48 protein-coding genes and 3 riboswitches (1 of these 51 running past the window's edge) are annotated in these 57,671 nt (G+C 38.7%); of the genes, 3 read left to right on the top strand and 45 right to left on the bottom strand.

The window, feature by feature from the left end:
- From EO114_RS00235 to EO114_RS00175, 13 genes are all read right to left on the bottom strand, one after another.
- A protein-coding gene (locus EO114_RS00235; protein ID WP_126940277.1) for a glutamine synthetase crosses the window boundary here: on the bottom strand, positions 1-316 show its 5' end (the start). Its footprint begins 1,580 nt before the window's first position; only the first 316 of its 1,896 coding nucleotides appear in the window; its start codon is at positions 314-316; its stop codon lies beyond the left edge, outside the window.
- 119 nt (positions 317-435) lie between these two features.
- Entirely contained in the window at positions 436-888 is a 453-nt protein-coding gene (locus tag EO114_RS00230) for a GatB/YqeY domain-containing protein (RefSeq protein ID WP_126940276.1), read from the bottom strand.
- Between the two features lie 20 nt (positions 889-908).
- Positions 909-1,088 (bottom strand): 30S ribosomal protein S21, encoded by a 180-nt coding sequence (gene rpsU / locus EO114_RS00225; protein ID WP_009353131.1) that lies wholly within the window; start codon positions 1,086-1,088, stop codon positions 909-911.
- A 124-nt stretch (positions 1,089-1,212) separates the two neighbouring features.
- Positions 1,213-3,360: a TonB-dependent siderophore receptor gene (locus EO114_RS00220; RefSeq protein WP_127060763.1), complete on the bottom strand. Its 2,148-nt coding sequence runs from the start codon at positions 3,358-3,360 to the stop codon at positions 1,213-1,215.
- 20 nt (positions 3,361-3,380) lie between these two features.
- Positions 3,381-4,331, bottom strand: coding sequence for an ABC transporter substrate-binding protein (locus EO114_RS00215; protein WP_126940274.1), 951 nt, complete (start codon positions 4,329-4,331; stop codon positions 3,381-3,383).
- A gap of 291 nt (positions 4,332-4,622) precedes the next feature.
- Positions 4,623-5,900 (bottom strand): amidohydrolase, encoded by a 1,278-nt coding sequence (locus EO114_RS00210; protein WP_127060762.1) that lies wholly within the window; start codon positions 5,898-5,900, stop codon positions 4,623-4,625.
- Positions 5,901-5,909: 9 nt separating this feature from the next.
- Positions 5,910-6,962, bottom strand: a complete 1,053-nt coding sequence (gene mtnA / locus EO114_RS00205) for an S-methyl-5-thioribose-1-phosphate isomerase (RefSeq protein ID WP_062402860.1) — start codon at positions 6,960-6,962, stop codon at positions 5,910-5,912.
- 28 nt (positions 6,963-6,990) lie between these two features.
- The gene (hslO, locus tag EO114_RS00200; RefSeq protein ID WP_127060759.1) at positions 6,991-7,863 is read right to left on the bottom strand and encodes an Hsp33 family molecular chaperone HslO; all 873 of its coding nucleotides are present in this window, start codon (positions 7,861-7,863) and stop codon (positions 6,991-6,993) included.
- A gap of 14 nt (positions 7,864-7,877) precedes the next feature.
- The gene (gene ribE, locus EO114_RS00195; RefSeq protein ID WP_127010404.1) at positions 7,878-8,342 is read right to left on the bottom strand and encodes a 6,7-dimethyl-8-ribityllumazine synthase; all 465 of its coding nucleotides are present in this window, start codon (positions 8,340-8,342) and stop codon (positions 7,878-7,880) included.
- Positions 8,343-8,412: 70 nt separating this feature from the next.
- The gene (locus EO114_RS00190) at positions 8,413-9,609 is read right to left on the bottom strand and encodes a bifunctional 3,4-dihydroxy-2-butanone-4-phosphate synthase/GTP cyclohydrolase II (protein ID WP_127060756.1); all 1,197 of its coding nucleotides are present in this window, start codon (positions 9,607-9,609) and stop codon (positions 8,413-8,415) included.
- Between the two features lie 14 nt (positions 9,610-9,623).
- The gene (locus EO114_RS00185) at positions 9,624-10,277 is read right to left on the bottom strand and encodes a riboflavin synthase (RefSeq protein ID WP_127060754.1); all 654 of its coding nucleotides are present in this window, start codon (positions 10,275-10,277) and stop codon (positions 9,624-9,626) included.
- The gene (gene ribD, locus EO114_RS00180) at positions 10,258-11,388 is read right to left on the bottom strand and encodes a bifunctional diaminohydroxyphosphoribosylaminopyrimidine deaminase/5-amino-6-(5-phosphoribosylamino)uracil reductase RibD (protein WP_164723736.1); all 1,131 of its coding nucleotides are present in this window, start codon (positions 11,386-11,388) and stop codon (positions 10,258-10,260) included. Before ribD ends, EO114_RS00185 begins: the two co-directional genes overlap by 20 nt.
- A 95-nt stretch (positions 11,389-11,483) precedes the next feature.
- A riboswitch (FMN riboswitch) is annotated at positions 11,484-11,614 on the bottom strand.
- A gap of 132 nt (positions 11,615-11,746) precedes the next feature.
- Complete coding sequence (locus tag EO114_RS00175) at positions 11,747-14,563, bottom strand: FAD-binding and (Fe-S)-binding domain-containing protein (protein WP_127060749.1); 2,817 nt, start codon at positions 14,561-14,563, stop codon at positions 11,747-11,749.
- 225 nt (positions 14,564-14,788) lie between these two features.
- Between EO114_RS00175 and EO114_RS00170 the strand changes: the two genes are divergently transcribed.
- Entirely contained in the window at positions 14,789-15,283 is a 495-nt protein-coding gene (locus EO114_RS00170; protein WP_062402869.1) for an S-adenosylmethionine decarboxylase family protein, read from the top strand.
- Between the two features lie 141 nt (positions 15,284-15,424).
- On the opposite strand, the gene EO114_RS00165 is transcribed toward EO114_RS00170, so the two are convergent.
- Genes EO114_RS00165 through EO114_RS00155 form a run of 3 tightly spaced genes read right to left on the bottom strand, consistent with a single transcriptional unit; the run spans position 15,425 to position 19,864 of the window.
- Positions 15,425-15,904: a dCMP deaminase family protein gene (locus tag EO114_RS00165; RefSeq protein ID WP_009354146.1), complete on the bottom strand. Its 480-nt coding sequence runs from the start codon at positions 15,902-15,904 to the stop codon at positions 15,425-15,427.
- 12 nt (positions 15,905-15,916) lie between these two features.
- The gene (gene leuS, locus EO114_RS00160; protein ID WP_127060747.1) at positions 15,917-18,385 is read right to left on the bottom strand and encodes a leucine--tRNA ligase; all 2,469 of its coding nucleotides are present in this window, start codon (positions 18,383-18,385) and stop codon (positions 15,917-15,919) included.
- Positions 18,386-18,436: 51 nt separating this feature from the next.
- The gene (locus EO114_RS00155; RefSeq protein WP_127060745.1) at positions 18,437-19,864 is read right to left on the bottom strand and encodes a glycosyl hydrolase family 18 protein; all 1,428 of its coding nucleotides are present in this window, start codon (positions 19,862-19,864) and stop codon (positions 18,437-18,439) included.
- A gap of 139 nt (positions 19,865-20,003) precedes the next feature.
- Between EO114_RS00155 and lgt the strand changes: the two genes are divergently transcribed.
- On the top strand, positions 20,004-20,816 hold the full coding sequence (gene lgt, locus EO114_RS00150) for a prolipoprotein diacylglyceryl transferase (RefSeq protein ID WP_127060742.1): 813 nt from the start codon (positions 20,004-20,006) through the stop codon (positions 20,814-20,816).
- 184 nt (positions 20,817-21,000) lie between these two features.
- Here the strand turns inward: lgt and trmFO are convergent, their stop codons facing one another.
- The 13 genes from trmFO to thiD form a co-directional block, all read right to left on the bottom strand.
- Positions 21,001-22,320: a methylenetetrahydrofolate--tRNA-(uracil(54)-C(5))-methyltransferase (FADH(2)-oxidizing) TrmFO gene (gene trmFO / locus EO114_RS00145; RefSeq protein ID WP_127060739.1), complete on the bottom strand. Its 1,320-nt coding sequence runs from the start codon at positions 22,318-22,320 to the stop codon at positions 21,001-21,003.
- Positions 22,317-24,566: a type I DNA topoisomerase gene (gene topA / locus EO114_RS00140; RefSeq protein WP_370447295.1), complete on the bottom strand. Its 2,250-nt coding sequence runs from the start codon at positions 24,564-24,566 to the stop codon at positions 22,317-22,319. The genes trmFO and topA overlap by 4 nt, the downstream gene beginning before the upstream one ends.
- A gap of 13 nt (positions 24,567-24,579) precedes the next feature.
- Positions 24,580-25,683: a DNA-processing protein DprA gene (gene dprA / locus EO114_RS00135; protein ID WP_009354026.1), complete on the bottom strand. Its 1,104-nt coding sequence runs from the start codon at positions 25,681-25,683 to the stop codon at positions 24,580-24,582.
- Complete coding sequence (locus tag EO114_RS00130) at positions 25,684-27,255, bottom strand: YifB family Mg chelatase-like AAA ATPase (protein WP_127060736.1); 1,572 nt, start codon at positions 27,253-27,255, stop codon at positions 25,684-25,686.
- A 15-nt stretch (positions 27,256-27,270) separates the two neighbouring features.
- A complete protein-coding gene (locus tag EO114_RS00125; protein WP_009354041.1) occupies positions 27,271-27,627 on the bottom strand; it encodes a YraN family protein in 357 nt (118 codons plus the stop codon).
- 264 nt (positions 27,628-27,891) lie between these two features.
- Positions 27,892-28,695, bottom strand: coding sequence for a ribonuclease HII (locus EO114_RS00120; RefSeq protein WP_127061087.1), 804 nt, complete (start codon positions 28,693-28,695; stop codon positions 27,892-27,894).
- The gene (gene ylqF / locus EO114_RS00115; protein WP_127060734.1) at positions 28,682-29,575 is read right to left on the bottom strand and encodes a ribosome biogenesis GTPase YlqF; all 894 of its coding nucleotides are present in this window, start codon (positions 29,573-29,575) and stop codon (positions 28,682-28,684) included. The genes EO114_RS00120 and ylqF overlap by 14 nt, the downstream gene beginning before the upstream one ends.
- 249 nt (positions 29,576-29,824) lie before the next feature.
- Positions 29,825-30,166 (bottom strand): 50S ribosomal protein L19, encoded by a 342-nt coding sequence (gene rplS, locus EO114_RS00110; RefSeq protein ID WP_009354025.1) that lies wholly within the window; start codon positions 30,164-30,166, stop codon positions 29,825-29,827.
- A gap of 122 nt (positions 30,167-30,288) precedes the next feature.
- Positions 30,289-31,188 (bottom strand): zinc metalloprotease HtpX, encoded by a 900-nt coding sequence (locus EO114_RS00105; RefSeq protein WP_127060731.1) that lies wholly within the window; start codon positions 31,186-31,188, stop codon positions 30,289-30,291.
- A 6-nt stretch (positions 31,189-31,194) separates the two neighbouring features.
- A complete protein-coding gene (gene glyS, locus EO114_RS00100) occupies positions 31,195-33,228 on the bottom strand; it encodes a glycine--tRNA ligase subunit beta (protein ID WP_127060729.1) in 2,034 nt (677 codons plus the stop codon).
- Position 33,229: 1 nt separating this feature from the next.
- Positions 33,230-34,105: a glycine--tRNA ligase subunit alpha gene (gene glyQ / locus EO114_RS00095; protein ID WP_009354040.1), complete on the bottom strand. Its 876-nt coding sequence runs from the start codon at positions 34,103-34,105 to the stop codon at positions 33,230-33,232.
- Between the two features lie 377 nt (positions 34,106-34,482).
- Positions 34,483-35,154, bottom strand: a complete 672-nt coding sequence (gene thiE, locus EO114_RS00090) for a thiamine phosphate synthase (RefSeq protein ID WP_206168654.1) — start codon at positions 35,152-35,154, stop codon at positions 34,483-34,485.
- A 94-nt stretch (positions 35,155-35,248) separates the two neighbouring features.
- Positions 35,249-36,055: a bifunctional hydroxymethylpyrimidine kinase/phosphomethylpyrimidine kinase gene (thiD, locus tag EO114_RS00085; protein WP_127060726.1), complete on the bottom strand. Its 807-nt coding sequence runs from the start codon at positions 36,053-36,055 to the stop codon at positions 35,249-35,251.
- A gap of 66 nt (positions 36,056-36,121) precedes the next feature.
- Positions 36,122-36,218, bottom strand: a riboswitch (TPP riboswitch).
- A 180-nt stretch (positions 36,219-36,398) separates the two neighbouring features.
- Positions 36,399-36,506: riboswitch (TPP riboswitch) on the top strand.
- A gap of 143 nt (positions 36,507-36,649) precedes the next feature.
- Here thiD and cytX point away from each other — a divergent pair.
- Positions 36,650-37,843 carry a putative hydroxymethylpyrimidine transporter CytX gene (cytX, locus tag EO114_RS00080; protein WP_127060723.1) on the top strand — a complete coding sequence of 398 codons (1,194 nt, stop codon included), beginning with the start codon at positions 36,650-36,652 and terminating at the stop codon, positions 37,841-37,843.
- 132 nt (positions 37,844-37,975) lie between these two features.
- Here cytX and EO114_RS00075 read toward each other — a convergent pair whose 3' ends face one another.
- The 16 genes from EO114_RS00075 to EO114_RS00005 form a co-directional block, all read right to left on the bottom strand.
- Positions 37,976-38,668 carry a DNA repair protein RecO gene (locus tag EO114_RS00075; RefSeq protein ID WP_009354037.1) on the bottom strand — a complete coding sequence of 231 codons (693 nt, stop codon included), beginning with the start codon at positions 38,666-38,668 and terminating at the stop codon, positions 37,976-37,978.
- A 150-nt stretch (positions 38,669-38,818) separates the two neighbouring features.
- A complete protein-coding gene (locus EO114_RS00070) occupies positions 38,819-40,120 on the bottom strand; it encodes a hemolysin family protein (protein ID WP_127060720.1) in 1,302 nt (433 codons plus the stop codon).
- 160 nt (positions 40,121-40,280) lie between these two features.
- On the bottom strand, positions 40,281-41,180 hold the full coding sequence (era, locus tag EO114_RS00065; RefSeq protein ID WP_062402913.1) for a GTPase Era: 900 nt from the start codon (positions 41,178-41,180) through the stop codon (positions 40,281-40,283).
- Positions 41,173-41,649, bottom strand: coding sequence for an rRNA maturation RNase YbeY (gene ybeY / locus EO114_RS00060; RefSeq protein ID WP_126940254.1), 477 nt, complete (start codon positions 41,647-41,649; stop codon positions 41,173-41,175). Before ybeY ends, era begins: the two co-directional genes overlap by 8 nt.
- Entirely contained in the window at positions 41,646-42,617 is a 972-nt protein-coding gene (locus EO114_RS00055; RefSeq protein ID WP_127061083.1) for a PhoH family protein, read from the bottom strand. Before EO114_RS00055 ends, ybeY begins: the two co-directional genes overlap by 4 nt.
- 10 nt (positions 42,618-42,627) lie before the next feature.
- On the bottom strand, positions 42,628-43,590 hold the full coding sequence (locus EO114_RS00050; RefSeq protein WP_127060718.1) for a TIGR01212 family radical SAM protein: 963 nt from the start codon (positions 43,588-43,590) through the stop codon (positions 42,628-42,630).
- 1 nt (position 43,591) lies between these two features.
- Entirely contained in the window at positions 43,592-45,418 is a 1,827-nt protein-coding gene (locus tag EO114_RS00045; protein ID WP_127060716.1) for a B12-binding domain-containing radical SAM protein, read from the bottom strand.
- 267 nt (positions 45,419-45,685) lie between these two features.
- The gene (locus EO114_RS08030; protein ID WP_370447297.1) at positions 45,686-45,766 is read right to left on the bottom strand and encodes a putative holin-like toxin; all 81 of its coding nucleotides are present in this window, start codon (positions 45,764-45,766) and stop codon (positions 45,686-45,688) included.
- 476 nt (positions 45,767-46,242) lie between these two features.
- Positions 46,243-49,407: an efflux RND transporter permease subunit gene (locus EO114_RS00040; RefSeq protein ID WP_126940251.1), complete on the bottom strand. Its 3,165-nt coding sequence runs from the start codon at positions 49,405-49,407 to the stop codon at positions 46,243-46,245.
- A 9-nt stretch (positions 49,408-49,416) separates the two neighbouring features.
- A complete protein-coding gene (locus EO114_RS00035) occupies positions 49,417-50,583 on the bottom strand; it encodes an efflux RND transporter periplasmic adaptor subunit (RefSeq protein ID WP_062402929.1) in 1,167 nt (388 codons plus the stop codon).
- Complete coding sequence (locus tag EO114_RS00030) at positions 50,564-51,151, bottom strand: TetR/AcrR family transcriptional regulator (protein WP_127060714.1); 588 nt, start codon at positions 51,149-51,151, stop codon at positions 50,564-50,566. The genes EO114_RS00035 and EO114_RS00030 overlap by 20 nt, the downstream gene beginning before the upstream one ends.
- A 232-nt stretch (positions 51,152-51,383) precedes the next feature.
- A complete protein-coding gene (locus EO114_RS00025) occupies positions 51,384-52,370 on the bottom strand; it encodes a deoxyguanosinetriphosphate triphosphohydrolase (RefSeq protein WP_009354033.1) in 987 nt (328 codons plus the stop codon).
- A 15-nt stretch (positions 52,371-52,385) separates the two neighbouring features.
- Positions 52,386-53,204: a pyruvate, water dikinase regulatory protein gene (locus tag EO114_RS00020; RefSeq protein ID WP_062402939.1), complete on the bottom strand. Its 819-nt coding sequence runs from the start codon at positions 53,202-53,204 to the stop codon at positions 52,386-52,388.
- A gap of 8 nt (positions 53,205-53,212) precedes the next feature.
- Positions 53,213-53,842: a CBS domain-containing protein gene (locus tag EO114_RS00015; protein WP_009354020.1), complete on the bottom strand. Its 630-nt coding sequence runs from the start codon at positions 53,840-53,842 to the stop codon at positions 53,213-53,215.
- 51 nt (positions 53,843-53,893) lie between these two features.
- Positions 53,894-56,266 (bottom strand): phosphoenolpyruvate synthase, encoded by a 2,373-nt coding sequence (gene ppsA, locus EO114_RS00010; RefSeq protein WP_127060711.1) that lies wholly within the window; start codon positions 56,264-56,266, stop codon positions 53,894-53,896.
- A gap of 324 nt (positions 56,267-56,590) precedes the next feature.
- Positions 56,591-57,671, bottom strand: a 1,081-nt coding sequence (locus tag EO114_RS00005) for a YadA-like family protein (protein WP_206168653.1), incomplete at its 5' end; no start/stop codon positions are given.

Here is a 57,671-nt window from a genome sequence, read left to right as displayed (position 1 = left end):
CAATATGTTCATAGTTATAGTCTACAAACCAATTCACACTTGGATCGCCCCACATATCTACACGGGCATTGTTCAATGTTGCAATATTAGTTAATACAACAGAAGAACCATCTGTTTGTACCGCACGACCTTCAAAAAAAGATTCATAATCATCAAAGAATTGCTCCATTGGAATTTTTTCATCTGTATCATTACCTGCAAGATCAACCCCTACTAAAGATACAAAACGAATTTCTGGATGTTGTTCTAGTAAGGCAAGAACACCTTCTTTACCATATTGGCCCGCTGGAATGTAGTATAATAATTCTTTGCTCATGATAAACCTCCTCATAATAAACAAAAAGACTCTAAGAAACTATGTTTCTTAGAGTCCTCATTGACTTAGTATTATATTATGCGATTATAGTAACATAATCAAATAAGTCTGTCAACTCATTAGTTGACTTTTGCAAGTTCTTCTTTGACAATTGCATTGACTAACTTGCCATCTGCACAGCCCTTAGTCTTTGGCATTACCAATGGCATAAGGTCACCCATCTTAATCGGTGCAGTTAGGGTGGAAATCGCTTCTACCACAATGTGACGAACTTCTTCCTCACTTAATTGGGCAGGCAAATATTTTGCTAATACTTCCATCTCAGCTTTTACTTGAGCAATCAAGTCATCACGATGACCCTTCTCAAACTCAGCTAAAGAATCTTGACGAATTTTCATTTCCTTCGCTAATATAGCGATAATATCTGAATCTTCTAATTCAATTTTCTTATCGATTTCTGTATTTTTTATGGCGCTATTTACCATGCGAATGACTGAAAGAGCAACCTTACCCGCTTCGCGAGCTTTCATAGCTTCTTTCATATCTGTTTTAAGCTGATCTTTTAAGGACATGTTGTACCTCCAAGATTGACTTACGCTTTGAATTTGCGTTTTCTTGCTGCTTCAGATTTTTTCTTTCTTTTTACGCTTGGTTTTTCGTAATGTTCGCGTTTGCGTACTTCAGATAAAACACCTGCTTTTTGGCAGGAGCGTTTAAAACGACGAAGTGCACTTTCAAGCGATTCATTTTTACCGACTTTAATTTCTGACATCTATATCCCCCCCTCCAAAACGTATAATGGAAGTGCAGGTAATTTATATACGCACATACAGATATTATAAGCAGTTGACATATATTTGTCAAGCCTAGTCCCCTATACTCTCTAGGATTTTATCTTACCATGTCATTTCCATGCCCATACGATACATACGACCATCAATATACAAATCATGAACTTCACGATTTAATAGATTATCAATTCCTATGTAGGCAGATAATCCATTATTCCATTTTTTATTGACACTGAAATTTAATGTATTAAAAGAGTATTCATTATAACTATTAGTACCGCGATTTCGCGCTTCTTCAAAACCATATTTATGTGTAAAGCTATTCCATAATACAGCACTATATCCATTGGATTTATGGTCATCATAAATCAGCTGTAACGTGCTAATAGAACGCGGACGATTACTTAAACGTTCATGAGTACTCATATCTTTGGCATCTACCAAATTATAAGTACCTTTTACTATAAATTTATCAGTTAATTTATGACCTAAAGTGACTTCAAAACCTTGTATTTTTGCTTTACCAACATTGTAGTATTGATGGCGTTGTGATACTCCTACCACATCTGATTGGATCCGATGACTATCAATTAGATTCCTTACTCTTGTATGATAATAGGAGGCTTTACCAAATGTTTTACCACGTTCAGCTTCTAAGGCAACATCCAAAGATGTAGAAGTTTCAGGTTTTAAATTTGGATTTCCTACAATATTCAACACTCCCATTGGTGTTGTGTGGAACATATTTAAGTATAATTCTGAAATACTTGGTGCTTTGTATCCTTTACCAAAGTTAAATTTCACCCGCGTATGTGTATCGATTCCATAGACTACACCCACTTTTGGTGTTACATTATGCCCAAATTGACTATTATGTTCATACCGAATAGCTGGTGTGAAAGATAGTTTTGGATTTACTTGCCATAAATCTTCTACATAGGTTGCCCAAGAATCATAATGAAACTTTTTAGTTTGTTTCATTTTATGTACATCTAATCCACCTAGGCGTGTACCTTCATAGATAACACGTCGATACTCACCACCAAATGTTACATTATGATGATCCCCTACATACATAGTGTCCTTTCCTTCGAGGACAATATTTTTGTATTTAGCCGTATCGTAATCATTAGCTGGATATAAGGACTGATAATCAAACTTCAATGATGTTGGTGGTGTTGGTGGTTTACTTGGCATCATCACATTGATAATACCTTCAGGTAAAGTACGATCATCTGTCATTCGATAATTTTTATCTAATTGACTATAATAAGCTCCTATTTCATAATTGTTTCTATTGGTTTTACCACTGTAAGTAATCCCCGTTTGTACACTCTTATTATCAAAATATTCTGTCTTATTCAAATTGACAGGTACCATTTTGGGGGCCGCTGCGAATACCATTCCACTTTTATGGAATACATTAGCATATTTATCAGCATTATCAGTTTGTAGGTTTTCTTTGAAATAACTGAAATCTACTTTAATTGTATTTTGGTTAGCATTTTTTAAATCATAAATAACACTACTATTATAGGATTGTTTATGTCCATACATGATACGACGATATCCTTCTGTATAGCCTGTTAATTGTTTTGTTCTCGCATTGAAAGTCTGATCTGCCATATGTCGATTAATAGGTCTTTCTTTCGTCACATTCACATTGATACTTGCATTCCAACGACCTTGAGTCCCACTATTAAACGTATAATGTGCTTGCTCATGTTTAGTACCGCTAGATACACCAAAAGATTGTGACATATCGGTAGGCTGCTTCGTAATAATATTAATGATACCGCCCATAGCATCTGAGCCATATAAAGCAGAGGATGATCCACGGACAATTTCAATGCGATCCACTTGGTCTAAATTAATGCGGCGCAAAGTGTACACATTCGTCGTATTGGATGCATCTTCACCGGCTAAGCGGCGGCCGTTTACGAGCACAAGGGAATGGCGTGATTCCATACCACGAATCATTACCTGATTACCAGTCATGCCTGCTTCTGATAAATTAATATTATCAGCTAATTGTAAAGCACTTTCTACTGTATCTGCCCCTAATCGTTTCATATCTGATTGAGTAATAACTTGTACCGCAGCAGGACTATTTTTAATAGTTTCTTCTCGTTTTGATGCCGTAATAACTACTATATTATTATCACTTGTATCCATTGCATGTGTTACATATACAGGTGCTAATAAAGTACTGAAAATAGCTCCACATAAGGATGCTTTTAAAAGTTTATTCATGATAAAACCTCCTAATATATTTATTCATATAATGCTTTGTACATTAATTCCAGTGTTTGCGTAATCCGTGTGCCAGGATTTAAGGCGAATAAACCACCTGGAACATAGTGAATCTGACCATTTTCTACTGCTTGTACGTGTTGCCAAGCTGGATTTGATTGCATTTCTTTTATAAAAGACTCTTTAATCGAAGGATCAGGATACATAACTACAAAAATAATTCGCTCAGGATTTTGTTCCTGTATAAATTCTAAACTCAGTGGTACATAAGGCGCTTCGCTCTTCATATATTTACCAATGTTATCGGCACCTAATGTATCTAACAATTTACCGCTGAAAGAATGATCTGTGCTGACGTTTAGATTACCTGGTGTACCCAGTAACAACAATGTTTTAGGATGTGGCTTATCCTTTATTTTCGCTTGATAGTCTGAAAATACAGTATTAATTTTCTCTATTTGCACCTTGCTTATATCTGGATGGTTCGTTAGCTCGCCGAATAGTTGCAAGGATCGATTGACATCTTCAAAGGAATCTAAATCATTAATATACAACGGAATGTTCGCTGATGTTAAAGCCTCCCGAAGTTTTATGTGATTTGCTATATTCATTCCAATCACTAAATCAGGATTTAGGCTAATAATCTTTTCTACATCAGGATTGTATGTGTTCCCTACAGAGGGAATGTCTTTTACCTTTTCTTGTAACTCTCCTGTCAAAGAGGCAGCATCCATACGCCCCACAATAGTTCCTTCAACGGCCAAATACATATCAATATTGGCTGTATTTAAGATGACAACCCGTTTGGGATGACTTGGCATAGTCACAGAAGTTCCCGTCTTGTCAATTTCCGTTCTTGTTGATGTCTCTTGAGTCACTGCTGTTGGCGTATCAGCAGTCCAAGAGCACCCTGATAGCACCATCAAACCACATAGAACAGAGGCACAAGCTACTGCATTCCACAATCGCATTAGTTTCCTCCTAATAAAAAAATCCACTTTCCCTAAGGAAAATGGAACTTATCCGAATACTATATATTGAGCACTTGCTCACTTGTTACTTAAATTTACGAATTGTTAAATCAATTACTGTTATAATATAATAGTTGATATTTTTTGTCAATTAAAAGCGAGGTCATAAAGACCTCGCTTATATAGGTTATACCTATTAAACTTTCATAATGTTAGTACGCTACTATGACCCATGATCACAGCATAGGAATTATATATAACTACTATGTCGGAATACACTGATGGGTAGCATTACCCTTGAAAGATCGCCTGCGCTTGTTGTATTTCATAACGCAACTTTTCTTCATCAATAGTCAATAATTCTTTATCTTTCATCACTACTTTACCACCCACAAGAACGGTAGTAGCATCTGATGAATTGGCCGCATACACTAAGGATGCTACATCATTATACCGTGGTTGCCAATGCAATCCTGACGTATCATACAATACAATATCTGCCCGATATCCTACATCTAATATGCCCAAATCATTATAATCTAATGCTTTAGCTCCCATGACTGTACCAAGCTCCCAAGCCGTTTGAGCAGGTATTGCCAATGGATCGTATAAACGAGCTTTATGTAGCATAGCTGCTAAACGCACTTCTTCTAGCATATCTGCATTATTGTTACTAGCAGAACCATCTGTACCTAAGCCTACCACAATTCCTTTAGCAAGCATTTCTGGCACTGGTGCAATACCACTGGCTAATTTTAAATTCGATTGTGGATTATGAGCTACACGAACAGATTTTTCTTTCATAATATCCATATCTTCATCTGTTACATGCACACAATGGGCTGCTAAACAACCTAAATCAAACAAGCCTAAGTCATTCATATGTGCAATAGGAGTTTTACCAGTAGCTTTTATAACATTTTCCACTTCTCCTTTTGTTTCACTTAAATGCATATGAACTTGTGCCCCTAAATCATGACCTAATTGAACCACTCGTTCTAAATAAGTATCGGGACAAGTATATGGTGCATGAGGACCTAGCATAACTTTAATTTGCTGCTGATTATATCCATGATAGTTAAGGAATAATTCTCTACTTTCTACTAAAGCTTGTTCTGCCGTAGGTGCCACACCAGCCATACCACGAGATAAAACGGCACGAATACCTGTTTCTTTCACAGCCTCTGCGGTTTGATCCATAAAGAAATACATATCACTAAAACAAGTAGTACCAGAACGGAACATTTCTGCAATACCTAACTGTGTACCCCAATAGACTAAGTGATTATTCAATTTAGCTTCCGCTGGCCAGATGGCAGTTTGTAACCAATCCATTAACTCCAAATCATCTGCGTAATTACGCAATAAGCCCATAGCAATATGAGTATGCGTATTTACCATTCCTGGGGCTGCTAGCATACCTTTACCATCAATCACTTCTTTAGCTTGAGGTACAGCATCATTAGAAACAAATTCTTTAATATATCCATTTTCAATGACAATGGCTATATCTCTTACAATTGAATTTTCTTGTAACACATCTACATGTGTGATAACAACATCAACCATGTTCAACTCCTATTTCCTTTTCTTTTCTTGTAAATTGCGAATACTTTCGTTAAACGGAGGTCGTAATACGCCTTCTTCTGTGATAATAGCGGTCACTAAATCATGAGGTGTTACATCAAAAGCCGGATTCAATACTTCAATGCCTTGCGGTGCCGAAGGAACGCCTTGGAATTGCAGTACCTCTTGAGGATTACGCATTTCAATAGGAATATCATTACCACTTGCCATAGAGAAATCAAATGTACTATACGGAGCAGCTACATAAAATGGAATATTATGATGTTTGGCTAATACGGCAACACTATATGTGCCAATCTTATTGGCCACATCACCTTCTAAAGTAATGCGGTCAGCCCCCACAATCACTGCATCAATAAGACCCTGTTGCATAGCATAACCAGCCATATTATCTGTTTGTAATGTCACAGGAATACCATCTTCATGAAGTTCAAAAGCAGTTAGTCGAGACCCCTGCAATAACGGTCTTGTTTCATCTGCATACACACGATCCAATTTACCTTGTGCATGGACTTCTCGAATCACTCCTAATGCGGTGCCTATCCCTGCTGTAGCCAAAGCTCCTGCATTACAATGTGTCAAAATACGATATGTTTCTTTATCTTGGAATAATGTAGCTCCATGTTTTGCCATACTTTCATTTAAGGCAACATCTTCAGTATCAATAGCGATAGCTTCTTTTACAAGAACCGCATCTAACTCGCCAATATCGCCTGTGAAAGTATCTACAATACGCAATACTCGATCAATAGCCCACATTAAATTAACCGCTGTCGGTCTAGTTTGGCGTAAGGTTTCCGCAAAAGCTCTAAATTCAGACAAAATCTCTGCACTAGCCCCACCACGATGATAGCTCTCACGGAAGGCAAGAATTAATCCATAGGCAGCTGATACACCAATAGCAGGGGCCCCGCGCACACGAAGCATTTTAATGGCTTCAGCCACTTGACGCCAGTCAGTACAACGTACATATTCCACAGATGCAGGTAATTTCGTTTGATCTAAGATAATAACTTCTGATCCATTCCATTCAATACTTTTCATACTGGTCCCTCCATAGAAACAAGTAGCATTAATGTGTTTCTTCGATTAATAAGGTTTGCATGTCTTCCTTAGAAAAGCGATATTTTTCATTACAGTAGTGACAAGTTAATTCTGTCACTTCATCTTGGGCTAATTCTTGTTTATCATGTATTGGCAAACTTGCTAATCGGTCAAAAAATCGTTCCCGACTACAAGGACATGCGAAATGAATACGCTCACTATAGACTTCTTGTACAGTAAATCCATCCAAAATGCGTTCCATCAAGTGTTCCGCATTAGGATTTGCTTTCAAATAATTAGTCACAGGTCCAATAGTTTTCAAATTTGCTTCAATTGTATCAAATGCATCATTTGTTACATCTGGTAAAGCTTGTACTAAAAAGCCACCTGCCACAATAGTATGATAATCTGGATCTACTAATACACCAAGACTTAATACAGATCCCACTTGTTCAGACATAGCTAGATAATAAGCTAAATCTTCCGCCACTTCACCTGTTTGAATAGGGCTTTGGGAAGTATAGTTTTGACTAAGTTTAGTAAAGCGAGTCACTTGAACCTCTCCATTACGCCCTACAGCAGCCCCAACATCAAGCTTTCCTTCTCGCAATAGTGGTACATCTACATGCGGATGGCCCACATATCCTCGTACAGTGTTATTACTGAATGCATCCACATGAACAATGCCCAAAGGTCCATCACCACGCAATCGGATACTTACATTTTCATCATTTTTAAAATCACTAGCCATTAACATAGCCCCAGTCATAGTACGACCTAACGCAGCTGTTGCTACCGGCCACAAATCATGGCGAACTCTCGCCTCTTCTACGGTATCAGTAGTTACGGCAATGGATAGTCGCAACCCTTCTCCTGTTGTATAACGTTTAATAAAATCCACGGATATCCTTCTTTCTACATAGATTCCAATAGATTGATCATTTCGATAGCACCCATAGCGCAATCAAATCCTTTATTACCGGCTTTTGTACCAGCACGTTCGATAGCTTGTTCAATGTTTTCCGTTGTGACTACACCGAACATAACAGGGACACCGGATTCTAAGGATACATGAGCAATCCCTTTTGCCACTTCGTTACATACATAATCGTAATGCGTTGTAGCACCACGGATGACAGCGCCTAAGCAGATAACAGCATCATACTTACCAGATTTTGCCGCTTTTTGTGCAATCAATGGAATTTCAAAAGCACCTGGTACCCAAATAGTAGTAATGTCACTATCTTGCACGTCATGACGCAACAAGGCATCTTTCGCCCCGCTGATCAATTTAGATGTGATGAACTCATTAAAACGAGAGCCGATAATAGCAAATTTCTTACCTGTACCTATTAATTTACCTTCTTGAATCATTGTCATTCTCCTCTATTTTTATCAGACATATTCAGACCTGAGCGAGCTAATTGCTAGTTGCTAGTTTCATACTTTTTTACAACATATGGCGCATTTTTTCTTTTTTTGTATTCAAATATTTTGCATTAATGCTATTGGCTTTAATCACAATAGGAACACGTTTAGATACTGTAATGCCCCAACGTTCTAAATCTTCTTTCTTTTCTGGATTATTCGTCAACAGCTTAACACTCTTCACGTCTAATTCGCGCAACATTTGTGCCGCTAAGGAATATTCACGCATATCTGGTGGGAATCCTAGTTTCACATTGGCTTCCACTGTATCGTACCCTTGATCTTGTAGTGTATAGGCTTTAATTTTATTCGTTAATCCAATGCCACGCCCTTCTTGGCGCATGTAGATAACGATGCCTTCGCCTTGCTCTTCAATAGAGCGCAATGCATTTTCCAATTGTTCCCCACAGTCACAGCGATGAGAACCAAATACATCTCCTGTTAAGCACTCAGAATGAATACGCATCAACACATCAGATTTTCCACGTACATCACCTTTTACAATCATAAGATGTTCTTTATGATCTACTTCATTTTTAAACACAATGATGCGGAAATCACCGAACTTTGTAGGTAGTTTTGTTTCTGCTGCAATGCTTACTAATCTATCGTGTCGCTTTCTGTATTCCACTAAAGCTTCTACAGAAGCAATCTTTAAATTATGTTTTTTACTGAAAGCCAATAAATCATCCATACGTGACATATAGCCTTCATCATTGGTAATTTCACAAATTGCTGCCGCAGGATATAATCCAGCTAGTTTACAAAGGTCAATAGACGCTTCTGTATGGCCCTGACGTACTAATACTCCACCTTCTTTGTAACGCAATGGAAAAACGTGTCCAGGACGTCTAAAATCTTCTAGTTTTGCATTTGGATCAATAAGTTTTTGCATCGTTACAGCACGTTCTTCTGGAGAAATACCTGTGGTCGTATCCACATGGTCTACTGATACAGTAAACGCTGTTTCATGATTATCCGTATTTTTTTCTACCATTTGATGGATACCAAGACGAATCAAGTCTTTTTCCAACATAGGCGTGCATAGCAAACCTCTAGCCTCTTTGATGATAAAGTTAATGCTTTCACGAGTAGCAAATTCAGCAGCCAAAACTAAATCACCTTCGTTTTCACGACTTTCATCATCTACAATAATCACAGGCTTTCCTGCTTTTAAGTCTTCAATTACTTCTTCAATAGAGTTTAATGTATAGGACATAAATATCATCCTTTCTATAAAAAGCCGTTACGCACTAAAGTATCCATCGTCACTGTACTAGTATTAGTAGACTCCAGATGAGTTTCTTTCATAAAATGCTCAATATAACGGCCAAAAATATCTGTTTCTAAATTCACTGTAGTACCAATAGTAGCATATTGCAAAATAGTGTTTCCAATCGTATGAGGTATAATAGAAATTTCAAACCAACCAGTTCCCACCTTGGAAACAGTCAAGCTAGCTCCATCCACAGTGATAGACCCTTTGTATATAACATAGTGTAGAATAGCATCATCGGCAGCAATACGAAACACAATGGAATTACCTACATGATCTTTACCGATAATCTTGCCTTGACCGTCCACATGCCCTGCCACTACGTGGCCACCGAAACGACCGTTGGCAGCCATAGCTCGTTCTAAATTTACCTTACTTCCTGCTGAAAGATTTATTAATGATGTCATTTTAACTGACTCTGGCATCACATCTGCTGTAAATCTTTGGGCTCCTATGGTAGTAGCTGTTAAGCATACACCATTGACCGCTACGGAATCACCAATTTTTAAATCATCGAAAATGATAGTTCCTGCAATTTCAAGGGTAAGTGAGCTTTGGGAACGTTTTACACTCTGTATGGTCCCTATTTCTTCAATGATCCCCGTAAACATAAACGCCTTCTCTTCCTCTTCGATAACTAATTATTTTCATATTATCACCAACAGCCATCACTTCATCAATATCTAGCTGTACTGCTTCATCTAAACTAGAAAAGCCTAAACCACCCACAGCTGGTGTAGCTCCAATACCTCCAATAATACGATTCCCAATATAGGTTACCAATTTATCAAAAGATTTAGTTTCTACAAAACTAGCCACCACTTGGCTTCCACCTTCAATGAGTAAACTCATACATTGACGAGCACCTAGTTCTTCTAAAATAAAGGAAATGTCTAAACCTCTTTCATTGGATGGCGTCACAATAACTTCTGCTCCCTTATCACTGAAAGCTCCCATTTGTTCTAGCCCACACTCTTCGCCAACAAATATTGTTATATTGCGATTAGGTACTGTCCAAATGGTTGCATCTAGTGGAGTTCTACCTTGAGAGTCTAGAATGTATAAATGCGGTTGATTTTCTACGGTTTCTTGTGGAAGACGACAACTTAGTAATGGGTCATCCGCTATAATCGTACCTACCCCTACTAACATAGCATCTACTTCTTTACGAATACGATGACCATCGAGCCTTGCTTCTTCGTTGGTAATCCATTTTGATTCACCACTGGCAGTAGCAATCTTTCCATCTATGGACATGGCAGATTTTAAAATCACGAAAGGCTTACCCGTTTTAATGTATGTAATAAATGCTTCATTCATTTCCACACATTGTCGTTCCAAAACGCCAATCTCCACTTCTATGCCCGCTTCTTGTAGCATAGCTAGGCCTTTACCCGCTACTAATGGATTAGGGTCAATCATACCAATGACAACCCTAGAGATACCTGCAGCTATTACGCGCTTAGCACATGGCGGTGTTTTTCCATAATGTGAGCACGGTTCTAGTGTCACATATAAGGTAGCTCCTCTAGCATCCATACCAGCTTGATGTAATGCATACACCTCTGCATGAGGCTCGCCGGCTTTTTGATGATATCCTTCACCAATGATGCGCCCATCTTTTACAATGAGAGCTCCTACCATTGGATTTGGAGATGTACATCCTCTTGCTTTTTCTGCTAATTCAATCGCTTTTGCCATATATTTTTCATCAGTTGTCATATGTGTCATGGCTCACCTCTACACAAAAAAGGGACTATATACATAGTCCCTTTAGCATTCCAAATATTTGATAACATACACAATAGCTATCAATATACTGTCTTTTCCCATCCAGACTTTACTGTCGGTTCCGGAATATCACCGGATCTGCTCTCAAGAGCTTGCGGACTATTATACCGCCGGTCAGGAATTGAGGTTCCCCTCGCACCTTGCCTCAAAGACTTCTTTATTTGATTTTAGTTCTTATCTTTATAAGATGAGTTTATTGTATCATAAATTGCATACTATAGCAATGTAATAAGAAAAACAGCCCTAAAAGGGCTGTTTTCTTTTCATGTTGTATGAATGTATTACACAGTTATTTAGAACATGCATCTAATAGATAGGCAATGCCAATGAATGGAATGCCTGCACGTTCGCCTAAGCCGATTTCACATGTGGAGCTAGAGCTTACTCCTAGTGTAGCCCCATAATCTTTCACTTCATCTCCTAAATCCCGTGTAGCGGAATGGTTCAATTCTGGTGTGAAGAAACCTTTTTGCCCTGCGAAACCACAACATGCAAAGGATTTAATATTGAACACTTCATCAGTACATGCACGTGCAAGCAGTTCAATGTATTTTTCTTTGCCAGCTTTTTTGATTTTACATTGTTTGTGAACAATAACACGCTCTTTACACTTCACAATATCTAATTTAGGAACAATATGTGTGTATAAGAACTCAGATACATCAAGGATTGTTACAGATTTAATATGTTTAAAAGCATGGGAGAAACATGCAGAATGGTCAATCACTACAGGATATACTCCACCACAGCTTGCTTCTAATAAAGCATTTTCTAAATCGCGTAATGCACGTTTATCAATATCTTCATAGTTTTCAAAGCTCAAACCACAACATAAGTTTTCGATGTGGCGTGGATAAATCACATTATAGCCAGCTTTTTTACATAAGTTTTCCATCACTTGTTGCAAGCTACGAGTATCTTTTTGACCTTGATTTGGTTTAAACGCACGATTTGCACAAGTACTGAAATACACAACATTATCATTGCCTACTGTATTACGTTGATTTTTCAAGGTATGACGGTTAGCTTTTGGCAATGTAGTTGGAGCATATGGTGTCACACCTGTTAGTTCGTGAGCCCCTTTTGTGATTTTAGAGATTAACTTATTGGTAATCACTTTACCTGCTGCACCACCTAAGGTAACCCCCATGCGAGCTGCTGCCAAGGTAGCTGGGAAATTGTCATAAATCGCTTCTGCAATACCATGACCTTTTGCTGTTACTTTACGAACAGATAATGCAATTTGCGCTGTATCAATGCCTAATGGACATAACATGGAACACATAGAACATGCTGCGCATGTATCTACACCATAGTATTGATAACCTTCAGATAATGCATCTGCTTCTGCATGTTTACCTTCTTGACGAAGACGTGTTTCTTCACGTACCAAGGAAATACGTTGACGTGGTGTTAATGTTAAGTTTTTAGATGGACAGTTCTTTTCACAGAAACCACATTCAATACACATATTAAACAATGGATCAATAGCCGCCATCGCTTTCAAGTTCTTTTTATATACATCTGGATCATCTGTAATGATAACATCTGGATTGATTAAGTAATTAGGATCAAATAGCTCTTTGATACGGCGGTTAACTTGGTACGCTTTCACACCCCACTCTAATTCAACGAATGGAGCTACCATACGACCTGTACCATGCTCTGCTTTAATACTACCTTCTACAGCTGCTACTTGTTCTGCCATTTCTTTCACAAGTCCACTAAAATTATCACGTTCTCTTGGATCATTCAAGTCTGGAGTAATGATAAAATGAACATTGCCACTTAAGGCATGGCCAAAGATAATACCATTATCCATAAAATCATATTTACGGAATAACTCTGTAATGATACCGATGCCTTTAACAAAATCTTCAATTTTAAAACATACGTCTTCTGTAATTACCGTAGAACCAGATTTGCGTTGCCCTGCTGCAATTGGCAACAATCCTTTACGGATATACCACCAAGAATTGTATTCTTCTGGATCCGTAGAGTATAAGCTAGGAATGATAGTTGGAATATCTTTTAATTGTTCTTTAATATATTCCACTTGTTCTGCTAATTCTTGCTCATTATTACTTTCAGATTGGAATAGAATACAGCTAGTACCCTCTGGCACTCCACGTACAAAGTCCGGTACTTGTTCTAACTTTTGTACACTCTTAAGACTAAGGTAGTCCATCATTTCCGCAGATACTACATATTGACGCCCCATATTCGCTAACGTTACAACTGCGCGGGACGCATCGGATAGCTCTTTATAGAATACAAGACCACAAGCCTTGAATTTCTTATCTTCTACTGTATTATATACCACTTCTGATACGAAACCTAAGGTACCTTCAGAACCAATAAAAATATGATTTAAAATATCTACAATATCTTCAAAATCTACTAACGTATTAATCGAATAACCTGTAGTGTTTTTAATTTTAAATTTACGTTGGATTAATTCTACTAATTCAGGATCATCAAAAATCCATTGACGAAGGTCTAATAAGCCTTTTACAAGGTCTGCACGAGAGGTCATGAAAGCTTGTACACTAGCTGGATCGCTAGTATCTAAAATCGTACCATCCACCAACACAACACGAATAGATTTTACTGTTTGATAAGAGTTTTCTACAGTACCACAGCACATACCAGAAGAGTTATTATTAAAAATACCCCCTACCAAAGCACTAGCAATGGTAGCTGGATCTGGCCCAATTTTACGTCCATAAGGAACTAATTTTTCATTAGCATCAGATCCGATGACACCACAGTCACACCGTAATGCTTTACCTCCATCTAATACTTCCATTCGTTTAAAGCCATCATTAGCCACCACTAATACATGTTCACTAGAAGCTTGACCAGATAAAGATGTGCCTGCAGCTCTAAAAGTAACTGGTGTACCATATTGATTCGCCAATTCCAAAATACGAATGACTTCAGCTTCATGATTAGCTTTCACCACTACTTGTGGTACATACGAATAACAAGAAGCATCTACACCATAAGCATAGCGGTGTAAAAAATCTGTAAATACTCGATCAGGGCATACGGCCTGTGCTTCCGTAGAAAAAGAAGCAAAATCGTAACGTAACGGTGCTTTCATAATAGGACCTCCTAGCATTACTATATGTAGTATGATTTATAAATTTGAACGACTCGTTCAAAGGGGCATAGCTCTCTATGTCTTACCTATAGCTTACCATAGGAGTAGAGTTTCGTAAATTCTATAATTAATTTTTATAATCATAACTATTACAAAAAAGTATAACAAATTTACAAAATCAAAAATTTTTTATATAATAGACTATGAATGAAAGTAGGTGAAAACATGCACGTTTTAGGTGAACACGTTTTAATTGATTTATATTCATGTATTGATGAAAAAATAGAATCTCCTGCTGTCTTACAAGATGCTATTGTGAATGCCTTAGCAATTACAAATCAATGTGTTGAGGAAATCGATTGCCAAATTTTAGAAGATGAAATCTTCTTGGTAGCCGTATCCCATCACTGCCATGTAATTCTTCATGCATATCCACAATTAGGCTATGTAGCAGCAGATGTATATACATTTGAAAAATCTGTAGAACCAAAAGTAATTATGAAAGAATTACAACGTTCTGTGGGTTCTGAAAAAGTAAAGGCTACTAGCATCCGTCGTGGTGACTTTGGTAATGAAAGAGACATGAAGCCTCGTAAACAGTCTTCTCTAACTGCTATGGGTAGAGTTACACGAACTCGTACACGGTTGACAAAAACTGGCAAAAATATTACTTCTAAAAGTGTAAAAGCCATCAAAAAAGTAATGGGTAACAACAAATAAATATCGAACATACAAACGGCTAGCCCTTAATGGGAACTAGCCGTTATTTTGTTCGATATTATACTATTCCAACATAAAAGGCTGAACTTAGGAATATATCCTCAAGTTCAGCCTTATTATATACAGATGTAGCCTTTACAATTATAGTTGTAAAGATAATTGTCTACCACTTGGTTCATAAGCCGTAATAGTTACTCCGGCAGTTTGAAACAATCGTTTTGATGCTTGCACTTCTCGTGTATCTTTGTAATCATCGCGCCAATAGATAACTTCTTTAATACCACTTTGAATGATGGCTTTTGCACATTCATTACAAGGAAATAAAGTGACATATATTTTACTTCCTTCTAGTGAACCACCACGATAATTTAAAATCGCATTCAGTTCACTATGAACGATATAAAAATATTTATTATCTTCTTCTCGATTACGATTCCAAGAGAAATCATCATCATCACAACCTAAGGGCATACCATTATAACCGATGGATAAAATTTTATTATCATCGCTCACAATACAAGCCCCTACTTGTGTATTGGGATCTTTGGAGCGTTGCCCTGCTAACATGGCAACACCCATAAAATATTCATCCCAGCTAATATAGTCCTTACGTTTTTCCATAGGAGCCTCGTTTTATTTGACTACAATATTAATTAATTTTTTAGGCACTACAATCACTTTCACAACAGTTTTACCCTCTGTAAACTCTTGTACACGTGGTAATGCTTTCGCAGCTGCTTCTAATTCTTCTTTAGATAATGAAACAGATACTGTCAATTTATCACGTACTTTACCATTCACTTGAACTGCCACTTCTACCTCATCTACCACTAGAGCAGATTCTTCATAAGTCGGCCAAGATGCAGCATGTACAGAACCTTCAAATCCACATTCATGCCAGATTTCTTCAGTAATATGCGGTACAAATGGTGCTAGCAATAATGTTAATTTTTCAACTAATTCTTTTGCTAAATCACTTTGCACAGATTCATGGCTATCTTTAAATTGGTACATAGCATTTACCAACTCCATAACAGTACTGATGGCAGTGTTAAAATTGAATTTACCATCTAAGTCTTCTGTTACTTTTTTGATAGCACGATGTAATTCACGGCGTAATGCAGTTTCATCTTTGGATAAGCTATCATGATGTCCAGACGCACCTAATTGTTGGTATGTATCGATAATACGCCATACACGACCTAAGAAACGATAGGAACCTTCTACCCCTTGGTCGCTCCAGTCCAAATCACGATCTACTGGTGCTGCGAATAAGATGAATAAACGAGCTGTATCTGCACCGTATTTGGCAATGATTTCTTCTGGAGATACTACATTGCCTTTAGATTTAGACATTTTAGAACCTTCTTTTAATACCATACCTTGTGTTAATAAGGCTTTGAAAGGCTCATCCACTTCTACTAAACCGATATCATGTAGTACTTTCACAAAGAAACGTGCATATAATAAGTGCAAGATCGCATGTTCAATACCGCCAATGTATTGGTCTACATTCATCCAGTATTTCGCGATTTCTTTATTAAACACTTCTTTGTCATTACGAGCATCTGTATAGCGCAAGAAATACCAAGAAGAATCGATAAATGTATCCATGGTATCGATTTCACGTCGAGCAGGACCACCGCAGCAAGGGCATGTTGTGTTTAGGAAGTTTTCAGATGTGGCTAATGGAGAGATAGCACCGCCGTCAAAGGATACATCTTCTGGAAGTTTTACCGGCAATTGATCTTCTGGAACTAATTGCTCTCCACATTTTTCACAGTACACCACAGGAATTGGACAGCCCCAATAGCGTTGGCGAGAAATCAACCAGTCACGAAGACGGAAGTTTACAGTTTTACGACCTGTACCTTGTTCAGTGAAGTAATCACCTAATGCTTGACGTGCTTCTTCAGAAGTTTTACCACTGAAATCGCCGGAGTTCACCAATATACCATCTTCAGTGAATGCTGCATCTAAAGAAGCAAAATCCAAATTTTGCGCTGTATTTTGGATGACCCAATTCACAGGCAAATCATATTTTTTAGCAAAGGCATAGTCTCTTTCATCATGAGCTGGAACACCCATAACAGCGCCTGTACCATAATCCGCTAGTACATAGTTAGCAATCCAAATAGGCACTTCTTTACCTGTGATAGGATGTGTCGCATAAGAACCAGTGAACATACCTACTTTCTCTGCTTCTGTAGAAGTACGTTCGATATCACTTTGGTTACGTAATGTTTCAATGAACGCCTCCAATTCTGCTTTATTGGAAGCATCCTGAATCAACTCTTTTACATATGGATGCTCAGGTGCCAACACCACATAAGATACACCAAATAAAGTATCCACACGTGTTGTGTACACTTCAAAGGATTTATCAATTTTAGGCACATAAAAAGCAAATTGTGTACCTTCACTGCGACCGATCCAGTTACGTTGCATCGCTTTTACACGGTCAGGCCATTGGTCCAATGTATCTAAATCGTCTAGCAAACGATCTGCATAGTCTGTAATTTTAAAGAACCATTGTTTTAAGTCTTTTTTCACTACATCATTATCACAGCGCCAGCATTTGCCATCAATAACTTGTTCGTTAGCTAATACTGTATGGTCATGTTCACACCAGTTTACTTTTGCTTCTTTTTTATAGGCCAAGCCTTTTTTATAAAATTGTTGGAATATCCATTGTGTCCAACGATAGTAATCTTCTTTACAAGTCGCAACTTCACGGCCCCAATCATAGGATAAACCCAACTCTTTTTGCTGACGTGTCATGTTGGCAATATTATCTAATGTCCAATCTTTAGGAGATACACCATTTTTAATAGCTGCATTTTCCGCAGGCATACCAAATGCATCCCACCCCATTGGATGTAATACATTAAATCCACGCATTTTTTTGAAACGTGCCACTACATCACCAATCGAATAGTTACGCACATGTCCCATATGTAAGTTACCAGATGGGTATGGGAACATTTCTAACACATAATATTTTTCTTTACTTGGGTCATACTCTGTTTTAAATACCCCAGACTCTTCCCAATATGTTTGCCATTTTTTTTCAATGTCTTGTGCCACGTATTTTTCGTACATGCTATGCCTCCTCAATTGTATGTATTAATACTCCTAAGTATACTCCAAATCTTAGTCTTTAGGCAAAGACTTTTTTTCTTTTGTAACCTTTACAACATCTGTTTCATCAGAGTGTTTATGAGGTTTCTTAAACTTTAACACAATTTCTTTACCGTCTTTAGAAATCTTTGTCACTTCTGAAGTATCTGTATGTTTAGATTTTTTCTTCTTATCTTTCTTTTTCTCTTGTTTTTTTACTTCTTTTTTATGATCTTTTTTGTCTGAAATTGCTTTCTCCTTTTCAGTACTATTTGTATTAGTACCATCTAGAGCAAAACTCAGCACCGGCCATACATCACTAGCTTCAAAACCTTTACGCCAAGCCGCGACTCCTGCAAGTTGTAATTCTTTTACAAGACCAACTTTATAGCTTAAGGACTGTGGATCTTCAAACCAAATTTTTGTGAGTATCCCCTCATATGGTTTCTTTTCATCATATTTACCATAGACATCATTTTTCTTTGTTAATGTCAAATAATTACCTTTTAATCGCTCATCCCAGCGCATCACATCTCTGTATTCACGTTCTAAGTCCAACGCTTTGGACATGGCTAGTGTTTTACTTTTTGCTTTTCCTTCCCAAGAACCTTTCACTGGTACAGACCACTCACGCATATAGAATGGAATGCCCAGTACAAGTTTTGATGCTGGTACTTCAGAAAGCATTTGCTCTGTATGCTTTCTAACCCATGGATAGGAAGCTACTGGTCCAGCTATATTACTAGATGCCCAAGTTTCATCGTACGCCATAAGTACCACATAATCTACTGCATCAGCATACGCTTTACGGTCATACACTAAAGACCAGTTTTCACTATTAGAATAACCCGTTACATCTATTGATGTATGTAGATTATATGTTCGTAACCCTTTTGCCAAAAAATCAACAAACTTAGTTAGCTGTGCTTTATCTTTATAATGAATATTTTCAAAATCAAAATTATATCCGTCATAACCATACTCTGTAGCATAATTAATGAGGCCTTGCTTATATCGTTCCCACATAGATTCATTAGCAAGGATTTTACTAGTCATATCTGGATCGAATTGGTTTGTAATCAAAGGCCATACGCGATAGCCTTTTTCCTTATAACCATTCACATAGTCATGGGATAGCTTAGAACTAGCTTTTAGACCAGTCGTAGTCAATTCAAACCAGCTGGGAGACATGATTGATGTACCATTCTGTACATACTTTTTATCATACGCCGTTTCTGATACTATAGGATCAAATACCATGGTGATAGGTAATGTAACTTCTTGCTTTTCTGGAGTATACAACATAGGGCCTACATATTGTATAGGTTCTACTGCTGTTGTTGTATTGGAAAGTGCTGGAAAGGGAATATGGATTGCTGCCTCTGCTACTGGATAAGAAGCAAACAAACTAAATGCCGATATTCCTAGCACCATATGTTTCATAAATTGTAAGTGTTTCATAAGCGCTCCTTTTAACCTTTATATTATATCACATTCAGCCTATATATTGGGAACACTATACTATTTCTCTAAAATTTATGGTACACTACAAAGGTAGGAATATTACAAGTATATTACACGAACATATTTAGGAGGTACTATGTATCAGTATTTGTTTTTTATCGGAGGCTTTCCTATAAGAGCCTACGGTTTACTTCTCGCTTTAGGTATTATTAGTGCTGCCATTGTAGGATACTTCATTATGAAAAAAGATGGCCGTGGATGGGAAAAATATATGGTAGATTTTACCATTACTGTTGCTATAGCTGGTATCATCGGTGCTCGACTATGGGATGTGTTTTTCTTTGACTGGGGATACTATCACAATCATGTATTGGAAATTCCATACGTATGGCAAGGCGGTATGGCTATCCAAGGCGGCGTATTGTTAGGTGCTATTGCTGGAATTTATTATTTAAAAAAACAACATGTTGACCCTTGGGCATTTGCTGATTTATTTGCACCAGCCCTTATGGTAGGTCAATCTGTGGGACGTATGGCGAATGTCATGAATGGCGATGCCTTTGGTCACCCCACTGGAGGAAATTTCGGTATTCTCTATCCAGAAACAACATTGGCATATCGCACCTATGGAAATCAACCATTATGGCCTGCTGAAATATGGGAAGGTCAAGTAGATATTATTTTGTTTGTTATCTTACTATTGGCTAACGTGTTCCCTCATAAAAAAGGGCAAATTTTCTGCTTATATGCATTCTTGTATTCTGCCTTGCGATTTTTCTTAGAATTCCTACGTGGAGATTATGTAAACTTAACATTAGGCTTTAAATCTGCGCAAGTTACAAGCTTAATTGTCATGGCTGTGTCCTTTGGCATCTGGCTATACCTTCATTATAAAGGAACAACGGATACACATGTATTCCCTATAGGGAAAGGCAAAAAAGGAAAATAATGATTCATTAGTTTCAACACAAAGTGATGCCTATAAAATCAAAATAATAACAAATATAAAGAGGAAAGGATTGCACATAGCAAATCCTTTCCTCTTTTTCTTATCTATAAAATTTCAAATATTATAAAATTCTCTTGCCTTTATATATTTAAAGCACTATATCTGTCAAGTACAAAACTATTCATTAAGACAGTAACTCTTCTGCTACAATTAATGCCTCTAATTCTTCTAATGCACGTTGCGCAATTAATGCATTTTTTTCTTTTTTCTTACGTACTTTAGCTCCCCAAGGTTCCATGATACCAAAATTTACATTCATTGGTTGGAAATTTGAACCTTCATAAGCACTAATATAATGGCTTAACCCACCAAGAGCCGTTGTTTTAGGGAATGTAACAAATTCTTTGCCATGCAACATACGCGCCACTTGGATAGCTACCATCATACCTGCAGCTGCTGATTCTAGATACCCTTCCACACCTGTCATTTGACCAGCAAAAAACAATCGTGCATTAGATTGTAGTTGGAATGCTTGGTTCAACAGTTCTGGAGAGTTAATATATGTGTTACGATGCATGACACCATAGCGAATAAATTCAGCATTCTCTAACCCTGGAATCATTTGGAATACTCGTTTTTGTTCACCCCATTTTAAATGCGTTTGAAAGCCTACTAAGTTGTACATAGTAGCTTCTTTATTTTCCTTGCGCAACTGCACTACTGCATGCCACTCAATATTGTTCCGTGGATCTACAAGGCCAACCGGTTTCAAAGGTCCATAACGCAATGTATCTACTCCTCGAGATGCCATAATTTCTACCGGCATACATCCTTCAAAATAGATTTCTTTTTCAAAATCTTTTGGTTGTACTACATCGGCTGTAGTTAATGCTTCATAGAAAGCATCATATTCTTCTTTCGTCATAGGGCAGTTTAAATAATCTGCATCCCCTTTATCATACCGTGAGGCTGCAAATACTTTATCGTAATTCAAAGACTCTGCTGTTACAATCGGCGCTGCCGCATCATAGAAATAAAAATCTTTAGAACCAGTTAACTCTTTAATCTTAGTCCCTAATGCTTCTGATGTGAGTGGACCACTTGCAAAAATAACAATACCTTCTTCTGGAATCTCTGTCACTTCTTCATGAATCACTGTGATTAAAGGGTGTTCTTTAATACGTTCTGTGACCCTTTTGCTAAAAGCATGACGATCTACAGCCAAGGCACCACCTGCTGGAACTTGAGTAGCATCGGCAGATTCCATGATTAAAGAGTCTAAACGACGCATTTCTTCTTTCAAAAGCCCCACTGCATTTTCTATCGTATTCGCACGCAAAGAGTTAGAGCATACTAACTCTGCAAATTGATCTGTATGATGAGCCGGTGAAGACACTTTGGGACGCATTTCATATAAGTGCACAGGGATACCACGCTTAGCCAGTTGATAGGCTGCCTCAGAGCCAGCAAGACCAGCTCCAATAATAGTTACAAAATCTTTCATTCTTTATCTTCTTTCTTTGTTCTAGGTTTACGTTTTGGCCTTGTTTCACAGTCAGGATTGGAACAAAACTCTTTTTTATTTCCATTTTTATATACTTTTTCAGCCATTAAGCTACCACAAACGGGACAAGTTTTATCAATAGGTTTATCCCACATTGTAAAATCACAAGATGGATACCCTTCACAACCATAAAAAACACGACCTCTCTTGGATTTACGTTCTAAAATCTCATGAGATTTACATTTAGGACATGTCACTCCCGTGCTAACTGTAATGGACTTAATATTTCGACAATCTGGAAAGTTAGAACATGCTAAATATTTACCATAAGGTCCTAGTTTATAGACCATATCATGTCCACATTTTTCACAAAGGATACCACTCTTTTCTGCCTCCAGTTCTATCTTCTCAGCCGATTCAGCTGTGTATAATTCCTTCTCAAAACTATCATAAAATGAATGGATAACAGCTTCGTAGAAGTTAGTCCCTTGTGCAATATGGTCTAAATCTTCCTCCATAGAGGCAGTAAATTTCGTATTAATGAACTTTTCAAAATGAGTTGTTAAAAATTCCACCACGGCAAATCCTAAATCAGTAGGAATAAATTGTTTATCCTTACGCTCCACATAATTCCGTTTTAAGATCGTATCAATAGTAGCTGCATACGTACTTGGCCGACCAATTCCCTGTTCTTCTAATACTTTGATAAGACCTGCCTCAGAATAACGGCTTGGAGGTTGCGTAAAATGCTGTATACCATCCATAGAGATAGGCATAATAGCTTGCCCTTCCTCTAGGGCTGGCAGTATATGGTCATCCTCTTTTTTAGCGTCTTCATAGACTTCTGTAAAACCTTTAAATAATACACGATTCCCTGAAGACTTCAATGTATACTCATCTACATGAAATTGCATAGTTATAGTTTCACTTTTCTGTGGAGCCATTTGACTCGCTAAAAATCGATTCCAAATCAAGGTATATAATTTTAACTCATCACTAGATAGATAGGACGCTACCGCTTTAGGTGGTAATTCCAACATGGTAGGACGAATCGCTTCATGCGCATCTTGAGCATTCGCCTTCGCTCCAAATACATTTGGTTTACTCGGATAAAACTCCTTCCCAAAGGTCTTGAGAATATAGGCTTTAGCCGCTTCTTGCATTTCCTTTGATACCCGAGTGGAATCTGTACGCATATAGGTAATTAAACCTACATGACCATAGCCCCCAATTTCTTTACCTTCATATAAATGTTGTGCTGCAGACATAATGCGTTTTGCATTCATATTCAGTTTGCGTACACCTTCTTGTTGCATCGTTGACGTCGTAAATGGAGCTGGTGCTTTGCGACTACGTTGTTTTGATTGTACAGAACTAACTACACTTTCACGGTCACGAATAACACGTAACACTTCATTACTTTCTATCTCATTAGAAATCGTTAGCTTTTCATCACCTTTGTGTGTCACTACCACATCAAATTGTTCATTCTTAGCTGTTTGATACACGCCTTCAATAGTCCAATATTCTTCTGGAATAAATGCTTGAATTTCTCGTTCCCGATCGCAGATAATGCGTACCGCTACAGATTGAACACGTCCAGCACTAAGTCCTTTGCAAATCTTTTTCCACAGCAAAGGGCTTAATTTATAACCTACAATACGGTCCAATACACGACGAGCCTGTTGAGCATCCACCATATGCATATCAATCGGTCTAGGTGTTGCCATCGCCTCTTGAATAGCATGCTTGGTAATCTCATTGAAAGTCACTCGACATGGTGTAGTACCATCTATATTTAAAATATGTGCTAAATGCCAAGAGATGGCTTCTCCTTCACGGTCAGGGTCAGTTGCCAGATACACAGCCTTCGCCTTATCTGCTTCTTTGCGCAAATCTTCAATAACAGCCTTTCTACCTGGTACATTCAAATATCTAGGTAAAAAACCATTAGTTATAGATACACCCATTTGCATTTTAGGTAAATCCCTTAAATGGCCCATGCTAGCTTTTACCACATAATCATCACCTAAAAATTTTTCAATGGTCTTTGACTTTGCTGGTGATTCCACGATGATTAAAGTTTTTCCATCTTTTTTGAAAGTCCGTTTATGCTCTATTTCAATCGGTTCCGGACGCATGACCAAAGGTCTAGACTCTGGTGCTTTGGCGCTTGATTTGACAGCTTCTTTTGTATCTTTGTCTTTTTTCTTCTCCCCTGTAACGAAGGATCTAGTAATGGCCAAAAATCTTCCTCCTCTAAGTATGTAGCACGTACCCCTGCGGGGTATGTGTAATCATTTGTTTTAGCTCTAATTGTAACAGCAATGTATGAAGATTTGATAAAGACAATTGCGTGGTATGTACAAGTTCTTCAATCGTTGTATTTCCACCAGGATTCATGGCCTTCAACACACTTTGTTCTTCTTCATTCACTATGTTTACTTTATTACTATCCATGTTACTATACTTTGCGACTTTTTGCCAACCATATTCACGCAATACTTGTTCAGGATCTGTTAATACCGTAGCTCCTTGTTGAATAAGCCAATGATTTCCATCACAAGTATGCGTCAATACATTACCAGGTATGGTAAATACATCTCTCCCTTCATTAATCGCCATATCAGCAGTAATCAACGATCCGCTACTAGCTTTTGCTTCCACCACAATAGTGCCTCTCGTCATACCGCTGATAATTCGATTTCGTGAAGGAAAGTGATGACTCTTTGCTTGCATATGCGGTCCATATTCTGATAATAGCAATCCATCTTTTTCTAAAATTTCTAAAAATAAATTCCGGTTTGTTCTTGGATAGGTTACATTTAAACCGCAGCCCATAACAGCAATCGTTGGAGTTTGTCCTTGCAAGGCCCCTTCATGGCTAGCACGATCAATCCCCATGGCGCCTCCACTAACAACAATAATGCCTAAATTAGATAAAGCCCGTCCAAAGTGTCTAGCTACTTGTACACCATAGGTAGAGCACTTTCTAGCGCCTACCATCGCCAAAGAACGATCCGTATGTTGCAACACTTCTATATTTCCACGTCCATACAACACTCGGGGACTATTATAAATTTCTAGTAAAGATTTGGGATAGTATGGAGATTCCCAAGTAATCACTTCTATATGATAACGCTCTAAATCTTCTTCTAATTGTAATAGAAAGCTTTCATTGATAGGACGGCGAATTTCATCAAATAATTCATATTTACAACCCAATGATGGTTCCACATTGTGATGTAACACATGATGCCAAGCTTCTTTGGCACTTTCGTAATAGGTAAATAAATTACCTAAGCTTGCATTCCCTAATCCCACTACATGTTGGAGAGCACTCGCATAAATTTCGTCTTTCATTTACAATCCCTCCTGTACCTGCCGATAACTCAAAGCTTCTGCCACATGGTCTGTTAAAATCACCTCAGATTCTGCTAAATCAGCGATTGTTCTTGCCACTTTGATAATGCGGTCATAGCTACGTAAACTCAAATGTAATGTAGTAAAAGCTGAATCTAGCAATTCTTTAGCTTGCTTAGAAAGTTTCACATACATTTCTATATCACTATGACTTAAATGTGAGTTCACCCCAATATTCGTTCCTTTATATCTTTCAGTTTGCATAGATCTAGCACGGATAACACGGCTACGTACTTGCGCTGTACTAACTTTATCCTTAGGGGCATATATCTCTGTTAAAGTAGGTCTTTCTACGGGTACTACTAGATCCATTCTATCCAAAATAGGTCCTGATAACACTCGTTGGTATCTTTGAATTTGCGTAGCTGTACAAGTACATCGATGATCCTCTTCCGTTCCAAACCATCCACATGGACATGGATTCATAGCCATGACAACAATACAATCACTGGGATAGGTAGTTGCCATTCCAATCCGTGCAATATGTACTTGTCGTTCTTCTAAGGGCTGTCTCAGAACCTCTATGACAGGCCTACGAAATTCTGGTGCTTCATCCAAAAATAAAACGCCTTTATGTGCCAAGGTAATTTCTCCTGGTTTTGGCGGTTGTCCTCCTCCCGACATAGCCACTAATGTACTCGTATGATGAGGACTGCGAAATGGTCGTTGTTCCATTAATCGGCCACTTTTTAATAAACCCATTACACTATAAATACGGCTTACCTCTAATTGCTCCTCCCGCGAAAGGGGAGGCAATAAAAACGGCAATCGTTTAGCTAACATGGTTTTTCCCGAACCCGGAGGTCCTGTCATCAGTAAATGATGACCACCAGCAGCAGATATTTCTAAGGCCCGTTTTGCCATTACTTGCCCTTTTACATCTTGTAAATCTAGTATTTCCGCACTATATTTTGATGGCACTATAGCTATCTGTGCACATAGATTTTCTTTCTTTTCAGGATGCTCTAATACTTCCACAACTGCAGCTAATGTAGATACTCCATATACAGGTATAGAGGACCCACTAATAGCCTCTTCATGATTTCCTATAGGCACAATAATATCTTCTACCATAGAAAGATAATTATTGTCATTCCCTAACTCTTGATTTGTCACTCCCATCACCATAGATAACATTCCCATCACTGGTTGTAAAGAACCATCTAACGATAATTCTCCTATAAATATATGGTGATTCCAATGTATAACCTCCTTTTTCTTGTGTTTTCCCGATTCATGAGCGGCTAAAATTCCCATGGCAATGGCTAAATCTAAAGAAGACCCATCTTTACGAATATGGGCAGGTGCTAGATTGACCACAATTCTCTTCATAGGAAAGTCAAAGCCCCCATTTTTGATAGCCGATCGCACTCTCTCCTTTGCCTCTTTCACAGAGGTCGCTGGTAATCCAACAATATCAAAGCTTGGTAAACCTGGGCTAATATCTACTTCTACGGTCACCACATATCCATCAATACCACTCACACATACTCCATAGGTTTTTGCATACATGATACTCCTCCTATCTTATAAATGACATGCTTTCATATGCCGTAATTTAGAATCTCCCACTTGAGGCACATATACTTCTATGACATCAAATCGTATAGATTCATACTCTATATCACGGGTTGTCAAAAACATAGATATGACATGACGTATGTGTTGTTTCTTTTTCCAATGCACCGCCTCACAGGGCATTCCATAGGTTTGGGTCCGTCTTGTTTTCACCTCTACTACAATGAGCATATTTTCTTTTTTAGCGATAATATCTACTTCACCAAATCGATAGCGTATATTTCGTTCCAATACATCATAGTCTTGGCTTTTCAAATAGTTGGTAGCTAGGTCTTCACCGTATCTTCCTAATTCAATATGGTTCATAGGCACCTCCTTAGTTCTACATTACTTTCATTATGAAAGAATGTAAACCGTACAACCCACACTGTTAGGAGTGTGCTATACCAAGAGTGTTATAATCCATATACAATTATCGATATGCAAAAAAGCATCCTCATAGAATACTCTATAAGAATGCTTTTATAAGTAATATAATATTATAACTATTTTCAAACAATGGAATCGCTATGGGCAGAGATATCTTTATAGGTATCCTAAGCATGTATAACCTAAACGATATACTAACACTTAGATTTCTTCTACAGGCTTACCTGCCACAATCGATTTGATAGGTTCAAAACTATGACGATGTAAGGGCGTAATGCCAAGGTCTTTTATGGCCTGCTTATGTACATCTGTATAATATCCTTTATGGATCGCAAACCCAAATCCTGGATACTCTTCGTCCATAGATTCCATGAAGCGGTCCCGTGTTACCTTTGCTACAATGGAAGCAGCCGCAATAGATGCACTTTTAGAGTCTCCTTTAATCAAAGATTCTACAGGTATCGTTAACTCTGGTAATTTCATCGCATCCGATAATACAGCCTCTGCCTGTACTGGTAAATTACGAATCGCCTCATACATAGCTTGTCGTGTAGCTTCATAAATATTGAGTGTATCAATGACTTCTGCCTCATAGGACACACAGTGTACCGCTACTGCTACCTCCATGATTTGATCAAACAAGACATCTCGCTTTTCTGGCGTTAGTTTTTTGGAATCGTTCAACCCTACTAGCTTACAATGAGGTGGTAAGATAACGGCTGCTACTGTCACAGGACCTGCAATAGGACCTCTACCCACTTCATCTACACCAGCTACTAAAAATTTTCCTTCTTCATAAAAACTATCTTCATAGGCGTACATAGCTTCCAAACGTTGTTGCTCTTCTAAGACTTTTTTCTGCTTTCGTAAATACACACCAGCTGCGTGTTTCACGGATTCACGAGAATCTTCTAATGCCCATTGTATATAATCAAAAGGGCATTCACCTTGCAGTAGATTTTTAATATCTTTAACTTTAAGTTCCTGAAACTCACTCTTCGTCAACATAGTACGGCTCCTCATCGACGCCATCAAAGGTAATGTATCCCAATTTATTATTTCTGTAATCCGTCAAAATCACACGGCGCACCTTGTCATAATCTACGACGCCACCGCTTACCAAACAACCACGACGACGACCAATAGCCTCTAACATGGTATCTACGGATGTACGCTCTTCTTCCGTCAATTTATAACGCTCATGCAATAATGTCGGTTTATGCTCTTCTAAATATGCCAACAACTGCTTGATAACAGAATCTAAATCATACACATCGTCGGAAATAGCTCCTGTCATCGCTAACCGAGCTGCTGCTCGTTGGTCTTCAAACTTAGGCCATAATACACCTGGTGTATCTAATAGTTCAAGATTTTTACCTACTTTAACCCATTGTTGACCCCGTGTATGACCCGGTTTATTGGCAGTTCTTGTCGCTGCAGAACCAGCTAGTTTATTAATTAATGTAGATTTACCTACATTGGGTATCCCTAGAATCATAGTGCGCACTGTACGACCTTTGATTCCTTTTTTTAGCCATCTATCGATGATGGGCTGTGCTAAGGATTCTACGGTTTTCACGAGTTGCTTATTTCCTTTACCATTTTTAGAATCAATAGCAATAGCATGAATACCTTCGTTTTTGAAAAATTCAATCCATTCTTTTGTAGCTTTTGGATTTGCCAAATCGCATTTATTTAAAATCACTACATGCGGTTTATCTCCGATCAATTCTCGGATCACAGGGTTGGCACTACTGCGAGGAATGCGTGCATCTAGTAATTCGATAACCACATCTACTTTCTTTTTATGTTCCGTAATCATGCGTGTGGCTTTTGCCATATGGCCTGGGAACCACTGTACGACTGGAAAAATTTCTTGACTCATATTTCACCTACTCGTCTATTATCTATATCATATGCTCATTTTACTGTTATTTTTTCTGCTAATCTAATATCTTTTATGACATACTACTATCAAACTATATACATTTTATGAAAGTATATAAAATTGACTATCAAGTAGCAAACTCCCATCTATGATTTCATAACTAATATGCCCTACTATTTAGCAGTTTCTAAAGGAAATAAAAAAAGGCTAGCCATAGACTTACGTCTCATGGCTAACCCTTTTAAATTAGCGTTTTTCGCGAATACGAGCAGCTTTACCAGTAAGGTTACGTAAGTAGTACAATTTAGCACGACGAACGATACCGCGACGAGTTACTTCGATTTTTGCTAGACGTGGGCTGTGAAGTGGGAATACACGTTCAACACCAACGCCAGAAGCGATACGACGAACTGTGAAAGTTTCACGAACGGAACCACCTTGACGGTTGATTACTAAACCTTCGAAAACCTGAATACGTTCACGGCTACCTTCCACAACTTTTACGTGTACTTTTACAGTATCACCAGCGCGGAACTCAGGAATGTCAGAGCGAAGCTGTTCTTTTTCTAATACATCAATAATATTCACGATTTTTTCCTCCTATTTTGCAGACGTTCATTACTTACACCTTATAAGCAGAGGACCATCTCAAATTAACAGTATTATTTTATCATAAATAAAAGTTTTTATGCAAGAGGGAAATGTAAAATTTATTTTATCTTCCCCTCTACATATTGTCGCAATCGTTCGATACGTTTTTCTGTAGCTGGATGTGTGCTATAGAGTTTGCTAATGAGCCCACTTTCACCAGTTTCAACTGTATAGTTGCGTAAGGTAATCAATGCATTATGGAGTTCAGCGCCTAAGCCGATTTCATAAGCATATTTATCTGCCCGATATTCGGCTCGTCTACCTGTGAATAAGTCAATAATGATCAAAGGCGCCTTAATGACCCACTGCATAAATAGAATTTGTAAAACTACGAGAAGATAAAAAATCTGCACAATGAATGTAATTATCGGTAGTCGCAAATATTGAATCCATAATATGACACGCGCAAATAGTTCGTACACACGAATGCACATTTGTCCCAAATAGTTCATATAGAAACAAGAAAATCCGTAGGCCCCATCTTTATGATGAATATGTCCCATTTCGTGAGCCACTATGCCCAATAATTCATCATATGGCAACTGTATGATAGCCCCCGTATTAATACAAATTCGATTATGCCCCATTGCAAAAGCATTGATAGAATCATCATTTTTGATAAACCAGTCGAATTGCGACATATCGATGCCCGTATGGTTTTGTATATCCTTCTGAATCATCTGCAGAATCTCTATCTCTTGCCCTAGAGGACGACGTCCCCCATAGAGCCACATCGTAATGCGATGAAACCAAGGAATTTGCGCTAGTGCCGCCACAAGTAACACAGATGTACCTGCTACGGCATAGCTAATATTTTCCAGGTTAATACGCACATGAAAGAGGTCCATCGCTTTCATCAGAAAAGGATGATCAATAGGACCAAAGATAACTTGGTACATGTACAGAATACTGCCAATGATAAATACATTCGCAAAAAATGTGAGTACTGTAATAATCATAAGATTTTATTTCAATTTACCTAAGTTACTTACTTCGTAAGTCATACGTAATAATTGAAGACGATTTTGCTTCACTGCTTCGTCTTTATCCATAACCATAACATGTTCAAAGAATGTTTCAATATATGGCACCAAGGATTCTGCCAAACTTACAGCTTTCACATAGTCACCTGCCTCTAAGGCATTACGATTTGTTGTATATACCGGCAATGCCGCTTTGTACAAGGCTTGTTCAGAATCTTCTTTTAACAAGGATTCGTCAACGCCTGTGAAAGTCACATCTTTTACCATATTAAAAATACGTGTGTAAGCCTGCATTAATGGTTCGTTTTCATCAATACGGTTTGCTGTTAAGGCTTGTCCTAAACCTTCTGCTAGAGCAACTGTGACAGTCTCTTGGCTCAATACGATATCTACCACTTGATATGGCATGCCTTGTTCTAACAAGATATTTTTCAAGCGAAGGATGAAGAAGTTTTCTAATTGACCTAGTAATTCTTCTTGTTTTTCACTAGCCACGCCTAATAATTCCATTGCTTTTACCCAGATTGGACGCATGGATAAAGACCATTTGCTATCCATCAAGATGTTGATGATACCGATTGTTTGGCGGCGCAATGCATATGGATCTTGGGAACCTGTAGGGATTAAACCACGGCTGAACGTAGCTACAATGGTATCTACTTTATCTACGATACTCAAAATACGTCCTGCATCGGTAGTTGGTAAGATATCCCCTGCAAAACGAGGCAAATATTGTTCAAAAATTGCTTCCCCTACAGCTGGTGTTTCGCCATCTAGTAAAGCATATTCTTTACCCATAATGCCCTGTAATTCAGTAAATTCACTCACCATACCTGTCGTTAAGTCAGTTTTAGCAAGATGAGTAGCTCGTTCTAAGGTAGCTGTATCTGCAAATCCTACTTCCTTCGCTAACGCAGCACCTAATGTAAGTAGACGTTCTGTTTTATCTTTCAAATTGCCCAAACCTTCTTGGAAGACAATTTTTGTCAATGCTTCATAACGACCTGCTAATGGCGTTTTACGGTCTTCGTTAAAGAAGAACTTCGCATCGTCTAAACGAGCACGAAGTACACGTTCATTACCGGCTGCTACCACATCCAAAGATTTGCTATCGCCGTTGCGAACAGTTAAAAACATAGGAAGTAATGTTCCTTTGCCATCCACCATTGGAAAATAGCGTTGATGGTCTTTCATTGGTGTAATGATGCAATCTGATGGCAAAGTTAAGTAGCTTTCATCAAAAGTACCACAAAGTGCTGTTGGATATTCTACTAGGAAAGTAACTTCATCTAATAAATCCTCATCCCACACCACAGTAGCCCCTTTAGTGGCTGCTAGTTCTGTTAATTGTTTACGGATTGTTTCACGGCGTACGTCTTGGTCGATCATAATGAAGTTTTTAGTTAGTGTATCTAAGTAATCTTTTGGTTCTGTTATGGTCAATTCAGATTCACCTAAGAAACGATGTCCACGGCTTACATTTGTACTTGTTACATTAGCAAATGTCACTGGTACTACGTCTTGACCAAATAATGCCACCAACCAACGTACTGGACGAACGAAACGTTCTTCTAAATCGCCCCAATGCATGGATTTAGGGAAACTTAAACCTGTAATCAAGGATGGTAATACGTCAGATAAAACTTCTTTTGTATCTAAACCAGCTGTCGTTGTATCAGCAAAGATATATCCATCTACTACTTTCAATTCAGATACATCTAATCCTTTACCACGAGCAAAACCGATAGCTGCTTTTGTAGCATTTCCATCAGCATCATAGGCAATGGATACAGATGGACCTTTATGAGTTTCGTGAACATCTTCACCACGTTCTGCTACGTCATTGATGAGTAATGCAACACGGCGAGGTGTGGCATACACTTTCACAGCCCCATGTGGAATGTGACGCTCTGCCAATGCAGCTATTGCTAATTCACCTAATTGTTTAATAATATTTGGCAAAAATCCTGCAGGAATTTCTTCTGCCCCAATTTCAAAGAGTAAATCCTTAGCCATCTTATTTATCTCCTTTCAACAATGGGAAACCAAGTTCTTCTCGTTTCGCCAAATAATTTTGTGCACAAATACGAGCCATGTTACGAACACGACCGATGAAAGCTGTTCTTTCAGAAATAGAAATAGCACCACGTGCATCTAGCAAGTTGAATGTATGGGAACATTTCAACACATAATCGTAAGCCGGCAATACAAAACCTAATTGACATACACGTGTAGCCTCTGCTTCGTACATGTCGAACAATTTGAACAACATATCTGTATCTGCTAATTCAAAGCTGTACGTAGATTGCTCTACTTCGTTAGCATGCCATACATCACCATATGTATATTGTTCGTTCCATTGTAAGTCATACACATTTTCTACGCCTTGAATGTACATAGCCAAACGTTCTAAGCCATATGTAATTTCAACGGATACAGGTTTCACGTCGATAGATCCTACTTGTTGGAAATAGGTAAACTGCGTTACTTCCATACCGTCTAACCATACTTCCCAACCAAGACCCCAAGCGCCTAATGTTGGAGATTCCCAGTTATCTTCTACGAAACGGATATCATGATCTTCTGCATGAATGCCAAGAGCAGCCAAACTTTGCAAGTATAATTCTTGAATATTGTCTGGAGAAGGTTTGATGATAACTTGGAATTGATGATGTTGGAATAAACGGTTTGGATTGTCACCATAACGTCCGTCTGCTGGACGGCGGGATGGTTCTACATAACATACAGACCAAGGTTCAGGCCCTAAAGCATGTAAAAATGTGGCAGGGTTCATCGTACCCGCCCCTTTTTCAATGTCATATGGTTGTTGTAAAATACAACCTTGTTCACCCCAGAAGTTTTGGAGTGTAAAAATCATCTCTTGAAATGTCATTTCCATTCCTCCTTATGTTTTACAGGGAATAAAAAAGTCCCTGCAACGAAAATCGCTACAGGGACGAGATATACCCGCGGTTCCACCCTAATTGGCTAATGCCCTCTTTTAAAAAATAGCCTTTACTAATTGTCCATACCTAGTATGGTACAACGTTCCTGCCCATGCTCCACAGCGCCTTCTACTCATTTGTGAGCTTTCACCGTCCTCACTCGCTAACGGGAGTATACTCCTCTGCTTCATCACTTATGTATATATACTATTGTATGGATAAAAGGGATTAGTGTCAAGGTGTATCCTCTTAATCAGCGATGTAAGTTCTTAATTACTTTTACTATCCCCCTATTCCACAATAGTCTAGGAATATGTTCTGTATATTATTTTTCCAAGAACATTTTACACCATTCCATGTTCTCTATCCACATAGCAGTTTCATATTCAATGTCTTCCATTTCTGTGATGGCTGAGATCACCGCAATACCGTCCACTGGTTCCGCTAAGACATCATCAAAGTTATCTCGATTAATGCCACCAATAGCCACCATAGGAATAGTTGGATTATGAGCACGTAAAGCTAAAATTAATTCGGGCCCTCGCACAGTTTTGGCATCTTTCTTTGTACTTGTCGCATACATAGGACCTACGCCGATATAATCCACATAGTCCAACTTTGTGTTCTCTAACTCTTCTACAGAGTTAATAGACGTCCCCACAAGGGCGTGAGGCAATCGTTTGCGTACTTCGTCAAGGTCCATATCGTCTTGTCCCACATGGACGCCATCAGCGCCTATCTTTTCAGCTAATTCTACATCATCATTAATGATGAAAGGAACTCCATATTCCTTACAAATGTGTTGCAACTCTCGTGCCAACTGTTCTTTTTCCTCCCCTACAAGAGCTCCTTCTCCTTTTTCACGAAGTTGAAAGCAAGTAATACCGCCTTTACAAGCTTCTGTAAGGGTCTTGTGAATATCCTTCGTATTCGGTGTTCCACAAATGAAGTACAACCCCATCATGGAGCGCACTGTATCTATATCATGATGTTTCAAAATAATCCTCGTTTCTTATCTAACAACCAAAACAGATTACTTATAGTATACCACGACACTAAGTATGGTTGATATGATATGGATCATACCTATATTACTCAGAATATTCATCCCCATAGGCCATATGATTCACTGGCCCATTGCCTGTGCCCAGTCCCGGATTATGCAAAATAGCTAATCGGATATATTCTTTACCAATCGTAATAGCATCTTCCAAGGATTTCCCTTTGGCAAGTTCTGCTGTTATAACAGCAGAGAATGTACAACCTGTGCCATGGGTGTGTACTGTGTCATATTTAGGACTTGTCCAAGAGCGTCGCATGGACATGGTATCTTTTGTAAACAAGTAATCTGTGGCCTCATCTCCGATGTGACCACCTTTGATGATCACCGCTTGAGGGCCTAATTCTTGTAAAATGCGAATCCCTGCTGTATGCAAAGCTTCTACCGTATCAATTTTCATATCTGCCAGTACTTCGGCTTCACTGCGGTTCGGTGTAATCAAAGTCGCTTTCGGAATCAATTTGCTTTGTAAGGCTTTCACCGCCTCATCGGAAATCAATCGATCCCCACTGGTGGCAATCATCACAGGGTCTAACACATACGGTACTTTTGGATCTATGTAGGTTCCGATTAGTTCCATCATCTCTGCTGTGGCTAACATACCCGTTTTCACTGCTTCTGGAACAATATCTGTAAATACGGCTTGCAATTGTGCTGCAATCATAGAAAGGTCCATGTGTGCAATTTGCGTCACACCTCTTGTGTTTTGTGCCACCACGGATGTAATAACAGCCATCCCATAGACATGACGACTTTGAAAGCTTTTTAAGTCCGCCATCACCCCTGCACCACCTGTTGGATCTGTTCCTGCAATCGTTAATGCTCTATGTAATTTCATAGGAGTCTCCTTTACTAGTAACAAAAAAGAACCAATCCTAGGGACGGTTCTTATACAATATCTAGTATTTGATGCCATCCACTTTCCTCCGCCAGCATTATCTGGTTCAGGTCTAGGGTTTTGACACTCATCAATCTCAGCATAAGCACCCCTAGTGGTTCTTATATTAATTTAGTTATAACATGAAATATGCTCCAATGCAATACAATAAATTACAGCTAAGCTACTTTCACTAGAAGATATTCCCTCTCAATATAGATATTCATATATCCTATGTATTTCATATAATACATTACATTCACCTATACATTCCTATTGACGTAGTATCATTCAATTCGTATAATACATCTATAAGGGGTGCTCACTGAAGTGGGCTGAGAAGTAGCTACGTGCTACTAACCCATAACCTGATTTGGATAATGCCAACGTAGGGATATATTAGCATATTTTTGTAGTACCTATACAAACACATAAGGACACATTACCATATGGTTCCTGTTTGCAATACTTGGTCTCTTAAGAATATCTATCATCTACAGGCTAATCGTTTCAGATTAGTCTTTTTTGTTCCCACTGGCATAGTTAGGAGTATTCATGAGTGATTCAAAACTTTCATCATCACGGTTGTCCCTCATTTGGTTCGGCGCCGCTCTTTCCATTGCGGAAATTATGACGGGCACCTATTTTGCGCCCCTAGGATTTTCTGACGGCCTATTGGCCATCATCATCGGTCACGTCATCGGCTGCTTGTTATTATTTGGTGCAGGACTCATCGGCGCTCGTGAACACATGAGTTCTATGCAAACTGTATCCACTGTCTTTGGCAATGGGGGCATGAAATTATTTTCTATTTTAAACGTTCTACAACTGATTGGTTGGACCGGTATTATGATTTATGACGGTGCTCTTGGTGCCGTAGAGTTATGGAATCTACCATTCACTGCGTGGACTTTCATTATCGGGGCCCTCATCATTGTATGGCTCTTCATTGGTATCCGTAACATGGGGTATATCAACAGCATCATGGGCTACGGCTTAGGTATCCTCTGCATCTATTTGTTAATTAGCTTGTTACAAGAAAGTTCCATTCATAGCCAAGGAATCATCACTGATGAAATGACTTTCACAGCGGCTTTGGAATTATCCATTGCTATGCCATTGTCTTGGCTACCATTGATTAGTGATTATACTCGATTATCCAAGAACCCTGTGGCAGGTACTGCATCTAGTGCCATCGTATACGGCGTAACTAGTTCTGTCATGTATGTATTAGGCCTCGCTGCGGCCCTCTATACAAATGAAAGCAACATTGCAAAGGTTCTACTTCATGCTGGCTTAGGATTTGGTGGGTTAATTATCATCGTATTCTCTACTGTCACAACTACTTTTATGGATGCCTTATCTGCTGGTATTTCCTCTGAAAGCTTGCAGACTAAATATTCTGGTCGTACCATCGGTATTATCGTTACCGTCATCGGCACCATCGGTGCATCCATCTATCCAATGGATAATATCATTCCTTTCTTATATATGATTGGATCCGTATTTGCCCCAATGATTGCTATTTTATTAACTCACTATTTCTTATTACGTCATTGTCCACACCTTGACCATGGACCTAGCTTGTATATCATTTGTTGGGCATCTGGTACTTATATGTACCATCAATTCCTTGACAGCAACCCATTCTTAGGGGCTAGCCTATCTACTATCGTAGGAACAGCATTAGCAACCATTGCAACGGCCTATATCATTAGCCTAATTTCTAAAAAGAAAAAAGAAATATAACCGCTTACTATACTATTTAGTGCGTATATAAGCACTCATTATTTCATTATACACTTTACAATAACTTCACAAATCAAAACAGGAGCATTCCTTCTATGAAAGGTAGCTCCTGTTTTCATTTTAATATATTAATTATATCATCGTCTCTAAAAACTCAATGCTATGCAATGTATATCCTAGTTGATATGTCAAAAGTTTTCGCAATAGAATTTCTAATTGATCCCATTGATTCGCAGTAAGACGTAAAGGCTTTGTAGGAATCCAATCATAGTTCAAAAGCATTGTTATCCCTTGTTGTAGCTCTTGTTTCACTACATACTGACAGGCTTCATAGATTTCATCGCAAAGACTTGCCATTACCTCAGGGTCTTCACAATGTTGCCCTTGTGGCACAAATCCCGCTAGACTTAACATATGCCACCCCAGCACAATAGAACCTAAGCGAATGGGTTTATCCTGTATAGATTGTAAAAATCGACTCATGTTCGTATATACACTGCGGTCTAATTTACCTTTTTCAAATAAAGCACTTACCAGTTCACCGCTAAAAGTAGCATAGGAAATATCTTCTAAACTTTCATAATCGCGTGTAGAAATCCCATCTATCTGGATAATATCGTACATGTCTCCATTAGGTGCTACTGTCAAATATAAACAGCTTAAAGGTTGTAAATACGCTCCTTCTTTATAGTTAGCTTTACGTTTATGAGGAACAGAACAAAGTATAATACCTTCTAACTTCGTGAGAAATGCATAGATACTATAGTATTTTCGTTTTTTACGCCACAGTACGATGGCTTCACTAGTAAACGTATTTGCTTTCATTTACAATTCCTCATACTTAACAGTATATTACTACTAATTCAGCAATACATGTATCATCCTTGTATATACTCTTAATATTCTTCTACATATACATACTCTATATAGTATACAAAAACTTAAAATCTACATGATTCTTGCATACAGTATCTATTAATTTGATTCATCATCTATATTTTCTTCAACAGGCACTGGCACGGCATACACACGTTCAATACGGTATCCTTGCATTTCTGTGACTGTGAAAGTATATCCATCTACAATGATGACGTCACCAATGGCAGGTGTTCGCTCTAACATACCGAAAATAACACCACCAATAGTATCTTCGTCCACATCACCAAAGGAAATATCCAATAGATCTTCTACCTCATCCACCAGCACTTTACCGGCAAAGTTATAAGTTCCATTAGGATTTTGAACAATGGCAGGCAAGTCACGTTCGTGCTCATCTTGAATATCCCCAACCAGTTCTTCTAGGATATCTTCTAAACCTACTAAGCCAACCATACCCCCGTATTCATCCACCACAATAGCTTGATAAATACGACGTGTCCGCATGTGTTGTAATAGAACAGATAACTTCATCACTTCTGGAATGATAAGAATATTACGACGTATGGAACGTAAATCTTTACTCGCCTCTTCACGGCGTTCCATTAAATCCTTAATATGCACAAGGCCGATAATATGATCTTTATCTTCTAAACACAATGGATATCTTGTGTGGCTTGTAGACGATACAATATGCATGGTTTCTTCAAAACTATCTTGGGTATATACACACACCACATCTTGTCGAGGAATCATAACTTCTTTCGCAATGCGATCCACAAAATCGAATACATTATCGATAAGCTCACCTTCCACATGGTCAATTTCACCTTGTTGATGACTACGGCTTACCAAGGCACGGATTTCTTCTTCTGTATGCACTAGATCGATTTCTGTACGATAGGGAGCTTTGAAAGCTTTCAGTACTGTATTACCAATTTGTTCCGCAAGATATACAAAAGGAATTACAACTTTTCCAGCTAACCGAACAATGGTCACTGTAGTCCCTACATAGCGTTCAGGGAAGGATAATGCCAGCCCTTTGGGAATAATTTCACCAAATATGAGCACTACTACAGCAAATAATGCTAATACAATCCATTCTACTATAATGGCATATGTGGCATCATACACTCCTAAATAATGTAATACCACATCAGTCCCATCTTCTAAATAGCGTCCTACATAGACTGCTAAAACGACTATAAAGAAGAGAATAAAGAAAGTGGATGTATTCATAAACCGTTCTGGCCGTTGGTATAATTCACGTAATTCTTCTTTTTTTCCATCACTCAAGGAGTCCATATCTTCTAGATGTTCTTCTCGTAAACGAGCAAAGGAGAATTTACTGATAACAAACAAACTAATGATTAAAATACAAAAGATGGCAAATAGAATCATGCCACCCGTGACGGGGGTATCGATATAAATCAGTCCTTTCTATATACACTATTTTAACAATGCCATACTCTATCTCAAGGTATGTGATTTTTCATACGTATGTTGTCTACACTATGACCTAAAAGATTAACAGTGTGCCAAAAATAACCGGCCTTAAGTATTAATTCCGATATCCCAATTCAGATAACATACCAGATTTATTGCGCCAGTCTTTTTTCACTTTTACCCATAAATCTAGGAATACTTTTGTAGCCAATAAACGCTCTACATCACCACGAGCTTGGCGGCCAATAGTTTTTAACATGGCTCCTTGTTTACCAATGATGATACCTTTTTGAGAATCTCGCTCTACATAGATAGTAGCTCGTACATAGGTAGTGCCATCCTCTCTTGTCTTCATTTCATCTACATCAACAGCAATGGCATGAGGAATTTCATCATGAGTCTGTAACAGGATTTTTTCACGCACAATATCAGAGATAATCAAACGTTCCGGTTGATCTGTAATCATATCATCTGGGAAGTATTTTGGACCTTCCGGTAAATGTTTTTCTAATAAATTCACCACTTCCTCAATATTGTCTTTTTCTTTCGCAGAAATCGGTACCACCGCTTCAAAAGGATAGCTATTTTCATAGGATACGATAGCCTCTAACAAGTCTTGCTTTTCCATCGTATCAATTTTATTCACAATGAGGAACACTGGTACATTCACCTTACGAAGTTGTTCAATGACAAAGTTGTCACCAGGACCACGCTTCTCATTAGCTGCCACTACAAATAAGACAGCCTCTACTTCACGCAAAGAATCTACCGCTTGGTCTACCATGAATTCACCTAATTTATGTTTTGGCTTATGAATCCCTGGTGTATCCATGAACACGATTTGTTTCTTTTCATCTGTATAGACACAAACAATACGGTTTCGTGTCGTTTGCGCTTTATCAGATACGATAACAATTTTATCATCAATCAATGCATTAATTAATGTAGACTTTCCTACATTTGGTCGTCCTACAACGGCTACAAAGCCTGATTTAAATCCTTTTCCACTATTCATTATATGGCATATCCTCTCGTACATAACCTAAATTACCAAGCACAAATTCTTCCTCTGTGCGCATTTCTTTTTTATCTTCATCTATCATATGGTCATAGCCTAAAATGTGTAAACAGCTATGAACAGTTAAATAGGCAAGTTCACGAATAAAATCATGATTATACTCTTTCGCTTGCTCTGCTGCTCGCTCAAGGGAAATGACAATATCCCCTAATAACTGTCCTTCTTCCTCGATAGAAGCTTCATCTCCTTCATTGAGGGCAAACGATAATACATCTGTAGGCATATCTTTACCACGGTATTCACGATTTAATTCCTGAATTTTTCCGTTGTTACAGAGGAGCACACTATATTCATCTTCCTCGTGTAATCCATACACACGAGCCACTTCATTACAGCACCGTTGAATGACTTCCTCGTAAGTGCTATTCTGTTCGATTCCCTCATCATAGGAAATACTTACAATCATTCTTGTTTCCCTTTCTCTGAAAGTTGATATTCTTCATAGGCTTTCACAATACGACCTACCAAATCATGACGCACCACATCTTGGTCAGAAAAATAAATACACCGAATCCCTTTGATGCGTTGTAACACTTGCTCTGCTTCAATCAAACCAGATGTTATCTTCGGTGGCAAGTCAATTTGCGTAGGGTCTCCATTGACCACCATTTTCGACTGATACCCTAAGCGAGTTAAAAACATTTTCATCTGTTCTGGCGTCGTATTCTGCCCTTCATCAAGGATCACAAAGGAACGTTCCAAGGTTCGACCACGCATGTAAGCCAATGGTGCTACCTCGATAGTCCCTTGTAAGAGCATCTTCTGCACTCGTTCTACACCGAACATATCATGTAAAGCATCATAGAGAGGACGTAAATAAGGGTCTACTTTTTCTTGTAAATCACCTGGCAAATATCCTAGCTTTTCCCCTGCCTCTACAGCAGGTCTTGTCAAAATAATACGATCCACTTCACGATTTTTCAAGTAAAATGCTGCCAGTGCAACAGCTAAATAGGTTTTTCCTGTTCCCGCAGGACCAATGCCAAAGGTGATCGTATTGCGACGGATACTATCTACATATTGTTTTTGGCCCACTGTTTTAGGAATAATAGGATTCCCCTTCACAGTCACATTGATAGTATCTTCATATAACTGGAAAAGTGATTCTTTTTCGCCTTTCAAGATCATCGTGGTAGCTGTTCGCACATGATGATCAGTGATTTTAATATGATTTTTAAACAAGTATAACAGTACATCTAACACTTCCATTGCTACTTGTACAGATTCCTCTGAACCTGTTATATCCACAATGGTATCTCGATGTAATATATCTACTGTTACTAGTTCTTCTAATACTTTCATGTGAGATCCTTGAGGTCCCACGATAGGTCCTACCATGTCATAAGTAGGTATGGTAAATCTCTGATTAGCCATATGCTCCCTTTCACAGAAATTTTTGAACCGCAGCGCCATGTAAATAATCATAGCCACTGCCTTGAGAAATATCTTCGTCTTCCATAATTTGATCAATCAAATCTTGTACGCGCCACCAGCCCATAGACCAATTCGTGAAGATTGTATTTTCCTCTGGCGCACGTCCTACTAGTCGTTGTAATACAATCTTAGGGTCTAGGTAACGTAAAAATTCTACCACTCGTCGAGCGTATTCTTCTGCACTGATTAAGGTAAATTCACCAGCCTCATAATCATGTGCCATTTTCGTATTCTTTACTAAGTATAATGCATGAAGCTTCACTTGGTCTACTTGCAATGCTGATAAAGTTTTTGCCCCTTCAATGACATCGTCCATGGTGTCCCATGGAAGGTTCAGTATCATATGAGCACACACTTCAAATCCATAACGCTTGATGCGCAATACTGCATCGATAAACTCCGCCATCGTATGTCCTCGGTTTACCTTTTGTAATGTATGATAGTTCACCGATTGTAAGCCTAATTCTACATAGACATCAATACCATATTTGTTTTGTATATCTTTTAAAATATCTAAATAGGCATCATGTACACAGTCTGGACGTGTGGCAATGGCAATGCCTACCACATGTTCTAAGCAAGCTGCTTCCACATACTGGCGAAACTTCTCTGGTGGTAAATAGGTGTTACTAAAATTCTGAAAATACGGTATATATTTATAGGCTTTATATTTTTTCGCAATATGCACCACTGTTTCATCAATTTGCTGTTTTACCGTCATAGAGGCTGGTCGATTTTCATAGCCTGCTCCAATTTCACCACAGAAGGTACATCCACCTACACCTGCTGATCCATCGCGATTAGGGCATGTCAACGGTAATGCCACTGGAATTTTATAAGCCTTTTCCCCATATCGCTCTTTGTAAAAAGCAGATATCATACGATACCGCTTTGGCTTTGTGGTATCACTCATATCACACCTCCTCCCTGATAGTTGAACTAGCAATATGTTCTGGATAATTCAAATTCGTATCTACACATTGTTGAGGACGTATAAAAGGTTTCGTCTCACCTTTTACGTCAATGATGATGACATATGTATTACTTAGTATAACAGTATCTGTCATAGAATCATCAAAATTATTAATCCCTAAGTATAGCAATGCCTCACCACACACCTCAATTGTATGATAATCCTGTCGGATTCTTCGCCACTCCACAAAAGAATAGTTAGGGATATATTGTCGTACCAAACTTTCCTCACGCCAGAATATCTCGGCATCTTGCATTTCTTGTTTTCTGTCTTTGGATAAACCAAATCGTTCATCACGGATTTTCCCATTGAAAGATGTCAATACATCGTAGCGCAGTAAATCACAGGCCACTTGGTCCTCTTTCAAGGTGAAGAACTCATAGAGGAATGCTATTTGATCAGCATCATTTAATTTACGGTCTTGATTCCCTTTTTCTAACCATAGCTTGGTCATGTCTTCAAAATAGGCAAAGGCCGATCCTTCTTGGATTAAGCTTTCACTAATGTACCCAAAAACTGTGCGATACCGTTCACTATTATAGAACCGTTCAAACACATCTTCAAAATGTTTTAACATGCGTACATCATCATAAGGCAAGACATGGGTTTGTAATACTTCATAAGGTGCTTTCGGATTGGCAATATACTCGTACTCTGCCATGGAACGCACGCCAGAGCCTTTTAATAACTTTAAAAACCCAATCTGCAACGCATGAGGTTGCAAACTGAATAAATCATTAAAGGACTTCTCGAAAATAGATTTACTTTCATATGGCAAACCTACAATTAAGTCCATATGCACATGGGTGCGCCCAGCCTTGATGATTGGTGGTATCACAGATTGAATACGACCCCAATCATTGCGCCGATGGATCGCCTCTAAGGTCTTATCATGCGTACTCTGAACGCCTACCTCAATCTGTATTTGACCATGACGAGTAGAACTTAGAATATCTACTTCTTTTTCAGTCATTAAAATGGATTCCATTTCCAGGTGAAAGTTCGTCTGTCCCCCATGGTCACGCATCCACTCCATCAATGGAATATGATGATGAGGCGCACAGTTAAACGTACGATCCACAAACTTCACCTGTTTTACATTGTGCTCTACGAACCAAGCTAACTCTTCGATTACCCGTTCTTGGGGAAAGAATCGTACAGTGTTGCGATTTCCAGATAAACAATACTGGCAACTAAAGGGACAACCACGAGAAGATTCATAATAGACAATTTTATTCCCTAAGGTAAGCATATCTTCCTCTGTGTACGGGAATGGTATTGTACTTAGGTCCTTCACCTCTACAGCCTCTTCAGACCCTTGAATGTTCCCTTGTTCTCTACCTAGGATACCAGGTATGACAGGATCAACAGGAGAGTGACCTGTACGAATTGCTTTCACAAACGAAGTGAAAGCCTCCTCAGCTTCCCCTTGTACAATATAGTCAATACACGGGTGGTCTTCTAATAGTTCCCGCGCTGTATAACTCACCTCAGGCCCCCCTAAGATAATCTTAGTACTAGGGCGGACCGCTTTGATCATAGAACATAGATGCAATGTCATATCGATATTCCAGATATAACAAGCAAAGCCTATTACATCTGCGTCTAACGTAGTGACATTATTTAAAATATCTAAAATAGGCATATTAATAGTGTATTCCACTATCTCATATGCCTCGTCTTTCGTTCTTCCATAAGCCTGCAAATAGCGCAACGCCAAAGAAGAATGTATATATTTTGAATTCAACGTTGAAATAATAACTTTCATTTGTACCTCACTCATCGAATGAACTTAGTTCATCGGCTATTATTTCATTATACCACAAAACACAAACCTCTCCCATAATTTAACTCTTAGAGGGACGCAGTTAGACGTAGGAACAAGTAGTATTTTTTTGCAAAGTATGGTATACTTGACATGTAAAAAAGAAGAGCCATCAACGTGTAGCTGGCGTTAGGCTCATCTCAAAAAGTCAAAATTTGATTTCGCCTAACGTGTGAGGGCCGTAAAACCTCATTTCGTTAGGCGTTTTCATTAGCTATAAAAGCAACGAATAACTTCTACAATTAACATAGAAAATTGAATCAATAAAGATAATTTTTCATATGCAGTCATAGTATCACCTCCTCCCATAATAGGAAGAGATGAGCCTAACAACACGTTAATGACTCTTGTAATTTTCATTATACTACAAAATTACCCAAACTATTAACATGTATCAATATAGTTTCCTACCCCGGAGGAACGCAGTTAGGTGTAGCAGCCTTTGTGGCGCTCTTTACTGACAAAATTACACAAACACAGGAAGAGCACGGCGTGCTCCGAACAAACATTATGAAATACCGTTTGTGAGGAGTATGCCGTGCTCTAACTATACTCTGAGGAACACAGTTAGGTGTAGCAGCCTTTGTGGCGCCCTTACTGACAAAATGATACAAACACAGGAAGAGCACGGCGTGCTCCGAACAAACATTATGAAATACCGTTTGTGAGGAGTATGCCGTGCTCTTCCCTTTTTATCATATTCAATTAAGACCGCCACAAGGCTGCATAGCCTTACAAGCAACGACCAACGAGGCTGCATAGCCTAATTAGTGACGTTTAAAGCCTAGTTTTTCTATAATGATGAACAGCATAGGGATGATTGCCACTCCAAAGAATGTGGCTGTAATCATACCAAATACTACGGTCACACCCAAGGATGCACGGGCACCAGCACCAGCGCCACTTGCCAACATCAATGGCGAGCATCCAATGATGAATGCAAAGGACGTCATCAAGATAGGACGTAAACGAATCTTCGCTGCTTCAATAGCTGCGTCTACATAGTTCATACCTCTTTCATCAACACGAATCTTAGCATATTCAATGATTAAGATCGCATTCTTCGCTGCCAAGCCCACTAATGTAAGTAAGCCGATTTGGAAGTAAATATCCAAGGCAAAGAAATGTGTAGATTTCATCATGGCACCAATCATATTGAATAACCATGGACCAAGAACAGCACCAAAGATACCTGTTGGAACAGATAATAATACTGCAAATGGCACTTTCCAAGATTCATACAAGGCAGCCAACACAAGGAATACAAAGACAATACCGAATCCAAAGATAATCAACACTTGGGATCCCGCTTTGATTTCCTCACGAGTTTGTCCACCCCAATCATAGGTATATCCTTGTGGCAATGTATTTTTCGCCACTTCTTCTAAGGCTTTGATAGCATCACCAGAGCTAACACCTTGCTTAGTATTACCACCAATGCTCACTGCTGGGAAGTTGTTATATCGTGTTACCACAAAGGCAGATGTCGTTTTTTGCGGTGTAATATACGTATCAACTGGCACCATTTGACCTGCTGCATTACGAACAGTCAATAGATGATTCATACTAGGATCGGTACGGAACTGATTGTCCGCTTGTAACATAACTTTGTAGTTTTTACCAAACTTAGTAAAGTCATTTAACTGCATACCACCATAATATCCTTGTAAGGCTGTATAAATATCTGTCACAGCTACACCATCACGAGCCGCTCTATCACGATTCACATCAAAATTATAGGATGGTGTGGCCGTATTGAAAGTCGTATAAATACTAAGGAACTCAGGACGTTTTTGAGCTTCTCCTAAGAACTGTTGCACTACCGCATTCATTTGTTCTGTACTATGACCCGCTTTATTGATGAGGTACATGGAGAAACCACCCGTCTTACCAAGACCTGGGAGGGATGGTGGATTCAACGGAATAATCGTTCCTCGTGGATCTTTAGAACCATGCATGAAAGTATTTCGAATCTTTAAGCCAAGCTGTTGATCTGGTTGCGTTCTTTCACCCCAATCTGTTAAGGATGTAAAGATTACACCACCACTCGTTTGTGCTGCCCCAGCTAAGATATCAAAGCCAGGTACTGTGATGGTCCCATCAGAATCTTTATCTTCGTTCAAGAAATGACCTAAATCAGTTAATACATCTTTTGTACGACTAGAAGTCGCCCCTGGCGGCAAGGATACCGCAACCAGAAAATAGCCACTATCTTCAGCAGGTACGAATCCACTTGGCACCATACGCATCATACCAAAAGCTGCACCTAAGAAGATAGCCAATGCCAACCATGTGGCCCATAGACGATTGGACCAACGAGCTAAAAGAATACCATACTGATCGATTCTTCGATCCAAGAATCCATTAAACCACTCCAAGAAACGACCCACTATATTAGTAGTCTCTTTTGGCTTATGTGGTTTTAACATAATACCACACAATGCAGGCGTCAATGTCAATGCTACAAAGGCAGAAATAATAACAGAAATAGCTACTGTTAAAGCGAATTGTTTATACAATACCCCCGTTAAACCACCCATGAAGGCCACTGGAACGAATACGGAAATCAATACGAAAGCAATACCAACAACAGGGCCTTGTACTTTTTCCATGGCTGCTACGGTAGCCGCCTTTGGTTTCAACCCATTGTAGCGCATTTCATATTCTACAGCTTCGATTACGACGATCGCATCATCCACGACGAGACCGATCGCTAACACCATGGCTAGCAAAGTCAATGTATTAACAGTAAAGCCCATTACTTGGAACGCCGCAAAAGTACCAATCAAAGATACTGGCACTGCAATCATTGGAATCACTGTAGACTGCCATGTTTGCAAGAACAAGTACACAATAATCGCTACGAGAATCAAGGCTTCTTCAAAGGTTTTTACTACTTCTTTCATAGAAGCTTTTACAAATTTTGTATTATCTACAATAATCTTCGCTTGCATATCCGGTGGGAATGCTTCTTCTTGTTGGTGAATAACCTCTTTTACAGCATTGATTGTTTCTAATGTATTCGCATCATTCGTTAATGAAACAGCAAATACAGCTACTGGTTTATCATTGCCCGTTTCTTTTGAGAAGCTTGTAGGCTCTACAGAATAACTTTGTGCCCCTAATTCAACACGAGCTACATCTTTTAAATGCAATAAATTATTCTTTTTATCTTTTTTAATTACGATATTTTCAAATTCTGAAATTTCAGCCAAACGACCTTGTACTTTCACAGATGTGTTGAAAGCTTGATCTTTGTCAATTGGATCGGAACCTAACGCACCTGCTGCAGCCTGTTTGTTTTGACTGCGAATCGCATTGCTTACATCTGTTATGGTAACGCCATACTTAGACATTTTTGTAGGGTCTAGCCAAATGCGCATAGCATAGTCAGCACCGAACTCCTGCACTGTACCCACACCATTCACAGATTGGATGGCATCCATCATGTAGTTAGTGGCATAGTTTTTCAAGAAAGTTCTATCATAACTACCATTTGGCGATACCAAGGAGAATACCATGGCCATATCACCAGAAGATTTCGTAGTGGTCACGCCCACCGTTTGTACTTCGGATGGCAAGGATGCCAAGGCACGGGCTACACGGTTTTGTACGTTTACCGTATCCATATCGGCATCAGTTCCTTGCTCAAATTGAACTGTCAAGTTATAGGAACCATCCCCTGTACTCGTGGATTGCATATAATCCATATTTTGGACGCCAACGATTTGTTTTTCGATGACTGCCGCTACCGATTCGCTTACAACCTCAGCATTGGCCCCCATGTAGGCAGTACGTACCTGTACTTGCGGTGGAGAAATCTGTGGATATCTGTCGATCGGCAGTTTTGATAAGGAAATCAACCCTAGCAATGTAATGATAATAGAGATTACGATGGCAAAGATAGGGCGATTAATAAAGAATTTTGACACAATATCACCCTAATTACCTTTCTCAATATCTTCTTTGCTTAATAAAGTTGCTTTTACTTCTGCGCCATTTTTCGCTTTTGTTAAGCCATCTACAACGATTTCATCGCCTACTGTTAAACCTTTACCATCTTTGGAAGGACGAATGATGGTGTATTTACCACTTGTACCGCTAGTCATAACTGGCACTTGTTCTACTTTACCATCTCGGATGACCATCACAAATGTTTTATCCAATACTTGTAATAAAGCACGAGATGGCACTAAGATAGCGCCTTGAATAGTTTCACCGCTAGTAATAACGGATGCATACATATTTGGTAACAACATATGATTTGGATTTGGGAATGCTGCTTTTAAAATCAGCTGACCTGTACCGCTATCTAAGTTTTTGGCAGCTTCCACAATGCGACCTTTAATTGTGCTTACAATTTTGTGATTATCATCATAGGTACCATAGATTTCACCATTGGACAATTTCAATTCTACTTCGCCATCTACAGAACGATGTGCTTTTTTATATTCTAAGTACTCTGCTTCACTCATACTAAATTGTACATATACTGGATCGGTAGAGTTCAATGTGACAAGTGCTGTTTGTCCAGCTGTAACGAATGTACCTAAATCTACATCATCCATTTCCAATGTACCATCAAATGGCGCATATACAACCGTATCTTGTAAATTATTTTCCGCTAAGCGGATTTGTGCTTCCATAGCTTCTAAGGCTGCGCGATTTTGTGCAGCCACACTAGCTTGTGTATCCAGTGTTTGGCGGGCAATGGCATCTTCATTTGCTAATGTTTGATAGCGCTGTAAATCGACTTGAGAGTTTTGGTACGCTGCGCTAGATCGTGCTGCATTGGCTTGTGCACTAGCTAGGTTCGCTTCGTATTGACGTCCATCGAGACGATACAATGCTTGACCGGCTTTTACCGTGTCGCCCCCTTTTACATATTTTTCAACAACTCGACCGGATACATTCGCTCGAATCACAATAGAATTTTGTGCCAATACAGTACCATTGAAAGATTCTTGTACATTTGTATCAGTAGCTGTGATTTTATAGGAGTTAACCTCCGTTGGACCTTGCCCCGGAGCTTGTCCACCACAACCAGATACAAGTACAAGGGCTGCCAAGCTAGCTGCCACTAAACCATTATACGCTTGTTTTTTCATTCATTTCACCCTTATTTGTAATACCCTGTAATATAACTGAAATAACCTTTGGCATATATTTATAAATATCCTCATGATGATTGGAGCTTTCAAACACAATGCGTCGTACAGCACCTTGCAACATCATAATGATAATATCAACATCCACATAGCGAGCAATAGTTCCTTGCTCTTGTTGGTGTAGTAAATAGTATTTAAGTAAGTCCCAATCTTTCTTGAACAAAGTTTTCAACATTTCTTGTAGTTGCGGTATAGATAAGAAGATTTCCATGAAAGATTCTCCACTGAAAGCCGCATACAAATTTGATCGTACTCTAAAATACCTATTTAATACTTCTTCTACAGTAAGACTTTTATTGTTCACAATATTCTCATGCTGTCTGTAAAAATCTTCTGCCCCATGGACTAAAATGGTTTCTACAATTTCATGTTTAGAACGAAATTGTTCATACAGCTTACGTTTACTGATAGTCAATGCTTTTGCTAAATCATCCATGCGGAATGATATGCCTTGCTCTTCAATCATTATGGCCGCCGCTGCTAAAATTTTCTCTTTAACCGTAACCAATATAGCCCTCCTTTCACACTATAAGTAAAGAGTTACAAAACTCAACTAATGTATTTCAGTACCAATCTTTAGTTTACTTAAAATAAGAACAAATGTCAAACTATGAAATCCATCAATTCGATGATGTCTATATACCCCAAACTTTCATTTTTAGAAAGTTTAGGGCATGAATAACCTAAATTTGTAAACTAAAAAATGCCACGCCTTAGCGCAGCATTTCTTCGAAAGCAGATTAATTATCCCATACTTTAGGAATATAATACTCAGTAAATAGTTTTATTGCATAGTTATCTGTCAGTCCCGCCACATAGTCCACAATATCTTGGTCTGTAATGGGATTGTCATGATGGATTTCATGGCGAATCGCCTCAGGGTGTTCTTTATAGTACATAAATAAGTGTTTTACCACATAGTCACCTTTATTCCGATCTGGAATTAACGACGGTGCCCGATAGACACGTTCAAACATAAAACGACGGAAAATATTCATAGTTTCCACACCACGTTCTGACATAGAAATCACCGGTTGATCCATAGAGGATGTCACCATGTCTGTGACCATGGCAGTAATCATTTTGGAATGGGTATCTCCAAAGACCTGTAGCACTTCTTTCGGTAAATCATTCACCCTGAGCATATGTGCTCGCAACGCATCATCAAAATCATGACATAAATAGGCGATACGATCAGCAGTGCGTATGATCTGCCCTTCTAAGGTAAGAGGCATATGAGAACCTGTATGCCCTAAAATACCATCACGAACAGCAGTCGTTAGGTTAAGACCTTGTCCATTCTTTTCAATACTTTCCACCATGCGCAAGCTTTGCTCATTATGATTGAAATGACCTACCATATCACGAAGGGCGTATTCTCCCACATGTCCAAATGGTGTATGTCCCACATCATGCCCCATAGCGATAGCCTCTGTCAAATCTTCATTCAACCGCAACGCCCGTGCAATGGTACGTCCAATCTGTCCCACTTCTAAGGTATGTGTCATACGAGTCCGATAATGGTCCCCCGGAGCAATATATACTTGTGTTTTGTGTTTTAATCGACGGAAACATTTGCTATGTAGAATACGATCTCGATCTCGTTGAAAATCCGTCCGATATGGATCAGGCTCTTCCTTACGATCTCTTACAGATTCTCTACTTTTAGCCGCATAAGGACTTAACATAGTATATTCTCGATCTTCTAGCATTTCACGAATACTCATATGACACCTCCTAGCTTAGCGTGTATCCATGACACGATTTTTTTGAATGATTTGCATCACCATACCAGCTGTTTCTTCGATAGATTTATTAGTTACATCAAGTACTGGGCAATGTAACCGCCTCATCACAGTTTTTGCATAATTTAACTCTTCTTCAATACGGCTTACATTCGCATAATTAGCGTCTGCATGTAGTCCCATGGTACGAAGACGTTCCTCACGAATATTGTTCAATTTGAAAGGATCAATAATTAACCCTACAATCTTGCGTCCTGGAATTTGGAATAATTCTTCTGGCAATGGTACTTCTGGTACCAATGGTAAATTGGCCGCTTTTATTTTTTTATAGGCTAAGAACATAGATAATGGGGTCTTACTAGTACGAGAAATTCCAATAATGACAATATCTGCTTTTTCAAAGCCTTTTGGATTTTTACCATCGTCGTATTTCACGGCAAATTCTATAGCCTCTACCTTTTTGAAATATTCTTGGTCTAATTTATGAATCATACCAGGTGCCAATCTAGGCTCTGTATCTGTCATAGTTCCTACTGCATCCATAACAGGGCCCATAATATCTACGGCTTGCACACCCTGTGCTTTACAAGCTGTATCTAAATACGACCGCAATGCTGGTGATACAATGGTATGACAGATCACATGTCCGCCGGTAGCGGCTTCTTTTACCACTTCATTTATTTGTAATTCATCATTAATATAGGGCACACGAACGATATCAATCGTTTCCTTATCATATTGACTTGCCGTAGCACGTGCCACTGATTCAGCTGTTTCTCCTAGGGAGTCAGAAATTGCATAAATAATTTTAGCCATAATTACTCCTATCGTTTTCCACAGTCCCAAAATAAACGGGTCACTGTGGTTTTAGAAATACGACCTACTACACGATATTCTTTACTTGTCTCTAATAATACCTTATCTACTACCGGTACGCAATCGATTTCAAAATCAATCATCCGTTCTACTGCTTCCACAACAGGCATATCGGGATATGCCACTACGACTTTACTAGTAGGTGTCATGATCATGGAAATAGGCATAGTATTTAAATCAGACCCACCAAGAGAGGCACGCAATAAATCTTTACGAGAAACCACGCCTTTTAATATACCATCATCACAGATTAAGATAGTTCCTACATCTTCTGTGAACATGGTAACAATTGTGTCATACACAGATGCTGTGGAACTGACTGCTACCACACTGGACATAACTTGTGCCACTGTGAAACTATTAATCTCAGCCGCTAAGGGATTATTTGCCACTTTACCAACATAGTAATACCCGACCTTTGGCCGTGCATCTAAAATACCCATCATTGTCAGTACCGTTAAATCTGATCGCAACGCAGACCTCGTTAAGTCCAATTTTGTAGCGATCGCTTTACCAGTGATAGGCCCTTCTTGTTGTACAATTTGTACAATCGATTCTTGTCGTTTTGAAAGATTCATATTGTTACCTTTCTATGAAAAAGGAGGCTCCTTCCAGAGCCTCCTCATCTATTACCAATCTAAAGCTTCTGTATTTTGACGACCTTTGCCTGTCAAAGCATCTAACATAATGCGTTGTTCTAATTGTGCCACCATTTTTTTCGTAGACACCACAGCATCTGGATTTACAGAAATAGAATCAATACCATGTTTTACTAAGAACTCACAGAACTCTGGATACACACTTGGTGCTTGTCCACAGATGGATACTGTTTTGCCATCTTTGTGTGCTGTTTCAATTAAATGTTTAATAGCACGTTTTACAGCCAAGTTTCTTTCATCATAAATATGTTGTACAGTTTCATTATCACGATCACAGCCTAATACAAGCATCGTTAAGTCATTGGAGCCGATAGAGTAACCATCTACATATTGATTGAATTGATCCGCCAAGATAATGTTCGCAGGGATTTCAGCCATCAACCATACTTTGAAGTCTGCATTACGTTGTAAGCCGTGTTCTGCCATAATACGAGTTACTTCTGCTGCTTCCTTCACAGTACGACAGAATGGAATCATAACTTGCAAGTTTTTAAAACCGAATTCATTGCGTACTTTTTTAATGGCTTCTAATTCTAACAAGAATGCTGGTGCATAGCGTTCATCATAGTAGCGAGAAGCGCCACGGAATCCAAGTAACGCACTAGATTCTTCTGGCTCATATTTATCGCCACCATTTAAATCACGATATTCGCTAGATTTGAAGTCACTCAAACGCAATACAACTTGTCGAGGGGCTAAGGCTGCACATACTTTACGCATACCTTCGGCTAAGGTATCGATGGCAAAATCACGACGACCTGTTTCGATTAAATGCATTGGGTGTTCATGAATAAAAGTAGTCCAAATGAATTCCTCACGCATTAAACCAATACCATCACAAGGTAATACGCCATATTTTTCAGCTAAGTCTGGATCGCCTAAGTTCATGTAGATTTTAGTAGCTGTAATCGGTGTTGGCTCTACATATCGAGCTTCTGCTGCCGGTTCTACTTTTTTAGTAGCCTCTTCTAAAATTCCATCATAGACAATACCATTTGTAGCATCTACAGTAATCATTTGACCGTCAGAAATCATTTTTGTCGCCTCTTCACTGCGAGATTTTGTACCTACAATACAAGGAATCCCCAACTCACGACTTACAATAGACGCATGACAAGTCATACCACCTGCATCTGTGACAATAGCTTTAGCTTTTTTCATTGCCGGTACCCAGTCAGGAGCAGTCATAGTAGTAACAAGGATTTCTCCTTCTTTAAAATCATCGATATCTTCTGGATTTTCGATCACATGGGCACGACCTGCTGCTTTACCAGGGCTCGCAGGAAGACCTTTTACAACAATCTTACGTTCTGTTGTAGTCGCTTCCACTACAGTTTCTTCTTTTTCTTTCTTTTGAGAGAATACAGTTTCTGGACGGGCTTGTAAAATCCATACTTTTCCATCGCGCTCATCGATGCCCCATTCCATATCCATATAGCAACCATAATGTTTTTCAATCGCTTTTGCATAAGTTGCTAATTCGATAACTTGTTCGTCTGTGATAACTTGTTGACGAGCTTGGTCTTCAGGAACTTGAATTTCAACACAATCCCCTTCTGGTTTACGTACTAACGCAAGATTTTTATCGTTAATCATACGATCTGTAATTTGCATCGTCCCTTTATCTACAGTGAAATTATCTGGTGTCACTGTACCTTGTACTACATACTCACCAAGACCCCAAGATCCTTCGATAATAATGGATTTGTCATCACCATTCATAATATTCACAGAGAACATAACGCCTGCAGCTTTGGAGTATACCATCATTTGGATTGCTGCAGACAAAGCTACTGTCATATGATCGAAACCTTGTTTTACACGATAGTAGGTAGCACGGTCAGTAAAAGTAGATGCATAGCATTCTTTTACTTTAGCAATGATCATATCAGCGCCACGAACATTTAAGTATGTATCTTGTTGACCTGCAAAACTAGCATCTGGCAAGTCTTCCGCAGTGGCACTAGATCGTACCGCTACAAATGGGTTCTCTTCCCCTACTTTACGTGCTAACTCTTCATAGCCTTCACGAATAGCCTCAGCTAATGGAGCTGGCATTTCTTCATCCATAATCATTTGACGTACTTCTGCAGTTACCTTACGTAACAAAGCAGAATTTTCCACATCATGTAACTCTTCTAGTTTAGCTTTAATTCGATCTACTAAACCAGTTTCTTCCATGAAATAACGATAGCCATGGGCTGTTGTAGCATATCCATAAGGAACAGGTACATTCGTAGAAGAAGTCATTTCTCCTAAAGAAGAAGACTTACCACCAACAATATCCACATCCTCACGATGCAATTCATCAAACCAAAGAACATATGCAGTATCACGACTCATGATTATCCCTCCATCAGAAATAGTATTCATAATTTAACTATATAGTACAACATATATAATAAATAGTCAAGCACTATTAGGATTAGAATCAAAAGTAAGTTGCAAATTAAGTCCCATTTTTAATAAAAAATACATCATAATAATGTAATTTTAAATAAAAAAGCATCCTTATAGGATGCTCTTCATTTATATAATTCCCCAATAGAACACAAGAGCACGGCTGTCCTAAACAAACATTATCTAGTACTGTTTGCAGGGCATACCGTGCTCTTTTCTTACCTATTAAACTATAATCGTTACAGGCTACGTAGGAAAACCTAGTTCCTAGATTTTTTCACCTATACGCTTAAACAATTCAGCAATTTGTGCTTGTTGTTTTTCATTTAATGCTTTTAGTTCTTCCAATTGATCTTTTTGGATTTTATTTTGTACTTTAAACTCTTCCAATTGATCTTTTTGGATTTGGTTTTGTGCTTCTAAGGCAGATACCTTATCTTGTAATGTGTAAGAGGCACTGATTGGTCCTTGACGGAATGTATCTTTCACAGCTGTTTCATCAGCACGAGCACCGAATTTCCAGCTCACACCTGCATTTGCCATCAACTCCTCACCACGGCTACCGATAGAGGCGCCTGCATGGAATAATGTGGACTCATTTTTGTAATGAGCAATACCTAATGCTAATGCACCTTCACCTTTATAAGTACCGATACCTGCCATGATAGTTGTAGGTTCTAATGGATCGTATTGTAAATGACGTAAGCCAGCCATTGCTGCTGCTTGTGCACCCATACGATTCATACGATTGTTGATATTGATCGTTGTACCTCGTAATTGAGACACGTTAACTGCATCTGTATCTTTTGTACCTGGTGCTACATTGTGAATTTGTTGCATACCTGCAGAGATACCTTCTGTCATAACTGGTTTGCCATCTGGACCTTTCACAGGGTTACCATTGCTGTCTAACACTGGTTTATCCATACCGAAAGAGATAACACGAGTATTATCTACTACATTTGGTTTTAAAGCTCCTACAGCGCCCGCATATTTCTCGCCTGGTTTAGGTTTTCCATCTTTATCCATGTACACAAAGTTACCGTCTTTGTCTTTCATGACTGGCTCACCCTTTTCATCTTTGAAAGTAAGATTTCCATTTACATCACGAGCTACTGTACTATTTGGAATGACTTTCAGTCCTTCGTTCGTATACTCCGTAGAGTTACCAGGATTTTTAATTACTTCTTTTTGTTTTCCAGTAGCAGGATCGATAACTGGTTTGCCATCTTTATCAAATACTTTTTCCATTTCATCAGTGGTAGTAAAGCCTATCTTATCACCAGATACATGCGATGTTTTTTCTACGCCAGTCTTCGGATCCGTTGCATTAAAAATTAAATCTTTA

This window comes from Veillonella sp. 3627 (assembly GCF_003992195.1).
Taxonomy (GTDB): domain Bacteria; phylum Bacillota; class Negativicutes; order Veillonellales; family Veillonellaceae; genus F0422.
Note: the sequence above shows the minus strand (reverse complement) of the source record. Positions and strands in the feature narration are given on the sequence as shown.

Bases quoted from the DNA above. Each gene is read 5' to 3' on its own strand.
- EO114_RS00230 (WP_126940276.1), bottom strand. From the start codon at position 888: ATGTCCTTAAAAGATCAGCTTAAAACAGATATGAAAGAAGCTATGAAA.
- EO114_RS00155 (WP_127060745.1), bottom strand. From the start codon at position 19,864: ATGAAACACTTACAATTTATGAAACATATGGTGCTAGGAATATCGGCA.
- ppsA (WP_127060711.1), bottom strand. From the start codon at position 56,266: ATGAGTCGTGATACTGCATATGTTCTTTGGTTTGATGAATTGCATCGT.
- cytX (WP_127060723.1), top strand. From the start codon at position 36,650: ATGAGTGATTCAAAACTTTCATCATCACGGTTGTCCCTCATTTGGTTC.
- EO114_RS00185 (WP_127060754.1), bottom strand. From the start codon at position 10,277: ATGTTTACGGGGATCATTGAAGAAATAGGGACCATACAGAGTGTAAAA.
- EO114_RS00105 (WP_127060731.1), bottom strand. From the start codon at position 31,188: ATGATTATTACAGTACTCACATTTTTTGCGAATGTATTTATCATTGGC.
- EO114_RS00070 (WP_127060720.1), bottom strand. From the start codon at position 40,120: ATGATTCTATTTGCCATCTTTTGTATTTTAATCATTAGTTTGTTTGTT.
- EO114_RS00170 (WP_062402869.1), top strand. From the start codon at position 14,789: ATGCACGTTTTAGGTGAACACGTTTTAATTGATTTATATTCATGTATT.
- lgt (WP_127060742.1), top strand. From the start codon at position 20,004: ATGTATCAGTATTTGTTTTTTATCGGAGGCTTTCCTATAAGAGCCTAC.
- dprA (WP_009354026.1), bottom strand. From the start codon at position 25,683: ATGAAAGACGAAATTTATGCGAGTGCTCTCCAACATGTAGTGGGATTA.
- ribE (WP_127010404.1), bottom strand. From the start codon at position 8,342: ATGACAATGATTCAAGAAGGTAAATTAATAGGTACAGGTAAGAAATTT.
- trmFO (WP_127060739.1), bottom strand. From the start codon at position 22,320: ATGAAAGATTTTGTAACTATTATTGGAGCTGGTCTTGCTGGCTCTGAG.
- ribD (WP_164723736.1), bottom strand. From the start codon at position 11,388: ATGACAACTGATGAAAAATATATGGCAAAAGCGATTGAATTAGCAGAA.
- EO114_RS00220 (WP_127060763.1), bottom strand. From the start codon at position 3,360: ATGAATAAACTTTTAAAAGCATCCTTATGTGGAGCTATTTTCAGTACT.
- EO114_RS00020 (WP_062402939.1), bottom strand. From the start codon at position 53,204: ATGGCTAAAATTATTTATGCAATTTCTGACTCCCTAGGAGAAACAGCT.
- EO114_RS00045 (WP_127060716.1), bottom strand. From the start codon at position 45,418: ATGAAAGTTATTATTTCAACGTTGAATTCAAAATATATACATTCTTCT.
- EO114_RS00210 (WP_127060762.1), bottom strand. From the start codon at position 5,900: ATGGTTGATGTTGTTATCACACATGTAGATGTGTTACAAGAAAATTCA.
- EO114_RS00015 (WP_009354020.1), bottom strand. From the start codon at position 53,842: ATGAATCTTTCAAAACGACAAGAATCGATTGTACAAATTGTACAACAA.
- thiD (WP_127060726.1), bottom strand. From the start codon at position 36,055: ATGAAATTACATAGAGCATTAACGATTGCAGGAACAGATCCAACAGGT.
- era (WP_062402913.1), bottom strand. From the start codon at position 41,180: ATGAATAGTGGAAAAGGATTTAAATCAGGCTTTGTAGCCGTTGTAGGA.
- leuS (WP_127060747.1), bottom strand. From the start codon at position 18,385: ATGTACGAAAAATACGTGGCACAAGACATTGAAAAAAAATGGCAAACA.
- glyS (WP_127060729.1), bottom strand. From the start codon at position 33,228: ATGGCTAAGGATTTACTCTTTGAAATTGGGGCAGAAGAAATTCCTGCA.
- EO114_RS00035 (WP_062402929.1), bottom strand. From the start codon at position 50,583: ATGAAAAAACAAGCGTATAATGGTTTAGTGGCAGCTAGCTTGGCAGCC.
- EO114_RS00075 (WP_009354037.1), bottom strand. From the start codon at position 38,668: ATGAAAGCAAATACGTTTACTAGTGAAGCCATCGTACTGTGGCGTAAA.
- glyQ (WP_009354040.1), bottom strand. From the start codon at position 34,105: ATGACATTTCAAGAGATGATTTTTACACTCCAAAACTTCTGGGGTGAA.
- EO114_RS00130 (WP_127060736.1), bottom strand. From the start codon at position 27,255: ATGTATGCAAAAACCTATGGAGTATGTGTGAGTGGTATTGATGGATAT.
- EO114_RS00190 (WP_127060756.1), bottom strand. From the start codon at position 9,609: ATGTCCTATACATTAAACTCTATTGAAGAAGTAATTGAAGACTTAAAA.
- ylqF (WP_127060734.1), bottom strand. From the start codon at position 29,575: ATGAGTCAAGAAATTTTTCCAGTCGTACAGTGGTTCCCAGGCCATATG.
- EO114_RS00175 (WP_127060749.1), bottom strand. From the start codon at position 14,563: ATGAAAGCACCGTTACGTTACGATTTTGCTTCTTTTTCTACGGAAGCA.
- EO114_RS00165 (WP_009354146.1), bottom strand. From the start codon at position 15,904: ATGGAAAAACGTAAGGACTATATTAGCTGGGATGAATATTTTATGGGT.
- EO114_RS00050 (WP_127060718.1), bottom strand. From the start codon at position 43,590: ATGAGTGATACCACAAAGCCAAAGCGGTATCGTATGATATCTGCTTTT.
- EO114_RS00055 (WP_127061083.1), bottom strand. From the start codon at position 42,617: ATGGCTAATCAGAGATTTACCATACCTACTTATGACATGGTAGGACCT.
- EO114_RS00215 (WP_126940274.1), bottom strand. From the start codon at position 4,331: ATGCGATTGTGGAATGCAGTAGCTTGTGCCTCTGTTCTATGTGGTTTG.
- EO114_RS00125 (WP_009354041.1), bottom strand. From the start codon at position 27,627: ATGAACCATATTGAATTAGGAAGATACGGTGAAGACCTAGCTACCAAC.
- rpsU (WP_009353131.1), bottom strand. From the start codon at position 1,088: ATGTCAGAAATTAAAGTCGGTAAAAATGAATCGCTTGAAAGTGCACTT.
- EO114_RS00025 (WP_009354033.1), bottom strand. From the start codon at position 52,370: ATGAGTATTCGTGAAATGCTAGAAGATCGAGAATATACTATGTTAAGT.
- mtnA (WP_062402860.1), bottom strand. From the start codon at position 6,962: ATGAAAAGTATTGAATGGAATGGATCAGAAGTTATTATCTTAGATCAA.
- EO114_RS08030 (WP_370447297.1), bottom strand. From the start codon at position 45,766: ATGACTGCATATGAAAAATTATCTTTATTGATTCAATTTTCTATGTTA.
- ybeY (WP_126940254.1), bottom strand. From the start codon at position 41,649: ATGATTGTAAGTATTTCCTATGATGAGGGAATCGAACAGAATAGCACT.